General features: G+C 63.2%; 49 protein-coding genes, 1 tRNA gene and 1 riboswitch (1 of these 51 cut by a window edge). Of the genes, 31 read left to right on the top strand and 19 right to left on the bottom strand.

Translation table 11 applies throughout. From position 1 onward, the window contains the following. From hisS to QQL24_RS00690, 7 genes are all read left to right on the top strand, one after another. A protein-coding gene (gene hisS / locus QQL24_RS00720) for a histidine--tRNA ligase (RefSeq protein ID WP_284309959.1) crosses the window boundary here: on the top strand, positions 1-1,175 show its 3' portion. 301 nt of this gene lie to the left of the window's left edge; only the last 1,175 of its 1,476 coding nucleotides appear in the window; its start codon lies off the left edge, out of view; it ends in the stop codon at positions 1,173-1,175. A gap of 363 nt (positions 1,176-1,538) precedes the next feature. Continuing rightward, positions 1,539-2,654, top strand: coding sequence for an ATP phosphoribosyltransferase regulatory subunit (locus QQL24_RS00715; protein ID WP_284309958.1), 1,116 nt, complete (start codon positions 1,539-1,541; stop codon positions 2,652-2,654). After that, positions 2,654-3,649, top strand: a complete 996-nt coding sequence (gene hisG, locus QQL24_RS00710; protein WP_284309957.1) for an ATP phosphoribosyltransferase — start codon at positions 2,654-2,656, stop codon at positions 3,647-3,649. Before QQL24_RS00715 ends, hisG begins: the two co-directional genes overlap by 1 nt. A gap of 155 nt (positions 3,650-3,804) precedes the next feature. Then, entirely contained in the window at positions 3,805-4,650 is an 846-nt protein-coding gene (locus QQL24_RS00705) for an oxidoreductase (RefSeq protein WP_284309956.1), read from the top strand. A gap of 268 nt (positions 4,651-4,918) precedes the next feature. After that, on the top strand, positions 4,919-5,542 hold the full coding sequence (locus QQL24_RS00700) for a Maf family nucleotide pyrophosphatase (protein ID WP_284309955.1): 624 nt from the start codon (positions 4,919-4,921) through the stop codon (positions 5,540-5,542). Next, positions 5,539-5,754, top strand: coding sequence for a DNA gyrase inhibitor YacG (yacG, locus tag QQL24_RS00695; protein ID WP_284309954.1), 216 nt, complete (start codon positions 5,539-5,541; stop codon positions 5,752-5,754). The genes QQL24_RS00700 and yacG overlap by 4 nt, the downstream gene beginning before the upstream one ends. Continuing rightward, positions 5,751-6,821 carry an Ldh family oxidoreductase gene (locus QQL24_RS00690; protein ID WP_284309953.1) on the top strand — a complete coding sequence of 357 codons (1,071 nt, stop codon included), beginning with the start codon at positions 5,751-5,753 and terminating at the stop codon, positions 6,819-6,821. Before yacG ends, QQL24_RS00690 begins: the two co-directional genes overlap by 4 nt. A gap of 49 nt (positions 6,822-6,870) precedes the next feature. Here the strand turns inward: QQL24_RS00690 and QQL24_RS00685 are convergent, their stop codons facing one another. From QQL24_RS00685 to QQL24_RS00660, 6 genes are all read right to left on the bottom strand, one after another. Next, entirely contained in the window at positions 6,871-7,953 is a 1,083-nt protein-coding gene (locus QQL24_RS00685; RefSeq protein ID WP_284309952.1) for an ABC transporter ATP-binding protein, read from the bottom strand. A gap of 19 nt (positions 7,954-7,972) precedes the next feature. Next, complete coding sequence (locus tag QQL24_RS00680; RefSeq protein ID WP_284309951.1) at positions 7,973-10,213, bottom strand: glycoside hydrolase family 2 protein; 2,241 nt, start codon at positions 10,211-10,213, stop codon at positions 7,973-7,975. 8 nt (positions 10,214-10,221) lie between these two features. Further along, entirely contained in the window at positions 10,222-11,046 is an 825-nt protein-coding gene (locus tag QQL24_RS00675; protein ID WP_284309950.1) for a carbohydrate ABC transporter permease, read from the bottom strand. Next, positions 11,043-11,936: a carbohydrate ABC transporter permease gene (locus QQL24_RS00670; RefSeq protein ID WP_284309949.1), complete on the bottom strand. Its 894-nt coding sequence runs from the start codon at positions 11,934-11,936 to the stop codon at positions 11,043-11,045. Before QQL24_RS00670 ends, QQL24_RS00675 begins: the two co-directional genes overlap by 4 nt. A 77-nt stretch (positions 11,937-12,013) precedes the next feature. Next, on the bottom strand, positions 12,014-13,288 hold the full coding sequence (locus tag QQL24_RS00665) for an ABC transporter substrate-binding protein (RefSeq protein ID WP_284309948.1): 1,275 nt from the start codon (positions 13,286-13,288) through the stop codon (positions 12,014-12,016). Positions 13,289-13,425: 137 nt separating this feature from the next. Further along, positions 13,426-14,460 carry a LacI family DNA-binding transcriptional regulator gene (locus QQL24_RS00660; protein WP_284309947.1) on the bottom strand — a complete coding sequence of 345 codons (1,035 nt, stop codon included), beginning with the start codon at positions 14,458-14,460 and terminating at the stop codon, positions 13,426-13,428. A 301-nt stretch (positions 14,461-14,761) separates the two neighbouring features. On the opposite strand from QQL24_RS00660, the gene QQL24_RS00655 reads away from it, so the two are divergent. From QQL24_RS00655 to QQL24_RS00640, 4 genes are all read left to right on the top strand, one after another. Then, the gene (locus QQL24_RS00655; protein ID WP_284309946.1) at positions 14,762-15,235 is read left to right on the top strand and encodes a nuclear transport factor 2 family protein; all 474 of its coding nucleotides are present in this window, start codon (positions 14,762-14,764) and stop codon (positions 15,233-15,235) included. 107 nt (positions 15,236-15,342) lie between these two features. Continuing rightward, positions 15,343-15,891, top strand: a complete 549-nt coding sequence (locus QQL24_RS00650) for a TetR/AcrR family transcriptional regulator (protein ID WP_284309945.1) — start codon at positions 15,343-15,345, stop codon at positions 15,889-15,891. Positions 15,892-16,171: 280 nt separating this feature from the next. Next, on the top strand, positions 16,172-17,521 hold the full coding sequence (locus QQL24_RS00645; protein ID WP_284309944.1) for an HD domain-containing protein: 1,350 nt from the start codon (positions 16,172-16,174) through the stop codon (positions 17,519-17,521). Positions 17,522-17,532: 11 nt separating this feature from the next. Then, on the top strand, positions 17,533-18,051 hold the full coding sequence (locus tag QQL24_RS00640; RefSeq protein WP_284309943.1) for a hypothetical protein: 519 nt from the start codon (positions 17,533-17,535) through the stop codon (positions 18,049-18,051). Between the two features lie 91 nt (positions 18,052-18,142). On the opposite strand, the gene QQL24_RS00635 is transcribed toward QQL24_RS00640, so the two are convergent. Both QQL24_RS00635 and QQL24_RS00630 read right to left on the bottom strand, forming a co-directional pair. Then, positions 18,143-19,432, bottom strand: coding sequence for an NAD(P)/FAD-dependent oxidoreductase (locus tag QQL24_RS00635; protein ID WP_284309942.1), 1,290 nt, complete (start codon positions 19,430-19,432; stop codon positions 18,143-18,145). Positions 19,433-19,575: 143 nt separating this feature from the next. Then, positions 19,576-21,009 carry a glutamine synthetase family protein gene (locus tag QQL24_RS00630; RefSeq protein WP_284309941.1) on the bottom strand — a complete coding sequence of 478 codons (1,434 nt, stop codon included), beginning with the start codon at positions 21,007-21,009 and terminating at the stop codon, positions 19,576-19,578. A gap of 356 nt (positions 21,010-21,365) precedes the next feature. On the opposite strand from QQL24_RS00630, the gene QQL24_RS00625 reads away from it, so the two are divergent. Genes QQL24_RS00625 through QQL24_RS00615 form a run of 3 tightly spaced genes read left to right on the top strand, consistent with a single transcriptional unit; the run spans position 21,366 to position 24,377 of the window. Next, a complete protein-coding gene (locus tag QQL24_RS00625) occupies positions 21,366-22,553 on the top strand; it encodes an ABC transporter ATP-binding protein (protein ID WP_284309940.1) in 1,188 nt (395 codons plus the stop codon). Positions 22,554-22,563: 10 nt separating this feature from the next. Then, complete coding sequence (locus QQL24_RS00620) at positions 22,564-23,562, top strand: ABC transporter permease subunit (protein WP_284309939.1); 999 nt, start codon at positions 22,564-22,566, stop codon at positions 23,560-23,562. Then, positions 23,559-24,377 (top strand): ABC transporter permease, encoded by an 819-nt coding sequence (locus tag QQL24_RS00615; protein ID WP_284309938.1) that lies wholly within the window; start codon positions 23,559-23,561, stop codon positions 24,375-24,377. Before QQL24_RS00620 ends, QQL24_RS00615 begins: the two co-directional genes overlap by 4 nt. A gap of 67 nt (positions 24,378-24,444) precedes the next feature. Here the strand turns inward: QQL24_RS00615 and QQL24_RS00610 are convergent, their stop codons facing one another. After that, positions 24,445-26,313 carry an AsmA family protein gene (locus QQL24_RS00610; RefSeq protein ID WP_284309937.1) on the bottom strand — a complete coding sequence of 623 codons (1,869 nt, stop codon included), beginning with the start codon at positions 26,311-26,313 and terminating at the stop codon, positions 24,445-24,447. 254 nt (positions 26,314-26,567) lie between these two features. On the opposite strand from QQL24_RS00610, the gene QQL24_RS00605 reads away from it, so the two are divergent. The 7 genes from QQL24_RS00605 to glcF all read left to right on the top strand — a co-directional run bounded on the left by QQL24_RS00605 (position 26,568) and on the right by glcF (position 35,476). Beyond that, positions 26,568-27,590 carry a proline racemase family protein gene (locus tag QQL24_RS00605; protein WP_284309936.1) on the top strand — a complete coding sequence of 341 codons (1,023 nt, stop codon included), beginning with the start codon at positions 26,568-26,570 and terminating at the stop codon, positions 27,588-27,590. 131 nt (positions 27,591-27,721) lie between these two features. Beyond that, positions 27,722-29,677 carry an acetoacetate--CoA ligase gene (locus QQL24_RS00600; protein WP_284309935.1) on the top strand — a complete coding sequence of 652 codons (1,956 nt, stop codon included), beginning with the start codon at positions 27,722-27,724 and terminating at the stop codon, positions 29,675-29,677. Positions 29,678-29,683: 6 nt separating this feature from the next. After that, positions 29,684-30,400 (top strand): type 1 glutamine amidotransferase, encoded by a 717-nt coding sequence (locus tag QQL24_RS00595; RefSeq protein WP_284309934.1) that lies wholly within the window; start codon positions 29,684-29,686, stop codon positions 30,398-30,400. A gap of 103 nt (positions 30,401-30,503) precedes the next feature. Continuing rightward, positions 30,504-31,220 carry a type 1 glutamine amidotransferase gene (locus QQL24_RS00590; RefSeq protein ID WP_284309933.1) on the top strand — a complete coding sequence of 239 codons (717 nt, stop codon included), beginning with the start codon at positions 30,504-30,506 and terminating at the stop codon, positions 31,218-31,220. Between the two features lie 80 nt (positions 31,221-31,300). Further along, entirely contained in the window at positions 31,301-32,767 is a 1,467-nt protein-coding gene (locus tag QQL24_RS00585) for an FAD-linked oxidase C-terminal domain-containing protein (protein WP_284309932.1), read from the top strand. A gap of 232 nt (positions 32,768-32,999) precedes the next feature. Beyond that, entirely contained in the window at positions 33,000-34,178 is a 1,179-nt protein-coding gene (gene glcE / locus QQL24_RS00580; RefSeq protein ID WP_284309931.1) for a glycolate oxidase subunit GlcE, read from the top strand. A 2-nt stretch (positions 34,179-34,180) separates the two neighbouring features. Next, the gene (glcF, locus tag QQL24_RS00575; RefSeq protein ID WP_284309930.1) at positions 34,181-35,476 is read left to right on the top strand and encodes a glycolate oxidase subunit GlcF; all 1,296 of its coding nucleotides are present in this window, start codon (positions 34,181-34,183) and stop codon (positions 35,474-35,476) included. Positions 35,477-35,563: 87 nt separating this feature from the next. Here glcF and QQL24_RS00570 read toward each other — a convergent pair whose 3' ends face one another. Continuing rightward, positions 35,564-36,217: a tetratricopeptide repeat protein gene (locus QQL24_RS00570; protein WP_284309929.1), complete on the bottom strand. Its 654-nt coding sequence runs from the start codon at positions 36,215-36,217 to the stop codon at positions 35,564-35,566. A 377-nt stretch (positions 36,218-36,594) separates the two neighbouring features. On the opposite strand from QQL24_RS00570, the gene aceB reads away from it, so the two are divergent. Both aceB and QQL24_RS00560 read left to right on the top strand, forming a co-directional pair. Next, on the top strand, positions 36,595-38,190 hold the full coding sequence (aceB, locus tag QQL24_RS00565; protein ID WP_284309928.1) for a malate synthase A: 1,596 nt from the start codon (positions 36,595-36,597) through the stop codon (positions 38,188-38,190). Positions 38,191-38,629: 439 nt separating this feature from the next. Next, the gene (locus QQL24_RS00560) at positions 38,630-39,490 is read left to right on the top strand and encodes a hypothetical protein (protein WP_284309927.1); all 861 of its coding nucleotides are present in this window, start codon (positions 38,630-38,632) and stop codon (positions 39,488-39,490) included. A gap of 5 nt (positions 39,491-39,495) precedes the next feature. Here QQL24_RS00560 and QQL24_RS00555 read toward each other — a convergent pair whose 3' ends face one another. The 3 genes from QQL24_RS00555 to QQL24_RS00545 all read right to left on the bottom strand — a co-directional run bounded on the left by QQL24_RS00555 (position 39,496) and on the right by QQL24_RS00545 (position 44,356). Beyond that, complete coding sequence (locus QQL24_RS00555; protein ID WP_284309926.1) at positions 39,496-40,119, bottom strand: TerB family tellurite resistance protein; 624 nt, start codon at positions 40,117-40,119, stop codon at positions 39,496-39,498. A 37-nt stretch (positions 40,120-40,156) separates the two neighbouring features. After that, entirely contained in the window at positions 40,157-40,906 is a 750-nt protein-coding gene (gene bluB, locus QQL24_RS00550; RefSeq protein ID WP_284309925.1) for a 5,6-dimethylbenzimidazole synthase, read from the bottom strand. A 43-nt stretch (positions 40,907-40,949) separates the two neighbouring features. Continuing rightward, positions 40,950-41,127, bottom strand: a riboswitch (cobalamin riboswitch). A 175-nt stretch (positions 41,128-41,302) separates the two neighbouring features. Then, on the bottom strand, positions 41,303-44,356 hold the full coding sequence (locus QQL24_RS00545) for a PAS domain-containing sensor histidine kinase (protein WP_284309924.1): 3,054 nt from the start codon (positions 44,354-44,356) through the stop codon (positions 41,303-41,305). A 168-nt stretch (positions 44,357-44,524) separates the two neighbouring features. On the opposite strand from QQL24_RS00545, the gene QQL24_RS00540 reads away from it, so the two are divergent. The 3 genes from QQL24_RS00540 to QQL24_RS00530 all read left to right on the top strand — a co-directional run bounded on the left by QQL24_RS00540 (position 44,525) and on the right by QQL24_RS00530 (position 46,037). Next, positions 44,525-44,905: a phasin gene (locus tag QQL24_RS00540; protein ID WP_284309923.1), complete on the top strand. Its 381-nt coding sequence runs from the start codon at positions 44,525-44,527 to the stop codon at positions 44,903-44,905. Between the two features lie 440 nt (positions 44,906-45,345). Next, entirely contained in the window at positions 45,346-45,795 is a 450-nt protein-coding gene (locus tag QQL24_RS00535) for a phasin (protein ID WP_284309922.1), read from the top strand. Between the two features lie 165 nt (positions 45,796-45,960). After that, positions 45,961-46,037: transfer RNA gene (locus QQL24_RS00530), tRNA-His, on the top strand. Positions 46,038-46,180: 143 nt separating this feature from the next. Here QQL24_RS00530 and QQL24_RS00525 read toward each other — a convergent pair. Further along, the gene (locus QQL24_RS00525; RefSeq protein WP_284309921.1) at positions 46,181-46,627 is read right to left on the bottom strand and encodes a MarR family winged helix-turn-helix transcriptional regulator; all 447 of its coding nucleotides are present in this window, start codon (positions 46,625-46,627) and stop codon (positions 46,181-46,183) included. Between the two features lie 130 nt (positions 46,628-46,757). Between QQL24_RS00525 and QQL24_RS00520 the strand changes: the two genes are divergently transcribed. Beyond that, positions 46,758-47,531 carry an alpha/beta hydrolase gene (locus QQL24_RS00520; protein WP_284309920.1) on the top strand — a complete coding sequence of 258 codons (774 nt, stop codon included), beginning with the start codon at positions 46,758-46,760 and terminating at the stop codon, positions 47,529-47,531. 1,970 nt (positions 47,532-49,501) lie between these two features. Here QQL24_RS00520 and QQL24_RS00515 read toward each other — a convergent pair. The 5 genes from QQL24_RS00515 to QQL24_RS00495 form a co-directional block, all read right to left on the bottom strand. Further along, positions 49,502-49,672 (bottom strand): hypothetical protein, encoded by a 171-nt coding sequence (locus tag QQL24_RS00515; RefSeq protein ID WP_284309919.1) that lies wholly within the window; start codon positions 49,670-49,672, stop codon positions 49,502-49,504. Positions 49,673-49,712: 40 nt separating this feature from the next. After that, positions 49,713-49,949: a hypothetical protein gene (locus QQL24_RS00510; RefSeq protein WP_284309918.1), complete on the bottom strand. Its 237-nt coding sequence runs from the start codon at positions 49,947-49,949 to the stop codon at positions 49,713-49,715. A 126-nt stretch (positions 49,950-50,075) separates the two neighbouring features. Beyond that, positions 50,076-50,930, bottom strand: coding sequence for a TIM barrel protein (locus tag QQL24_RS00505; RefSeq protein WP_284309917.1), 855 nt, complete (start codon positions 50,928-50,930; stop codon positions 50,076-50,078). Positions 50,931-51,495: 565 nt separating this feature from the next. Next, positions 51,496-52,140 (bottom strand): NADPH-dependent F420 reductase, encoded by a 645-nt coding sequence (locus QQL24_RS00500; protein ID WP_284309916.1) that lies wholly within the window; start codon positions 52,138-52,140, stop codon positions 51,496-51,498. Positions 52,141-52,281: 141 nt separating this feature from the next. Beyond that, positions 52,282-52,740, bottom strand: coding sequence for an Rrf2 family transcriptional regulator (locus tag QQL24_RS00495; protein ID WP_284309915.1), 459 nt, complete (start codon positions 52,738-52,740; stop codon positions 52,282-52,284). A 314-nt stretch (positions 52,741-53,054) separates the two neighbouring features. On the opposite strand from QQL24_RS00495, the gene QQL24_RS00490 reads away from it, so the two are divergent. The 4 genes from QQL24_RS00490 (at position 53,055) to QQL24_RS00475 (ending at position 57,325) form a co-directional block, all read left to right on the top strand. Then, positions 53,055-53,990 (top strand): sugar-binding transcriptional regulator, encoded by a 936-nt coding sequence (locus QQL24_RS00490; RefSeq protein WP_284309914.1) that lies wholly within the window; start codon positions 53,055-53,057, stop codon positions 53,988-53,990. A gap of 155 nt (positions 53,991-54,145) precedes the next feature. Further along, positions 54,146-54,787, top strand: a complete 642-nt coding sequence (locus QQL24_RS00485; RefSeq protein ID WP_284309913.1) for an SIS domain-containing protein — start codon at positions 54,146-54,148, stop codon at positions 54,785-54,787. Positions 54,788-54,789: 2 nt separating this feature from the next. Continuing rightward, the gene (gene xylB, locus QQL24_RS00480; protein ID WP_284309912.1) at positions 54,790-56,244 is read left to right on the top strand and encodes a xylulokinase; all 1,455 of its coding nucleotides are present in this window, start codon (positions 54,790-54,792) and stop codon (positions 56,242-56,244) included. A 13-nt stretch (positions 56,245-56,257) separates the two neighbouring features. Then, a complete protein-coding gene (locus QQL24_RS00475; RefSeq protein ID WP_284309911.1) occupies positions 56,258-57,325 on the top strand; it encodes an ABC transporter permease in 1,068 nt (355 codons plus the stop codon). The last annotated feature ends 30 nt before the right edge of the window (positions 57,326-57,355 follow it).

Raw genomic sequence — 57,355 nt, 5'->3', positions numbered from 1 at the left:
TCGACGCCCTGCCCAAGCCCTATCGCAGCTATCGCTCCGGCTTCGTCTTTCGCAACGAAAAGCCGGGCCCGGGGCGCTTCCGCCAGTTCATGCAGTTCGATGCCGACACGGTGGGCAGCCCCTCCGTCGCCGCCGACGCCGAGATCTGCATGATGGCGGCCGACACCATGGAGAAGCTCGGCATCGCGCGCGGCTCCTATCTGGTGCGCATCAACAACCGCAAGGTGCTCGATGGCATCATGGAGGCGATCGGCCTCAGTGGTGACGAGAACGCCGGCCGCCGCCTCACCGTGCTGCGCGCCATCGACAAGTTCGACCGCTTGGGCGCCGAGGGTGTGCGCGACCTGCTCAGTGGCGGGCGCAAGGACGAGTCGGGCGACTTCACCAAGGGCGCCGGCCTCGAGCCGGCCCAGGCCCAGACCATACTCGATTATGTCACCGGCCAGCGCGGCAGCAATGCCGAGACGCTGGAGCGCATCCGCCCCCTGGTGGCCAGTTCCGTCACGGGCAGCGCGGGGGTCGAGGAGCTGGCTCGCATCGCGGACCTCGTCGGCAAGTCGGGCTACGGCCCTGATCGCATCGTCATCGACACCTCGATCGTGCGCGGCCTCGAATATTATACGGGGCCGGTCTACGAGGTCGAACTCACCTTCGAGGTCAAGGACGAGCAGGGCCGCCCGGTCCGCTTCGGCTCGGTGGCCGGCGGCGGTCGCTATGACGGCCTCGTGGCGCGCTTCCGCGGCGAGCCCGTGCCGGCGGCAGGCTTTTCCATCGGCGTCTCGCGCTTGCTCGCCGCCCTCACCGCGCTTGGCCGTGTCGACAGCGCCGGCGAGAAGGGCCCTGTCGTCGTCTGCGTCATGGACCAGGCCCGCCTTGCCGACTACCAGGCCATGGCCAGCGAATTGCGCCAGGCTGGCATCCGGGCCGAGGTCTATCTCGGCGGCTCGGGCATGAAAGCGCAGCTCAAATATGCCGACCGCCGCAAGTCTCCGGTCGCCGTGATCCAGGGCTCGGACGAAGCGGAGAAGGGCGAGGTGCAGCTCAAGGACCTGGCGCTCGGCGCCGAGATGGCCAAGGCCATCGCCGACAACGCCGAATGGCGCGAGGCCCGCGTGGCACAGCGCGTCGTGCCGAGGAGCGAACTGGTGAAGACGGTGAAGGAGATGCTGGGGTAGGCGCGAAAAGTCTCCGCGCAGCGGCCCTGTCCGGAAAGGCGTGGGAAGCCTCCCCCACGAAGCTGGGGGAGGTGGCCGAACGAAGTGAGGTCGGAGGGGGTGTGGTCAGGATATAATGTCGGAACCGTGACCTAGCGACACTTCGTTTCCGGCGCCTTGTCCTGACCACACCCCCTCCGTCATTGCTTCGCAATTCCACCTCCCCCAGCTCCGTGGGGGAGGCTTCCCACACCCTACTTCCCCCCGGACAGCGTGTCGTGGAGAAGGCTCTCGGGTCTCGCATAAACCTCGTTTTGGCTTTCCAGTCGCGCAAGCCCCCTTGCCCTGCTAGAAGACCCCCGATTTCGATGATGGACCGCGCATATGCCCCACCCAGCCTATGAAGCCTTCGATGCGCTTGCCCAGCGCTCGGGCTATGCGCTGATCGATCCGCCCGTGCTGCAGCCGGCCGGGCTGTTCCTCGACCTGCTCGGCGAGGACATGCGCCGGCGCGCCTTCCTCACCACCGATGCCGAGGGCCGAGAATTCTGCCTGCGGCCGGATTTCACTATTCCCGTCTCGCTGCATTATCTCAAGGAAACCAAGCCCGGCAGCATCGGCGCCTATGCCTATCGCGGGCCGGTGTTCCGCTTCCGCGCCGATGGCCCGAGCGAGTTCCTGCAGGCCGGTTTCGAGAATTATGGCCGCACCGACAAGCCGGCGGCCGATGCCGAAATGATGGCCATCGCCATCGAGGCGGCCGCCGGGCTCGGCCTCGTCAAGCCCGATATCCGCATGGGCGACGCCGGCATCGTCACCGCCATGCTCGACGCGCTCGACCTGCCGCCGGTCTGGCGCCGACGCCTGGTGAGCGACCTGCGCCGCTCCAAGAACCTCGACGAGGACCTCGCGCGCCTCGGCAGCACCGCGCCCAAGAACGGCGCGGCCGCCTATGCCGGCTTCCTCGCCGCGCTGGAAGGCTCCGACCCCGGCTCGGCCCGCGCCGCCGTGGCCGACCTCCTCTCCATCGCCGGCATACAGCCGGTCGGCGGGCGCAGCGTCGACGAGATCGCCGACCGCTTCCTCGAACAAGCGGCGCTCTCTTCCGGTCTTGGCGTCGATGCCGACAAGGTGGCGATCACCCGCAAGATCTTCGCCGTGGCCGGCGATCCCGACACCGCCTCGGCCGAATTGCGCAGCATCGCCGGCGACGCCAGGCTCGATCTCAACGCCGCGCTCGATGCCTTCGACGAACGCACCGGCTTCTTCGCCGCGCGCGGCATCGATGTCGGCGCCATCAAGTTCGCCACCGGCTTCGGCCGGCGCCTCGACTACTACACCGGCTTCGTGTTCGAGCTGCGCGATCCTGGCCAGCCCGACGCCCAGGCGCGCGTCGGCGGCGGGCGCTACGACCAGCTGATGAGCCAGCTCGGCTCGATTGAAGCCGTCCCCGCGGTCGGCTGCTCGATTTGGCTCGACCGGTTCGGCGGAGACGCATGATGAACGCTCCCTCTTCGCCCCTCCAATCTCCGTTGCTTCTGGGCATTCCCTCCAAGGGCCGCCTGCAGGAAAACTGCACTGCCTTCTTCGAGCGCGCTGGCATCCGCTTCGTGCAGGAACGCGGCGCGCGCGACTATCGCGGCGCCGTGCCTGGTATGGACGATGTCGAGGTGCTCTTCCTCTCGGCCTCCGAGATCGCCGGCCAGCTTGCGTCCGGCGCCATCCATTTCGGCGTCACCGGCGAGGACCTGGTGCGCGAGAGCATCCCGCGTGCCGATGAGCGCGTCAGCCTGATCCAGCCGCTCGGCTTCGGCCAGGCCAATGTGGTGGTTGCTGTGCCGCAGGCCTGGATCGATGTGCGCACCATGGCCGACATCGAGGATGTCGCCGCCGGCTTTCGCCAGCGCCACGGCCGCCGCCTCAAGGTCGCGACCAAATATATCAACCTGACGCGGGCCTTCTTCTCGGCGCATGGCGTGGCCGATTATCTCATCGTCGAAAGCCTCGGCGCCACCGAGGGTGCGCCCGCCTCGGGCGCGGCCGATCTCATCGTCGACATCACCACCACGGGCGGCACGCTGACGGCCAATGCCCTGAAGGTGGTGGATGACGGGGTGATGCTGCGCAGCCAGGCCAATCTGGTCGCCTCGCTCGGCGCCGACTGGAACCCGCGCGCCCGCGTCGGCGCCGCCGCCATCCTCGGGCGTCTCGCCGCCAAGGCCAAGGGCAGCGCCCAGCGCGAGATCCGCTGCGTGCTGCGCGGCGCCAACCAGCAGCATCTGCAGGACGCCGCCCGCCAGTTCGGCGCCAGCGCCCCCTTCGGCCTGCCCGCTCCGGGCCAGCCCCTCACCTTCCACGTCCCCGCCGGCCAGGTTTTCGACTTCGCCGCCTGGCTGACCGAGCAGGGAGCGGCGGCGATCGCGGTGACCAATCTCGACTTCGTGTTCGAGCCGCAGAATGCACTGTACAGCGAGCTGGAGAAGAGGCTGGGATAGCGCCCTTGGGATCGCAAGCATCTCAGCCACAACCAAGAGAATGGTTGTGGCTGAGATGCTTGCGATCCCGGGCTGTCACGAGAATTATTCGGGTTATCACGCAAGACTCACGGCTCTATGGTAGCCGCCCCTCCCGTTTCATTTCAGAGATTGTCATGTCCGATAATGCAAAGCCCGTCTGGTTCATCACCGGCTGCTCGACCGGGTTCGGCCGCGAGCTCGCCCGTCATACGCTTTCGCTGGGCTATCCCACCGTGGTCACCGCCCGCAATCCGGCGCAGCTCGAAGAATTCACCATGGAGTATGGCGAGCTCGCCTTGGTGCTGAAGCTCGACGTCACCAGCCAGGACGACATCGACGCCGCGGTGAAGATCACGCTCGAGCGGCTCGGGCGCATCGACGTGCTCGTGAACAATGCCGGCATCGGCTATTTCGGCTCCTTCGAGGAAAGCGAGCTCGCCGAAGTCCACAAGATGTTCGACATCAATCTGTGGGGCCTCACCCATATGACACGCGCTGTGCTGCCGACCCTGCGCAAGCAGCGATCGGGCAGCATCGTCAACATCTCCTCGATCGGCGGCCTGCGAGCCTTTCCGTCGGTGAGCTTCTACAACGCCACGAAGTTCGCCGTCGAAGCGCTCTCCGAAGCGCTCTCCCAGGAACTTGCCCCGATGGGCATCAAGGTCCTGCTGGTCGAGCCCGGTCCCTTCCGCACCGACTGGGCCGGCCGCTCCGCCAACGAGGCGCCGCAGACGATTGCCGACTATCACGAGACTGCCGGCGCCCGCCTGGCGCAGATCCGTGGCAACAGCGGCAAGCAGGTCGGCGACCCCGTGCGCGCGGCCGTGGCGATCGTGAAGGCGGTCGAGGCCGAGAAGCCGCCACTGCGCCTGCTGCTCGGCAAGGTCGCCCTCGCCGGCGCCCGCATCAAGCTCGAACAGCTCGCCGCCGATTTCGACGCCTGGGCCGAGGTGACCGAAGGCGCGGATTATCCAGAATAGGGCGCGGCACGAGCCTCCCCCACGAAGCTGGGGGAGGTGTCGCGACGAAGTCGTGACGGAGGGGGTGTGGTCAGGATAAAGCACCGAAAACACAACTCATGGCACGCTGCTTCCTGCGCCCTTTTCTGACCACACCCCCTCCGTCATTGCTTCGCAATGCCACCTCCCCCACCTTCGTGGGGGAGGCTTTCGCGGTGCGTTGTTTCCCGAGCATTGCAAACTACCCTCTGCTGGTCCACACAGGGGCGAATCCTGTTGCCGGCTTGTCATGACCGATCGCCCCAAACTCGTCCTCGCCTCCGCCAGCCCCCGCCGCCATGCCCTGCTCGAACAGGCCGGCTGCGCGCCCGATGCCCTGCTGCCGACCGATATCGACGAGACGCCCAGGCGCGGCGAGGCGGCGCGCACGCTGGTGCAGCGCCTGGCCAAGGAGAAGATCGAGGCCGCTCTCGTCACGCTGAAGAGCCGGTCCGACCTCGCCGGGGCCTATATCGTCTCGGCAGACACGGTGGTCGCCTGCACCGGCCGCGTGCTGCCCAAGGCAGAAACCTTGGCGGATGCCGAAGCCTGCCTGCGTCTGCTCTCGGGCCGCAGCCATACCGTGATGACCGGCGTCGCCGTGGCCAATCCGCAGGGCACCATCCGCACCCGCCTGGTGGAGACGCGCCTGCGCTTCAAGCATCTGTCGCTCGACGAGATCAATGCCTATCTTGACTCCGGCGAGTGGCGGGGCAAGGCCGGCGGCTATGCCATTCAGGGGCTCGCCGGCGTTTTCGCCCTGCGCCTCGTCGGCTCCTACACCAATGTCGTCGGTCTGCCGCTGTATGAAACCGTGAGCCTGCTCGAAGGCGCCGGCTTCCCCGTCCGCGGCACCTGGAGGGAAAATCTGTGAGCGAACCGGTTCCCACCCCCCTGCTCAAGCGCAAATGCCCGATCTGCAGCAAACCCAGCGTCGAGGCGGTGAAGCCGTTCTGCTCCAAGCGCTGTGCCGATATCGACCTGTCACGCTGGCTGAAGGGTGTCTACGCCATTCCCGGCACGGAGAATGACGAGGCCGATCCGACCGACCAGGACGATCCCTTCAATGCAGAGCGTGACTTATGACCGAACCGCAGCGTTATACCATCGCCGGCCTCGAGGCCTTCCTCGAATCCGCCCTTCTGGCCGGCGGAGCTGACGTTCCCTCCGCCAATGCCGCGATCCGGGCGATGATGCATGCCTCCATTATCGGCGTGGACAGCCATGGCGTGCGGCTGCTGCCCTATTATCTCGGCGTGCTGGCGAGCGGGGAAGTGAACGGCCATCCCCAGATCGAGGTCTCCCATGGCGCAGGCTCCACCGCCGTGCTCGATGCCGACGGCGCTATCGGCCACTATGCCTGCTACCGCGCCATGGAAGTCGCCGTCGACATCGCCAGGGGCCAAGGTGTCGGCGCGGTGACGATCAAGCACATGTCGCATATGGGCGCTGCCGGCGCTTATGCGAAATGGGCCGCCGAGCAGGGCTTCATCGGCATGCTCGTCGCCAATTCGGACGCGGCCGTGCGCCTGTTCGACGGGCGCGACGCCTTCCACGGCACCAGCCCGATCGCCATCGGCGCGCCGGTGCCCGGCCAGCGCCCCTGGCTGATGGACATGGCGACCAGCGCCATCCCGCAGAACCGCGTGCTGCTCTACCGCTCGCTCGGGCTGACGCTGCCCCAGAATGTCGCGGTGGACGAGAAGGGCCTCCATACCACCGATCCGCACGCCGCCCGCACGCTCTCGCCGGTCGGCGGCGAACAGGGCTACAAGGGCGCGGCGCTGGCCGGCCTCGTCGAGATCCTCTCCTCGCCCCTGACCGGCATGTCCCTCTCCACCGAGCTGGTGCCGATGTATGGCAAGCCCTCCACCGGCGCCCCGCGCGACATGGGCGGCTTTGCGCTCGCCATCAACCCCGCCGCCTTCATCGGCACGGAAGTCTACGGCGCCATCATCACGCGCTACCTCGCCAATATCCGTGCCGCCGTCCCGGCGGAGGGCGCGACCGGCCAGCCGATGGCGCCGGGCGATCGCGAATGGAAGGTCGAGGATGAGCGCAGGGTGAAGGGCGTGCCCGTGGATCCCGACAGCGAGAAGGCTTTTGCCGAGCTGGCGGAGAAATATGGGCTGACGCTACCGGCGAAAGCCTGACCCATCCTGGCGAGGTAAATGCGGGATTGCGGCCGCGTGCCGCCCCGGATCAGCGCATTCTTTGCCCGCTCTCCGCGAACACCAAGGCCCTGACGGGATCGAAGCGGGCGGTGATCGGCTCGCCGGATTTCAGGCCGCGGCCATTGCTGGTCTGGATTGTCACCAGATCGCCGGCACCATGCCGGGCGAAGATGAAGGTCTCGCCGCCCAATTGTTCGAGGAGGTCGATGGTCAGCTCCAGGGCGGCGCTGCCACTCGCTTCGAAATGTTCGGGGCGGATGCCGACAACCACCGTTGCCCCTTCCTTGGCGCTGCCATCCGCCAAGGCGAGCGGAATCGTGGCATTGCCGAAATCCGGCAAGCTCGCCGCCCAGCCGCCATCCCCTGCCCGCGCCAGCACAGCCTTGAAGAAGTTCATCTTCGGCGAACCGATGAAACCGGCAACGAAGAGGTTCGCCGGATCGTCATAGAGATCGAGTGGGGCACCGACCTGTTCGACGGCGCCGCCGCGCAGCACCACGATCTTGTCAGCAAGGGTCATCGCCTCGACCTGGTCATGGGTGACATAGATGATCGTGGTCGCCAGCTTCTTGTGCAGCCGCGCGATCTCGATGCGCATATGCACGCGCAGTTCGGCGTCGAGGTTCGAGAGCGGCTCGTCGAACAGGAAGACCTTGGGATGACGCACGATGGCGCGGCCGATGGCCACGCGCTGGCGCTGGCCGCCCGACAGTTGCTTCGGCTTGCGGTCGAGCAGCGGTTCCAGGCCGAGGATGCGCGCGGCCTCGCCAACCTGTCGTGCCACGTCGGCCTTGGGCATGCCGGCAAACCGCAGGGCAAAGCCCATATTCTCCCGCACCGTCATATGCGGATAGAGCGCGTAGGACTGAAACACCATGGCGATGCCGCGCCGGGACGGGTCGACATCGTTGACCACCGTATCGCCGATCTTCAGCGTGCCGCTGGTGATGTCTTCGAGCCCGGCGATCATGCGCAGCAAGGTGGACTTGCCGCAGCCCGAAGGACCGACGAAGACGACGAACTCGCCGGACTTCACCTCGAGGTCGACCCCCTTGATGATCTCGATATTGCCGAACGACTTGCGGACATTGCCCAGCGTGAGGTCACTCATCGGCTCCCTCTCCTTCCGCTCAAGCGACACTGAGCTGCAGCGTGTAGGTGGCAAAGCGCGGCGACGAGATCTCGATGCTGATCGCGCCCGGCTCCCCCGTGCTCTCCACCCAGAAGCCGGTGGTGCCTCCCTGAAACGGCGCGATGGCCGGGCCGATCAGGCTGGCCGGTCCGTCCAGGCGGATCGTGGCGGCATCGTTGAGGAAAGGCAGCTTCGAGCCCGCCTGATCGAGGGCCCGTACGATCACCCTGGTGCTGTCACGCTCGCCGGCCCGCAGGGTCTGGCTGTCGGTGACGACCTCGAGCCGTTTCGGAACGGGATCAGCGACCATGTGGAGTTCGGCGACGGGTCTGCCGGCGACGAAGCCGGTGAAATGCGCGTCCTCCCAGCGCATGCCCCAGACCCCAAGCTCGTCCTTGGTGAAGTGGCGGTGGTCGATGACGACGGGCGCGTGGGGCAGATGCGGGAAGGTCTCTCGATCGGGGCCGATGCGCTTGGTCAGCGTTCCATAGCGCAGTTCCACCTCATCGCAATTGGTGAGGATGATCAGCGGCAGCACCCCGCCGATATTGCGCTCGCCCCTCGCCCAGAAGGTGACGGGCTTCAGCACCACTTCTTCGGCCGGCTCGCACTGGCTGGCATAGACGAAGGCGGCGAATTTCGGCTCACGGAACATGTCGAGCACGCCGTGATAACAGATGCGATCCCCCGATCCGAAATCCTTGTGGGTGTTGTAATCGGCCATGCACCAGCCGATGCAGCCGGAGATACCGGCATCGCCATAGGAGGCATTGAGCACTTCCAGGTGCCGGCGCACATGTTCGGCCTGGCGCTGCTCCTGGTCGTAGCTCTTGGTCGGATACATGTGGCCGCCATACTCAGTGATGAGATAGGGCACCGCGCGATCCAGCCCCGTGCATTCCTGCTGCGGGCGCAAGGCCGTGCGCGGGCGGTTCGTCCCCGGCAGTTCCTCATTGCCGAGAACGAAATCGTTCATGGTGTAGACGTCCTCGAGGAATTCGCTCTCGGTGATGTAGCGCACGCCGCCGGTGGGACGGGTCGGGTCGAGTTCCCGCGCGAGGCGGTTGGTTTCGGCATAGAAATCATGGGAATCCTGGGACTCGTTGATGCGCACGCCCCAGATCACGATCGAGGGATGGTTCCAGTCACGCTGGATCATGCGTCGCACATTCTCGATGGCCTCCTTCTGCCAGGCCACGTCGCCGATATGCTGCCAGCCGGGAATCTCCTCGAAGACCAGCAGGCCGATGCGGTCGCAATGATCGAGGAAATATTTCGATTGTGGATAGTGCGAGGTGCGCACGAGATTGCATTTGAGCACCCGCTTCACGATTTCCGCGTCCCGCTCCTGGGCCGAGCGGCCCATCGCATAGCCGGCATAGGGATAGGCCTGGTGCCGGTTGAGGCCCCGGATCTTCAGCTTGCGGCCGTTGAGCAGGAACCCCTCGGTGGTGAAGGCGGCCGTGCGGAAGCCGAAGCTGGAGGAGAGGCTGTCCTTGCCTGCATCGGTGCGGAGCTCCACGTCCATGTCGTAGAGAACGGGATCGTCGATATCCCAGAGGGCCAATCCCTCAAGGGCCTCGAACGAAAGCAGCCCGCCCTCGGCGATGGCGGCGGTGCTGACCTCGGCGATCGCATGGCCTTCCACCGTGCGCAGGCGGGCCGTGAGGGTTCCCTCGATAGGCAGGCCCTGCGGATTGGCGAGATCGCAGCGCACCGTCACCGATTTGCGCTCGGCCAGTACATGGCCCGTTTCGATCTTGAGATTGGCGATCGAGACGGGGGCGGTCACCTTCAGCCAGACGTCCCGGTAGATGCCGGCATAGGTGAGGTAGTCGATCCGCCCGCCGAAAGGCGGTATCGCCGGGTTCTCGCGGCCGTCGATCTTCACGGTGATGAGATTGTCGCCTTGCCGCAGGCGCCCGGTCAGCCGAGCTTCGAAGGGCGTATAGCCGTCCTTGTGCGCGGCAATCTCCTCGCCATTGAGGAAGACCACCGCATCGGCCATGGCCGCGTCGAACACCAGCGATATCTCGCGGCCGGCGAAGTCGGAGCGCCAGGGCAGATGCTTCTGGTAGCTGAAGGCGCACTGATAGGCGGTCTCGTCGAAATAGTTGAACGGCAGCTGCACCGCGGTGTGGGGCAGCTCGACCGCAAGCCCGCCCGCGGCGAGCCGCTCCGGCGCGACGGCGCCCTCATGGAAATGCCAGCCTTGATTGAAATTTTCGACAATACGCATGTTCATTCCTATTTGACCGAACCCAGCATGCCCTGGACGAACTGGCGCTGCATGAGGAAGAAGACGATAAGCGTCGGCAGGGTGGCGAGCACCGCGCCGACCATCACCACGCCGAAATCGGGGTAGTAGGCCGAGGCCAGCGACGAGATCACCAGCGTGATCGTCTTGGTCTCGTTGGACTGCAGCACGATCAGCGGCCACAGATAGCTGTTCCAGGCCGCCATGAAGACGATGATGAAGGCAGCCGCATAGGTCGAGCGCATCACCGGCAAGAAGATGTAGAGAAAGATCTGCCATTCCTTCAGGCCATCGACCTTGGCGGCATCCCGTAGCTCGGAGGGGAAGGCCTTGGTGCTCTGGCGGAAATAGAAGATGATGAAGGCCGAGCCGATGGTCGGCAGCAGCACCGCAATATGGGTGTTGATCAGGCCGGCTCGGCCCATCATCACGAAGAGCGGGATCATCAGGGCCGCGAACGGCACCATCAGCGTCAGGAGAATGGCGCTGTAGATCCGCTCGCGCAGCCTGGAGCGGAACATCTCGAAGCCGTAGCCGGCCAGCGAGGAGACCGCCAGGGTGAACACGGTGCTGAGCAGCGCGATCTTGGCCGAGTTCCAGAAGATCAGCGGCGCATCGACCTGCGAGAAGAACTTCTGCACATTGTCGGCGAACGCTCCCCCGAACGACAGGCGGCCCTTGATGATGTCGCCGGACGTGTTGGTGGTACCGATCAGCATCCACAGGAAGGGGAAGATCGACAGGAAGGCCATGCCTCCCACGAAGCCATACATCAGCACCGGCCCAAGAATGGCCCTGAGACGATCGCCGCTCATTGCTCTCTCTCCCTTGCCGCGTAGAACTGCAGGAAGGCGAGCAGCGCCACGAGGATCACGATCACATAGGACACGGTGGCCGCGTAGCCGAGATTGGGGATGAACTTGAAGGTCAGGTTGTAGATGTAGAGCGAGAGGGTCAGCGTCGCGTCGGAGGGGCCGCCGAGCGTGATGTTCGCCACCTCGTCGAAGAGCTGCAGCGTGCCGATGGTGGAGATCACGGCGGTGAACAGAATCACCGGCTTCAGCATCGGAATGGTGATGCGAAAGAACTGCCCGCTGGCGCTGATGCCGTCTATGCGTGCCGCCTCGTAGATCGAGCGATCGATATTCTGCATGGCGGACAGGTAGAAGATCATGTTGTAGCCGGTCCACCGCCAGGTGATGGCGATGATGATCATGACCTTCGCCCAGAAGGGGTCGGTCATCCAGGGAACGGGCGACGCGATCAGGCCTATCCCTTGCAGCGTGGCGTTGACGATGCCGTCGCTTGCGAACATGCCCTTGAACAGGGCCGAATAGGTCACCAGCGACGACACGCAAGGCAGGAAGATGGCGATGCGGAAGAAATCGCGGCCGACCAACCGGGGACTGTTGAGGACGGCCGCCAGGATCAGCGCCAGCAGCAGCATGATCGGCACCTGCACCACGAAGAAGGTGATCGTCGTGGTCAGGGCCTTGAGAAAGACAGGATCGTTGAACAGGCGGACGATGTTGCCGAAGCCGACGAAGCGGATCATGGTCCCGCGGCCGGACTGGAAGGACATCCAGAGCGACCACAGGATTGGATAGACCATGAACAGGCCGATCAGCCCGAGTGCCGGCCCGATGAACAGCCAGCCATTGACATCATAATAGCGGCGCACACCGCCGGGACGCACAAGAGCCATCGGCATTTCCTGAAGCCTGACCGTCGCGGGCGGACGGCATGGTTGATGCCGCCCGACGCTTGAGGGCGTGTCCCCGCCTATTGGATCTGTGTCTTCAGCTGCGCTTCGATCGCCTTCAGGGCATCGTCGACCGAGCCGCCCTTGGCCAGGGATGGGATCTGAGCGATCACGGCCGCATCGGCTTCATTGGTATAAGTGCCGTAGCTGACGGGCGGAATCTTGGCGAGCCAATCGGCGAAGCTTTCCCAGACCTTTGCGCCGCCGAAGAAGGCATCGGCCTGGCCATAGGCCGGCCCTTGACGCGCCACCAGAAGCGAACCGACCGCACCGCGGTCCTGCAGGATCTTCTGGTAAAAGTCGACATCCTTGCCATAGGTCTCGTTCAGGAAATCGATCGCGTCATCCTTCTGCGGCGAGCTGGCCAGCACATACCAGCTCGAGCCGCCGAGATTGGACTGATGGGTGGCGCCATCGATGCTCAGGGCAGGGATGGGAGCAACCCCCCATTTGCCGGATTGATCGGCCTGCGCCTTTACGGTACCGGTGATCCAGACCCCGGTCACCACGGCGGCCACGTCGCCGGAGGTGAAAGTGCTCACCCAATTGGCCCAGCCGGCGGCAGGCTTGTAGATGCCGGCGTTCATCATCTTGCCGAGCGTTTCAAGCGAGGCCTTCAGCGCCGGATTGCCGGTGATGGTGGGATTGCCATCCTTGTCGAAATACCAGCCACCGGCCGATTGCATCATGATGCGCACGATACCGGCGTCATTGGGATCGATGCCGATCATCTTCTTGCTGGTCTTCGCTTCCACCTGCTTGCCGATCTCGATGAAGCGATCCCAGGTGATGTTCTGCATGTCCTCGGGCTTGAAGCCCGCCGCCTCGAGATAGTCCTTGCGGAAATACATGCCGGTGACGCCGGAATCGAAGGGCATGCCATAGACCTTGTCCCCGACGGTCATCACCTTGACCTTGTAGGGCGCGAAGCCGGAATAGTCGACCTTGCCGGACATCGGCGCGAAGGCGTCAGGGAAGGACTGCAGATATTTCTGGGCGCCGTAATCCTCGATCAGGACAATATCCGGCAGGCCGGCGCCGGTACCGGCGGAGAGGCCCGTCTGCAGCTTCTGCTCGACATCCGCCTTGGCGAAGTCGACCACATTGACATGCACGTCGGGATGGGCCTTGGCATAGCGCTCGCCCGCTTCCTTCATGATCGCGACGTTGAAATTGGGATCCCAGCACCAGACGGTGATGTCCTTCGCCTCGGCGGCGGCGACCGCCAGCAGGCTCGCGCCGGCCAGTGCCACGCCGGCGAGTTGGGGGCGCAGCGCACGCAGAAAATGCCTCATCGTTTCCTCCCGGAGGTCCGCTTGAGGAACGGGTTTCTCCCGTTTCCCGCGTTGAGTATTCCTCAGAACGCAAAAAGAGGCAAGATCTTTAGTAAATTTTTACCAGCCGATCTATCCATCTGGAAAGGAAGGCTTTTCTATCTCTCTGCGACGCTATCACGCCAGACGAGTTCCGTTGCCAGTGTGACCTTCTTGGCGGTCTCGCGCCCCGAGAATCGTTCGAGCAGGAGATCGACTGCGGTTTCGCCGATCAGCTCGGCGGGAATACGAACGGTCGACAGCGGTGGGTTGAGAAGCTCGGCCACCGGAATATCGTTGAAACCGGCAATCGCCACGTCCTTGGGTATGCGCAGGCCGAGATCCTTGATGGCCCGATAGGCGCCGATCGCCAGATTGTCGTTGCAGGTAATGATGATTTCGGGCGGCTGAGCGCCCTGCATCAGCCGACGCGCCAGGCTGTAGCCGGTCTCCGGTGTCAGCCTCTCTGTGAGGCAGATATCCGGATCGAACAGCCCCATCTCCTTCATCCAGGCGACATAGGCCCGGCAACGTGGCTCGTTGAAAACATCGGTATCCGCATAGAACGCCTCGATCCATCCGATGAGGCCTATGCGGCGGTAGCCACGGCCGTGCAGGGCGGAGAGCAGCTTGCGCGTGGCGAGCGCGAGATCGCTGGCCACGCTATCATCCAGGTCGAAAGGCGGAAAGAAATCGGCAAAAACCAGGTTTCGGCTGTGTTCGCGCAGCCATTCCACCTCTTCCGGCTTGTGGTAGCCGACAGCGATCACTCCCGAGGCGTCGCGCAACAGGCCGGCCTCTGGCGGAGCATCGGTGTGATAGAGCTTGGCGACCTCGATCTTCAGGGCCTGGCAGCGGTTCTCGATGCCGAGCCGAACGCCGATATAATAAGGATCGGTCAACTCCTGGGCAGGCCGCAGGAAATGCACCAGGGCGATGCGGCCAGCGCCGGGCACCAGGGTCTGCGCCGCCACCGCGGCACCCGCCGCGCGATGGCGATTGCGCGGCGTGGCATATTTGAGCGCCTCCGCCGCCTCGATCACCGCCTGGCGCTTCGCGGCCGAGATCGACAGGGTCGCGTCATAGTTGAGAACGCGCGAGACCGTCGCCGATGAAACGCCGACAGCCGCCGCGATTTCCTTGATCGTTGCCATTCCCTACCCCTGCCACGGTGGAGACCGCCACGGCCGAACCGATCCACGACAAGCCCTGGCCTGACCGTCGATCAATTCCGGGGAGTCCAAATCGATTAGTAAATTTTTACTCCTTAAATCAACGAATGCAAGCGTCGCCTGTGCGCCTTTTAAGGAGCGGGGAACCTGGGCAAGAATCGTCTGAAAGGCAACACCGGATCTTCGATCGTGCGCCAAAGGCATGTTGTGCTCAGGATCGTCAAGCTTGACATTTGTACCGATCAATACATATTGTACCAACCGGTACAAACGAGGCACTCCCATGTCCGAACAACGTCCCCCCCTCCCGCCCTTCACCTACGAGACCGCTATCCAAAAGGTCCGCGCCGCCGAGGATGGCTGGAACAGCTGCAATCCCGAGCGCGTCTCGCTAGCCTATACGCTCGACAGCCGCTGGCGAAACCGTTCCGAATTCCCGTGCGGACGGGCGGAGATCGTCCAGTTCCTTACCCGCAAATGGCAGAAGGAGCTCGACTATCGCCTGATCAAGGAGCTCTGGGCTTTTGGCGGGAACCGCATCGGCGTGCGCTTTGCCTATGAGTGGCACAATGACAAGGGCGAGTGGTTCCGCTCCTACGGCAATGAGAACTGGGAGTTCGACGAAAACGGCCTGATGGCAGTGCGCCACGCCAGCATCAACGACTTGCCGATCCTGGAGAGCGAGCGCAAGTTCCATTGGGACCGCTCCAAGCCCCGGCCATCGGACCATCCGGGCCTGTCCGATCTCGGGCTGTGAGGCCCAGAGTAAAATGCAATCCGGTTGAAACGGCATTCGAGTTTAATCGACTGAAAACATCAGATTTTTTAGATTCCAGACCAATCGATCCGGAGGTAACCCGCCGCATGAGGCTCATCCGCGAGCGCGCCGACGTCCTGCCTGTCCTGACCGAGGTGTTTCGCACCCATGGCTATGAGGGCGCGAGCCTCGCCCTCATCAGCCAGCATACGGGCCTGGGCAAGGGCAGCCTCTACAATTTCTTCCCGGGCGGGAAGGAGGAGATGGCGGCGGCTGTGCTCGAGGGTATCGATGGCTGGTTCCATGCCCATGTCTTCGATCCCCTGCGCAGCCATGAGGATCCGCGCCGGGGGATCGAGGCGATGTTCGAAGCCACCGACCGCTATTTCCATTCGGGTGAGCGGGTCTGCATCGTCGGCGTCTTCGCGCTGAGCGACGTGCGCGACCGCTTCGCCGCCCGTATCAACGCGTATTTTACGGCTTGGCGGGATGCGCTGGCCGATGCATTGCGGCGATCCGGGCGCGATGAAGCTTCGGCCGCGAACCTCGCGGAAGAAGTGGTCGCCGGCATCCAGGGGGCGCTGGTGGCGGCACGAGCGCTCGATGATCCCGGCGTGTTCCGACGCCGGATAGAGTGGATGCAGGCGCTCATCTAGCGGTACTTATGAACGCAGTTTAGGCATTCGTCGTCCAAGCAAATAGGGGCTCGACGCGATGGAGACGGCTCTCCGGTACGCCTTCGCCGATAACGCCCACGATCACTTCCTTAAACTCGATAGGTGGCTGGCCTGGTCCATGCCGAAGGCCTGACGTTGACGCCCATTTCCACTGTACACGAATCATTCATCTAACTGCAGTTTCCCCAAGGGCTCGCAATCATCCACTTTCAATTCTTTGGCCGATTTACGTATCTTGGCTCCAGGCGAGGATGATTCGATGGGTAAGCGGCTGAGAGATCCGGTTCACGGGCTCATAATATTTGATGAAAATCAAGCCATCGACATGCTCGCATGGAAATTGGTTGATACGCTAGAATTTCAACGTTTGCGTCGCATCCGGCAACTTGGCGTGTCAGAATTTACCTTTCCCAGCGCCGTTCACACACGCTTCGCTCATTCGATCGGAGTCTTCCACACAGCCCGCACGCTTGTTGAAGTCTTGAAACGGGAAATGAGGCGCAATGAACAAACCTTCGACGAAGAAGTTGCCGAAGTCGCTCTTGCCGCTGCCTTGCTCCATGATCTTGGTCATGGGCCGTTCAGCCATACCTTCGAAGGCGTTCAAGAGTCGCGCGGGGTGAAGAAGCGCCACGAAAAGTGGACTGCAGGCATTATTCGGAATCCAAGGGGACAGGTTCAGCCTCTACTCGACGCTCATCGGGAGGGCTTCACCGAGGCAGTCGCAAGCTTGGTCGAGAAGGAAGACCCTGAGCATATCTACCATGCAATCGTCTCAAGTTCCTTCGACGCTGATAGACTCGACTATCTCCGCCGGGACAAATTGATGACGGGAACCGGAGCCGGTGGCATCGATTTCGATTGGCTGATCGAAAATATTCGCGTTGCGGATATTGAAATCGACGCCCCAGACGAAGATGGCCACGAACCGCGGCGGGTTCCCACCTTCTGCCTTACCGCAAAGGCGCTTCCCGCTGCCGAGCAGTTCCTGCTTGCGCGCTATACGCTGCACCAGCAGGTCTACTTTCACAAGGCAACCCGCTGTGTGGAGCACATGATCGGCAAGCTGTTCCGCGCACTTGCGCGATTGGCAGCCGGCAAGAAAAACGACATAAGAAGAAGTGGATTGTCGGAGGAACACCCGCTCCTTCGATTCTTCTCGAAAGGCGGCGAAACCGTCGAAAACTACCTTGCCTTGGATGATACCCTTGTCTTTGGTTCAATCGATGCCATGTCGAGGGCGGAAGACCCCGACGTTGCCGAGGTTGCAACACGGCTACGCCAGCGAAAGCTTTACAAGACTCTCGATATCGCAGAATTCGGAGAGGATCCGGGGACACAGCGTAGTCGATTGCGGCGAATCAGGGAAAAATTGGCCAGTCAGATCGATCGTGAGACCGTGATGATCGATGACAAGGCCGCAATCGGTATCTACGCTGAAATTGGTGGCGATGAGGAACACATGCACAAGAAACTGCATATCCTCGACGGCAACAAGCCGGTTGAAATCAGTAAACTTTCTCCTTTGATCCGAGCGTTAGAGCAAAAGAAGCAATTCACTAGGCTATATTTCGCAGATGCCTTTGAACGGGACGCTGCACGCAAATGAAGGAACCCGCCATGAAGCATGAGCCCGAACACTATGTAGCCGACATCCTTAGTGCGGCGGGGGGGCGCCTGGTCAGTCGCATCCGTCTGCAGAAAATCGCCTATCTCCTGGACCAGCTTGGAGCGAAAAGCGGTTTCGATTATTCATATCACCACTATGGCCCCTATTCCCGCGATCTCGACAGTGCGATCCTTGATGCGGAGGCCTTCGGCCTGGTGAGAGAGGAATACGGTTACAGGAAGACCGACGGCGCGCGCTACAGTGTGTTTGTCCGCAATGCAGACGACAAGCAATTTTCATGTCTGAAAGACAGCCATCTGCGGGATATTACGAAACAGCTGGCCTCGCAAAATGTAACGGTGCTTGAACTTGCGGCCACGGCTCATTGGTTGGTGAAATTCGAGAAAGTCGATGACTGGCAAGCTGAGATACATCGTCGCAAGGGCACGAAGACCGACAACGGGCGATTGGAAGAAGCAACGAAGCTTCTGGCTGAAGTTGGGCTACCCCCCACCGTGGCTGCCGTATAGGATCGGCAATCTCATTTTCGGCCAAGAGTGCTAAGAAGACTTTCGCTGAGAGATGGCTTTCTTTTCCAGCCACGGTGCACTTTTTGCACCCTCATAGCCTGTCCCGCAGCGCAAAGTAGCTCATCCCAGCCACCAGCGTCGGCCAGCGCAGCAGCCTCCCACCCGGGAAAGGCGGCGTCGGTAAAACGGCGAGTCGGTCGAACTCGCCGAGGGTGGCAGCCGTCACGTCGGCGAGGATCTTGCCGAAATAGGGCGCCAGCATCACCCCCTGCCCGGAATAACCCGAGGCGGTGAGGACGTTGGGCGCCAGGCGCCGCACGAAGGGCAGGCGCGTGGTGGTGATGCCGAGCGTGCCGCCCCAGGCATAGTCGATGGGCTTGTCGGCAAGCTGCGGGAACACTTTGAGCATGCGCTTGCGCACGAAGGCCTTCATGTCGGCCGGGAAGCCCCGGCCGTAATTCTCGCCGCCACCGAAGATCAGACGCCGGTCGGCCGAAAGGCGGTAATAGTTCACGACGAAGCGGCTGTCGGCCACCGCATAGTCATTGGCGATCAGCGCTCGCGCCTCATTGTCCGAAAAGGGTTGCGTCGCCAGGAGAAAATTGTTGATCGGCATGACCCGCGCCTCGGTATAGGCGTCGAGGCCGGAAAGATAGCCGTCGCCGGCCAGGATCAGCCAGTCCGCCGAGACGCTGCCCTTGTCGGTGCGGACGAGCGCCTTGCCGCCCTTCGACTCATAGCCCACGGCGCGGGATCGCTCGTAGATCCGCACGCCGACATCGAGCGCCGCGCGGGCAAGACCGAGGGCGAGGTTGAGCGGATGAAGATGTCCGCCATCATGGTCGATGAAGCCGCCATGATAGCCGCTCGCGCCGAGCAGGGCATCGAGCTGCTGTTTGTCGACGGCCTCCACCTTGTCGTAGCCATAGACCGTGCGCAGCTTCTCGGCATAGGCCTGCGACATCGCTACATAGTGGGGCTTGTGGTCGGCGACCAGAATGCCGTTCTTGTAGTCGCACTCGATCCGATATCTGGCGATCAGGCCCTTGAGGTGGGCCTTGGCCTCCTCCGCCATCGCCCATAATGCCTTGGCGCCATCGAGGCCGACGAGATTTTCGAGATAGTCCTGGTCGCGCCGCTGGCCGGAATGCACCTGCCCGCCATTGCGGCCGGAGGCGCCCGAGCCGATCTCCGCGGCCTCGAGGATGATCACCGACAGGCCGCGCTCGGCGAAGGCCAGCGCCGCGCCAAGGCCGGTATAGCCCGCGCCGACGATGCAGATATCCGCCCGCTGGTCGCCGGCCAGCACCGGCTGCGGCGCGAGCTTGTGGGCGGTGGCGGTGTAATAGGAATTGGCCGGATGGCCGGTGTTCTCGGTCATGATGGTACTGGATTGGAGTGTCGATCACCGATCGACAATCTTGGAAACGATGCATCTGCCGGTGAGGAAGATGGCGGTCGGTGACCGCCACTCCGTGTCTGGCGCGCGCCCTAATGTTGGCGCCTGCGATCCCAGCAACTCGATCACACGTTCAGCAACAGGTGCTCGCGCTCCCAGGGGCTGATCACTTTCATGAAGGTCTCGTATTCCTGCTTCTTGATCGCCGCATAGGCGGAGACGAAGGAGGAGCCCATGACCTGCTTGATCGGTTCGCATTCCTCCATCTCGGCCACGGCTTCGAGCAGGCCGCGCGGCAGTTCGAAATCACGGTTCTTGGCGTCGGATTCGATCGGCGCGGTGGCCTCCAGTTCCTCGGTCATGCCGAGATAACCGGCGGCCAGCACCGCCGCGGTGGCGAGATAGGGGTTGGCGTCGGAGGACGGCACCCGGTTCTCGACCCGCCGCGCGGCCGGGCCGGAGGGCGGCACGCGCAGGCCGGCCGTGCGGTTGTCATAGCCCCATTGCACATTGATCGGCGCCATGGAATCCCGCGTCAGGCGGCGATAGGAGTTCACATAGGGCGCCAGCATGCACATGATAGCCGGCAAATATTTCTGCTGGCCGGCCAGGAACGAGAAGAACAGCGACGTCGGGCCGCCGGTCTCCGGATCGGAGAAGATATTCTCTCCGTTGTCGGCATCGACGATGGACTGATGGATATGCAGTGCCGATCCGGGCTCGCCGGTCATCGGCTTGGCCATGAAGGTGGCGTAGATCTTGTGCTGCAGCGAAGCCTCGCGGATGGTGCGCTTAAACAGGAAGACCTGGTCGGCCAGTTCCAGGGGGTCGCCATGGCGCAGGTTGATTTCCATCTGCGCCGCGCCGTCTTCATGGATCAGCGTGTCGATCTCGAGGCCCTGCTGCTCGGAATATTTGTAGATATCCTCGAACAGGGCATCGAATTCGTTCACCGCCGAGATCGAATAGCCCTGGCGCCCGATTTCGGGACGACCGGAGCGCCCGATCGGAGGCTTGAGCGGGTAATCGGCGTCGGTGTTGGGCTCGACCAGATAGAATTCGATCTCCGGCGCCACCACCGGCTGCCAGCCCTTCTTGCGATAGAGTTCGCGGATGCGGCGCAGCACCTGGCGCGGCGCCTGCTCGACCGGTCGTCCGTCGCGCGTCACGGCGTCGTGGATGACCTGCGCGGTCGGATCCATCGCCCAGGGCACCGAGGTCAGTGTCGACCAGTCCGGCTGCATGAACATGTCGGTATCGGCTTCCACCGCATCGACCAGCCCGTCATAGGCGGGATATTCGCCCGTGATGCACTGGTAGAAGATCGACAGCGGCAGGTTCATCACTGGGGCGTTGAGAAATTTCGACACCGGCATGATCTTGCCGCGGGCAACCCCGCCCTGGTCGGGCACCAGGCATTCGATTTCCTCGATATTGCGGGCGCGGAACCAGTCCCTCGCGCTCTCCACGCCGGAGATGCCGCGCGCGGAGTCGATATCCGCCACGCCGGAAACTTCCAGCTTTTCTGATTTTTTCTTTTTGCTCATCGTCGCACACATGCGGCATCCACCCCGCGAAATGCGGAGCGGCGACCCGAAACAAGCGCCGGCGACCTGTTTGACGATCCCTGGAGGGCAGACTGAGGAGCCTGCCCGGGATCATCACGCGACTGACCTCCGGTTCGGGCCCTTGGTTTAGGAGGGCGGAGGCGCACGCGCCGCGCATCGAGGAAGACGCGCAAAAGAGGCATCGGTAGACCGACGCTGGGGACACACTGCCTTCAGCGGACGGTAAAAGTCAATTCGGCGCCGCAAAAATGTGATCACAAAATAGACGGAAAGCCTATTTCTCCAGTGGACCGCAGTCGACTTCCCGGTTTAGGCTGTACGTAACGATAACAGCCAGACGGGATATCATGAGTGTCACAGACGGGGGTGGCGTCGCGGCGCCGGTAAAATCGCAGACGGCGATCGGGGGCGTTCGCCGAAAATTCCAGCCCTGGAACGACCCGTCCGCTGTCCCACTCATACGCTTCGAGAATGTCACCAAGCGCTTCGGCGATTTCGTCGCCGTCAACAACGTCTCGATCGATATCCACCAGCGCGAATTCTTTTCCCTTCTCGGCCCCTCCGGCTGCGGCAAGACCACGCTGATGCGCATGCTGGCCGGCTTCGAGGAACCGACCTCCGGGCGCATCACCCTGGCGGGCAAGGATCTTGCCGGCGTGCCGCCCTATGAGCGGCCGGCCAACATGATGTTCCAGTCCTATGCGCTGTTCCCGCATATGTCGGTCTCCGACAACATCGCCTTCGGCCTCAAGATGGACAAGATGCCGAAGGCGCAGATCCAGGAACGCGTCAACCAGATGCTCAAACTGGTCAAGCTGGAGAAATTCGCCACGCGCAAGCCGCACCAGCTGTCCGGCGGCCAGCGCCAGCGCGTCGCCCTTGCGAGGGCCGTCGCCAGGCAGCCCAAGGTGCTGCTGCTCGACGAGCCGCTCGGCGCCCTCGACAAGAAACTGCGCGAGGAAACCCAGTTCGAGTTGATGGATATCCAGGTCGAGCTCGGCATCACCTTCATCATCGTCACGCACGATCAGGAAGAGGCGATGACGATGTCCGACCGCATCGCCGTCATGGATCATGGCAAGCTGGTGCAGGTGGCCCCGCCGGGCGTGATCTACGAGCAGCCCAATTCGAAATACGTCGCCGACTTCATCGGCAACATCAACATCTTCGAGGGCAAGGTCGGCAGCGTGAACGGCAACGCCGTCTCGGTGCAGTCCGCCGGCAACCCGCCCTTCCGGGTCGAGAGCGCCGAGCCCGTGAGCACGGGCCAGACCGTGTTCCTCGCCATCCGCCCGGAGAAGATGCGCATATCGCTCGATCCGCCAGCCGACACCAGCAATTGCCTCGTCGGCGAGGTCTTCGACATCGGTTATCTCGGCGATTGGACCAATTATGTCGTCGAGATTGCCAGCCTCGGCCAGCGCATCCGGGTGAGTTCGGCCAATATGAGCCGCTTCGTCGAACGGCCTCTCACCTGGGAAGACAAGGTTTATGTCACCTTCGCGCCGGATGCCGGCGTGCTCCTGACCAAGTAAGGGGGCTGATATGGCCGATGCCACCCCTCTTGCCGGACCGGCGGACAGCGCGGTCGTCGTGGCCAAGGACAACGGGCCGCGCCAGCGTTTCTTCTCCGGGCGCACGCTCGTCATCGCGATCCCCTATCTGTGGTCGCTCGTCTTCTTCGCCATCCCCTTCTTCATCGTCTTCAAGCTCTCGGTCAGCCAGGTCGCCGACGGCAACCCGCCCTATACGCCGGTGTTCAGCTTCGACGGCACCTGGCAAAGCCTGACGGACTATTTCTCCCAGCTCAACTTCGACAATTACTACTCGATCTTCAACATCTGGGGCGAAGACGGCGACTCGCTCTACATCAAGTCCTACTTCTCCTCCGTCACGATTGCCGCGATCTCGACGTTTTTCCTGCTGCTGATCGGTTATCCCATCGCCTATGGCATGGCCCGCGCCTCGAAAACGCTGCGGCCGACGCTGCTGATGCTGGTGATCCTGCCCTTCTGGACCTCCTTCCTCATCCGCGTCTATGCCTGGACCGGCATTCTCAAGGGTCAGGGTCTTCTCAACCTCGCCCTCTCGCAGGTCGGCCTGGTCGACATGGCCAACCCGCCGGAGTTGCTCGGCACCAACTGGGCCGTCTATATCGGCATGGTCTATTCCTACCTGCCCTTCATGGTGCTGCCGCTCTATTCGACGCTGGAGAAGATGGACCACACCCTCTTGGAGGCCGCCGCGGATCTCGGCTGCAAGCCGATCAAGGCGTTCTGGCTGGTCACCTTCCCGCTGTCGCTGCCTGGCGTGATCGCCGGCTGCATGCTGTGCTTCATCCCGGCGGTGGGTGAGTTCGTCATCCCCGACCTGCTCGGTGGCTCGCAGACCCTAATGATCGGCAAGTCGCTGTTCGACCTCTTCCTCCTGAACCGCGACTGGCCCACCGCTTCGGCGCTGGCGATCATCCTGCTCGTGGTGCTGGTCGGGCCGATCACCTATTACCAGCATATTCAGGCCAAGGCTCTGGAGGCCAATCGATGAAAAGCGGCGCCTCCTTGTTCAATGCCACCTCGGTCGCCCTCGGCCTTGCCTTCCTCTATCTGCCGATCCTCATCCTGGTGATCTATTCCTTCAATGATTCCAGGCTGGTGACGGTGTGGGGCGGCTGGTCCGCCCGCTGGTATGGCGTGCTGTTCCACGACGACGCCTTCCTGGCCGCCGCCTGGGTCACGCTGCGCATCGGAGCCCTCTCGGCGACGCTGGCCACCATCCTCGGCACCCTGGCCGCCATCGTGCTGGTGCGGCTCGGGCGCTTTCCCTCTCGCATGACCTTCTCGGCCATGGTCTATGCGCCGCTGGTCATGCCGGAGATCATCATCGGCGTGTCGCTGATGCTGTTCTTCGTGGCGACGAACGTCCAGATGGGCTTCTGGACGGTGACCTTTGCCCACACCACGCTCACCATGTGCTTCGTCACGGTGGTGGTGCAATCGCGCCTCCTCTCCTTCGACCGCTCCATCGAGGAAGCCGCGCTGGATCTGGGCTGCCGGCCTTTCAAGTCCTTCTTCCTGATCACGCTGCCGATCATCGCGCCGGCGGTGATTTCGGGCTGGATGCTGGCCTTCACGCTCTCGCTCGATGACCTCGTGATCGCCCGCTTCACCTCCTCGGCCGGCATCAACACCCTGCCGATGATCATCTATTCGCAGGTCAAGCTTGGCGTGAAGCCGGAGATGAACGCCGCCTGTACCCTGATGCTGGCGGTGGTCGCCCTCGGCGTTGTTGCCGCCGCGATCTATACGAGGCGTGCAGAGGCAGAGCGCGAGCGGGCGGAAAGGCTGGCGGCGGCGGGGTAAAAGCTGGGAGCACGGACGTCCCTCTACGACACTGAAGTGAGTGTCGTAGGGACGTCCGTGCTCCCAGTTACTGCGCCTGCGCCGACGATGCCGGCACGCTCGTCACCGAGTCCTGCGTCACGTCCTGGCCGGGCTTGGCGAAGCTGCGCAGCAGCGGGGCGGCGGCGCCGGAGCGGCGGATGAGGGCTTCCGTGTCGGGCTCGACCACCGGCACGTCCCAGCCACCAGAGACACGGAACGGCAGGCGGAAGGGGCTGGCCCCGTCGCCGTCGCTCCAATTGGCCATGCCTGCCATGTCGAGGCTTCGAAGGGCGATGTTGCTCTGGCCGGCCAGGGTCACCGAAAGCGAGCCGTTGTCCAGGCGGCAATCCGTGGTCTTGGCCAGGCCTCCAGTGATCTTGAAGCTCGCCTGCGCGGTGTCGAAGGTGGTGCGGCCGCCATAGCCGGACTCGAACCGCGCCGAGAGCGGGCGTTTTTCGATCTTCTGCATGAGATCGGCGAGATCGATGCCGACCAGGGCGCCATTGCCGACCTTGATGTCGGCGCGGCCTTCCAGGGAGCGCGACAGCTCGGCCACGGAAGCGCCGGTACCATTGATTTCGATGGTGCCCTCTCCCGTGCCCTCGAGATGATGGAAGCCGAAGAAATCGGGGAGCGACTTGCCCATCTCGACCGAATCGAAATTGCCGGTAGCGGTAAACTCGACCGCATTGCCGGTGCTCTTCAGCGTGACATTGCCCTTGAGGGTGCCGCCATAGGCCGCCGCCTCGCCGAGCGCGAATTCGAACACGCCATCATGGCTGGAAATGGTTGCCGCGGTGCGGCCGAGTTTGATCTTGTCGATCACCGTCTCACCGGCCGAGATGCGCACATCGAGATCGCTGACCATCAGGCTCTTGATATTGATGCGGTCGTCGCGCCACTGCCTCGGCATGCCGCGGGAGAGCTGCACCTCGCTCGAATAGGCAGAGAGGTCGATGGTGTCGGCCGCCAAGGTGCCGCTGACCTTGGGCCGTTCGCCTGCAAGCTGGATGAGGAGCGAGCCCTCGGCCTCATTGCCGTCGAGCGTAAGCTGGACATCGTCCAGCGAAATGCCGGTGGGATCGACGGTGACCGGCGACTGCACCTCAAAGGCGGCAAGGCTGTGCCCGTCCGGCAGGGGCAGACCGAGCCAGCGCAGGGTCTCGCGCAGCGAAGCGCCGTTGGCGGTGACCTGCCCCTGCAGCCTGCCGTCGCCGTCCACGGTGCCGCTGGTGGTGAGGTTGAGCATCTCGCCCTTGATGCGCGCGCGCATGTCCGACTTGCCGCCGGAAATCAGGCTGGCAGGTTCGGCTATCGCCACCGAGACCTCGGCATTGCGGTCACGCCAATTGATGATGCCGGAAGCGGACATCGCGTCCGTGAGGCCCGACCAGGCCAGGGTCGCGTCCTCGATCGACACCGTCGTCGATTGCCCGCCGGCATCGGCATATTGGATGGTGCTGTCGACCAGGCGAAGTGCGGAAATCGGCATCGCCTTCTCGAAATGGCCATTGGCGGCATCGGCCAGCACGCCGGTCTTGAAATCCCAGGAATGATCGTGGGTCTTGGTCGTCGTCAACCCGATGCGCGCCCGCTTCAGCATCAGGCTGGACACCTCGAGGCGGCCGATCAGGAGCGGCGTCAGGTTCAGTTCGCCCTGGAGCTTGTCGCTGACGAGCAGCGGCGGCATGCCATCGGGGCCGGGAATGGTCACTTTCTCCACCAGCAGCGTGGGGAGCGGTGCCCAGGACAGACGCACCGGGCCGTCGATTCGCACCGGGCGTCCGGTGAGCGCCACAAGCTGGCGCGTCAGCGCCTCCCGCAGCGCGCTCTCAGGTGCCAGCGAGGGGACGATGAGAACCAGGGCGACGAGCGCGGCAGCGATGGCGGCTAATGATAGCCCAATACGCTTCATGCGGGATCCGCGCCTCACTCGATAAAAAGATGTTTGATTATCAATCGCGCACGCCGGTTGGGCGGGGCTGACTCACAAACGACGTTCACTATAGATGGCAGGCCATCGTGGTAAAAGCGAGGCCGGGTTGTGATAGCCCGTCCATGCCGGGCGGCGTGGCCGAACCGACGTAATATGTGACCGTCCCAGGGTATTGCTAGTCTGTGCACGTCTATAGCATGGCAGATGCATGGTTAACAAAGCTGGAAATTATAATGGGAAAGCCGCCAATCCGCACGCTGAGCATTGTGGATATGCACACAGCCGGGGAGCCGGTGCGCATCGTCACAGGCGGATATCCCGAGCTGACCGGCACCACCATCCTCGACAAAAGGCGCGAGGCGCTGGCCAAGCATGATGATTTGCGACGGGCGATGATGCTGGAGCCGCGCGGCCATTCCGGCATGTACGGCGTCATTCCGGTCAGGCCGCATGCGCGAGAAGCGGCCTTTGCCGCTCTGTTCACCCATAATGAGGGCTACAGCACCATGTGCGGCCATGCCACCATCGCCATCGGCAAATGGCTGGTGGAAAGCGGCCAGATCGCTGCCACGGCGCCGGAAACCCGGTTTGGTCTCGAACTGCCCTGCGGTGTCGTCGATGTCGCCTGCCGGGTCGAAGCGGGGCGCGTGGTGGAGACCGCTTTTGAGAGCGTGCCGGCCTTCCTGAGCCAGAAGGACGCCGAGCTCGACGTGCCCGGCTTTGGCCGCGTTGCCTGCGACGTCAGCTTCGGCGGCGCCTTCTACGCGATCCTGCCAGCCTCGCGCCTTGGCCTGGACTTCTTCTCGACGCCGCTGGAGCGATTGGTCGCAGCCGGCACCGCCATCACCGCCGCCGGACGGCAGCAGCTGAGCGTCCTGCATCCTGAGGAAGCGGATCTGGGCTTTCTCTATGGCACGATCCTGACCGATGATGCCGTGGCGGCCGAGCCGACCTACAACCTTTGCATCTTCGCCGAGGGGCAGATCGATCGCAGCCCCACGGGCAGCGGCGTCACCGCCCGCATGGCGCGCGACCATGGCCGCGGCCTGATCGGCAGGGATATCGAGCGACGCTTCATGGGCCCGACGGGCCTGCCCTTCCAGGCCCGCATCACGCAGGTGAAGGACGATACCGTGCGGGTTCGTGTCGCCGGCCAATCGGCCTTCAGCGGCACCGCCATCTTCGAGATCGATCCCGACGATCCGCTTGGTCATGGCTTCGTGCTGCCGCCGAATTATGGTGCGCTACGTGGATGATTGGAGTGGCGGTCTCTGACCGCCACTCCAATCATCCACGGAACTCTTGCCCACTTTCGAAAACATCGCGCTTGCAGCATAGGAGGAGGCGGACAAGATGTCCGCGCTCCCAGCTTCGCCAGGATCTCTTCATGACGACTGCCGATAAACCACTCTGGACCCCTTCGCCCGAACGCCTTGCCGGGACGCAAGTGATGGCCCTGATCGCCGCAGCCAATGCCCGGCACGGCTTGGCGCTCAAGACCTATGCCGACCTGCACCGCTGGTCCATCGAGAGCCAGGGCGATTTCTGGAGCCTCGTCTGGGACGACAGCGGCATCAAGGGCGAGAAGGGCGAACGCCTCGCCATCGACCTCGATCGCATCCAGAAGGCACGCTTCTTCCCCGATGCCAGGCTGAACTTCGCCGAGAACCTCTTGGCACGCGACGATGACACGCCGGCGCTGATCTTCCAGGGCGAGGACAAGGCCAGCCTCACCATGAGCTGGCGCGAACTCAACGCCCTCGTCTCCCGCCTGCAGCAGGCCATGCGGGCCGAGGGCGTCGAGCGAGGCGATCGCGTGGCGGCCATGATGCCGAATCGGCCCGAGACCATCGCCATCATGCTGGCGGCCGCCTCCATGGGCGCGATCTTCTCCTCCTGCTCGCCCGATTTCGGCGAGCGCGGCGTGCTCGACCGCTTCGGCCAGATCGAGCCCAAGCTGTTCTTCGCCATCGACGGCTATTGGTATGCCGGCAAGCGCATCGACAATGCCGCCAAGGTGGTGGCGATCGCGGCGCAGCTCGGCGGCAGATGCGTGATCGTGCCCTATCTCGGCGAAGCCGAGGCCCTTGCCGGCCAGATCCGCGGCGCCCGCACGCTCGAGGCCTTCATCGCGCCCTATGCGGCCAGGCAGGTCGAATTCGCACGGCTGCCCTTCAACCAGCCGCTGTTCATCCTGTATTCCTCCGGCACCACGGGCGTGCCGAAATGCATCGTGCATGGCGCCGGCGGTACGCTGCTGCAGCTCGTCAAGGAGCACCGCTACCAGTGCGACCTCAAGCCCGGCGACCGCAGCTTCTACTTCACCACCTGCGGCTGGATGATGTGGAACTGGCTGGTCGCGGGCCTCGCCAATGGCGAGACGCTTCTTCTCTTCGACGGTTCGCCGTTCCATCCGGTGCCGGGCGTGCTGTTCGACTTCGTCACGCGGGAAAAGGGCGTGCTGTTCGGCACCTCGGCCAAATATATCGACGCCGCCCACAAGGCCGGCCTGACACCGCGCACCACGCATGATCTCTCCGCTTTGCGCCTGATGACCTCGACCGGCTCCCCTCTCTCTCCGGAGGGCTTTCGCTGGGTCTATGAGGAGGTGAAGGGCGATCTCCATCTCGCCTCGATCTCCGGCGGCACCGACATCGTCTCCTGCTTCGTACTGGGCGATCCCACCGCCCCTGTGTGGTCCGGCGAGATCCAGGCGGCCGGCCTCGGCATGGCCGTGGATGTCTGGAACGACGACGGCAAACCGGTGCGCGAGGAAAAGGGCGAGCTCGTCTGCGTGAAGCCTTTCCCGTCGATGCCGGTGATGTTCTGGAACGATGCGGACGGCAAGAAATACACCGCCGCCTATTTCGAGCGCTTCGACAATGTCTGGCACCATGGCGACTTCGCCGAATGGACCCGCCATGGCGGCCTGATCATCCATGGCCGCTCGGACGCCACCCTCAATCCAGGCGGTGTGCGCATCGGCACCGCCGAGCTCTACGCCCAGGTCGAGAAGATCCCGGAGGTGCTGGAATCCATCGCCATCGGCCAGGATTGGGAGGGTGACGTGCGCATCGTGCTCTTCGTGCGCCTGCGCGACGGCGTGATGCTCGACGACGCCCTGGTCGATCGCATCAAGCGCCAGATCCGCAGCGGCGCCTCCCCGCGCCATGTGCCGGCCAGGATCCTGCAAGTGGCGGATATCCCGCGCACCAAATCCGGCAAGATCACCGAGCTCGCCGTGCGCGACATCGTGGCCGGACGCGGCGTGAAGAACCAGGAGGCGCTGGCCAATCCGGAAGCACTGGCGCTGTACAAGGATCTGCCGGAACTGAAAGTCTGAACATTCATGCGCCTCCTCGTCTTCCAGCACCTGACCGCCGGCCATCCCGGCATCTTCCGTTCGTTCTTCGCTCGCGACGGCGTCATTTGGGACGCGATCCGTCTCGATCGCGGCGAGGCGATCCCCTCGCTCGATGCCTATGACGCGCTCTGGGTGATGGGCGGAGAGATGAATGTCTGGGACGTTGACGAGCATTCCTGGCTCGTCGAGGAGAAACAGACCATCCGCCGCTGGGTGCGGGAGTTGCAGCGTCCTTTCCTCGGTTTCTGCCTCGGTCACCAGTTGCTGACGGATGCGCTCGGCGGCACCTGCGGGCCGATGCGCCAGTCCGATGTCGGCCTGCGCGACATGGAGGCTACGCCGGCCGGGCGCGAGGATCCGCTGTTCTCGGGCCTTTCGCCATGCTTCAAGGCCCTGGAATGGCATGCGGTGCGCGTTGCCCAGCCGCCCGAGGGCGCACAGGTGCTGGCAAGCAGCGCCGGCTGCAGCGTCGAGGCCATACAGGCTGCGCCGCGCGCCTGGGGCCTGCAATTCCACGCCGAGGCGGATGACCAGTCCGTGCGCGACTGGAGCACCCATGGCGACTACCAGGCCTCCTTCGAGCGGCGTCATGGCGAGGGCGCCATGGCGCGCCTGGAGACGGAGATGGTAAGCCGCGCCGGCGAGCTGGAAGGCAATGCCGTCCTGCTCTACCGCAACTTCATGCGGGCCGTGCAGGGTTGAGAGCAAGGCGCCGAATTCTTCACGGTCGGGTAACGCCCAACCTCTTGATCAAAGACGCCTTATCCTGTCCGATAAGCCGGATTAACAATCCAGCCGAGTCCCCATGCGCATCCTCGTCCTGCAGCACCTTGCCTCCGAGCATCCCGGCATCTTCCGTTCCCATTTCGCCCGGGATGGCGTCGAATGGGATGCGGTGGAGCTCGACGACGGCGGCGTCATCCCGGCTCTGGAGCCCTATGACGCGCTCTGGGTGATGGGCGGGGCGATGGATGTCTGGGATGTCGAGGAGTTTCCCTGGCTGATCGAGGAGAAGCGCGTCATCCGGCGCTGGGTGCGCGAGCTGCAGAGGCCGTTTCTCGGCATCTGCCTCGGCCATCAATTGCTGGCGGATGCGCTCGGCGGAACCTGCGGGCCGCAGAAGCCGCCGGAGGTCGGCGTCTTCGACGTCGATCTCACGGCGTCGGGCAAGGTCGATCCGCTCTTCGAGGGCCTCGCTTCAAGCTTTCCGGCGCTGCAATGGCATTCCGTGCGCGTGGCGCAGCCGCCGGAGGGCGCCGAGGTGCTGTCCTCCTCCCCGCTCTGCGCCGTCCAGGCCATGCGGGCGGCGCCGCGCACCTGGGGCATGCAGTACCATGTCGAGGCCGAGCTCGAAGCCGTGCGGGAATGGGCCTGCGTCCCCGACTACCGGGCAGCGCTCGAAAAGACCAATGGCGAGGGCGCCATGGAAAGGCTGCAGGCGGAGATCGCAGCGCATGCTGCGGCATTTGAGGCCAATGCCTCCATTCTCTATCGCAATTTCATGCGGCTCGCGCGAGAATAGCGCTTGGGACCGCCGGCTTTCCAGCCGGCCCAAGGTTTCACGCCGACTGGAAAGCCGGCGGTCCCAGGAGGAACCAGACCATGCCCGAAGGAACGCCGCAAAGTACCACCGGCATTCCCATGCCCTCGCCCGATCCGGCGATCCTGGCCCGCCGCCAGGCGATCGTCGACGGATTGGCAAAGCTCGTTCCGGCCGAGAACCTGATCAGCAGCGAGGACGAGCGCCGCGCCTATGAGACGGATGCCTTCACCGCCTATCGCACGATACCGCTCGTGGTGGTGCTGCCGGAGACGACGGAACAGGTCGCGGCAATCCTGAAATTCCTCAACCAGGAGGGGGTGCCCGTGATCCCGCGCGGGGCCGGTACCTCGCTCGCCGGGGGCGCCCTGCCCCAGGCCGATGCCGTGGTGGTCGGCCTGTCCAAGATGAACCGCGTGCTGGAGCTGCGCTTCGAGGACCGTCTGGCCCGCGTGCAGGCCGGCATCACCAATCTCGGCATCTCCGGCGCCGTCGCCCATGAGGCTTTCTTCTACGCGCCCGACCCTTCCAGCCAGCTCGCCTGCACCATCGCCGGCAATATCGCCATGAATTCGGGCGGGGCGCACTGCCTCAAATATGGCGTCACCACCAACAACATCCTCGGCGTGCGCCTGGTGACGATGGCGGGCGAGATCCTCGACATCGGCGGGGATGCCATGGATGCCGACGGCTATGATCTGCTCGGCATCGTCATCGGCTCGGAGGGCCAGTTCGGCATCGTGACGGAGGCGGTGGTGCGCATCCTGCCGATGGCCGAGGGCGCGCGCCCGATGCTGGTGGGCTTTGCCGCGCCCGAGGATGCCGGGCGCTGCGTCGCCGCCATCATCGCCTCCGGCATCATCCCGGTGGCGATCGAATATATGGACAAGCTCGCCATCGAGATCACCGAGGGCTTCGCCCATGCCGGCTATCCGCTCGACGCCGCCGCCATGCTGATCATCGAGGTGGAGGGCTCCAACGCCGAGATCGACCGCCTGCTCGGCCTGATCTCCGACATGGCGCGCGAGCATGGCGCCACCACCATCAAGATCTCGAAATCGGAAGCCGAGAGCGCGGCGATCTGGAAGGGCCGCAAATCCGCTTTCGGCGCCACCGGCCGCATCGCCGACTATATCTGCATGGACGGCACCATTCCGACGGGCCAACTGCCGATGGTGCTGCAGCGCATCGACGAGATCACGCAGGGCTATGGCCTGCGCGTCGCCAATGTCTTCCATGCCGGCGACGGCAACCTGCATCCCCTCGTGCTCTACAATGTCAACGACGCCAACCAGCGCGAAAAGGCCGAGGCCTGCGGCTTCGACATCCTGCGCCTGTGTGTCGAGGCCGGCGGCTGCCTCACCGGCGAGCACGGCGTCGGCATCGAGAAGCGTGACCTGATGCGCGAACAGTTCAACCAGACCGATCTCGACCAGCAGCGGGACTTGAAGCTGGCCTTCGATCCCCACTGGCTGCTGAACCCGGCCAAGGTCTTCCCGCTGGATATGCGGCCGGGAGGGTGGAAGTGAGTTTTGAATGCCAAGAGGCGCCGCGCAAAGCCTCCCCCACGAAGCTGGGGGAGGTGGCACGACGAAGTCGTGACGGAGGGGGTGAGGTCAGGACAAAGCACGAGGAACACAGTTACGGATTGGCGGTTCGCGCGCCACACTCGGCCCACACCCCCTCCGACCTCACTTCGTTCGGCCACCTCCCCCAGCTTCGTTGGGGAGGCTTTGCGTGGCGCCTTTCACGAATTGCCGTATGACCATGACCCACGCCCCCACCACAGAGGCCGCACTCGCGGACATCGTCACCGAGTCCTTCCGTACCAAGACCCCTCTCGTCATCGTTGGCGGCGGGTCGAAGGATGGCATCGGCCGCCCGATCAACGCTGCCCCGCTCAGCACGAAATCCCTCACCGGCATCACGCTCTACGAGCCCGCCGAGATGGTGATCTCGGCGCTTTCCGGGACGCCGCTCGCCGAACTCACCGGCGCGCTCGACGAGAGAGGCCAGATGCTGCCCTTCGAACCGGCGGACTGGCGCGGGCTGCTCGGCAGCGGACCGAGCGAGCCGACGGTTGGTGGCCTGGTCGCCGCCAATCTCTCTGGGCCGCGCCGCATCACGGCCGGGGCCTGCCGCGACAGCCTGATGGGCGTGCGTTTCGTCAACGGCAAGGGCGAGGCCATCAAGAGTGGCGGGCGGGTGATGAAGAACGTCACCGGCTATGACCTCACCAAGCTGATGGCGGGCTCCTGGGGCACGCTCGGCATCCTCACCGAAGTCACCTTCAAGGTGCTGCCCAAGCCCGAGGCCAGCGCCGGCCTGGTCTGGCAGGGGCTCGACGACGCAAAGGCGGTCGAGCTGATGTCGGCCGGCCTCGGCAGTCCCTTCGAGGTCTCCGCGGCCGCCCATATCCCCGCCGATCTCGCCTCCGGCACGGCGCAGACCGTGCTGCGGCTTGAGAATTTCGAGAGCTCGATCGCCTATCGGCGCGAGAAGCTCGCCACCCTGCTCAAGCGCTTCGGCAGCCCCGACCATCTCGACAGCCGGGCTTGCCAGGGCTTCTGGTGGCAGATCGCCGATGTCGCGCCCTTCGCGCAGATGGACGGCGCCGTCTGGCGCCTCTCGGTCGCGCCCTCCAAGGCCGTGGCGCTGGTGCGGGCCCTGCGCCGGAACGGCGAGGCCAAGCTGTTCTACGACTGGGGCGGCGGCCTGATCTGGCTGCTCGCTCCCGAGACGGTGGAGATGGCCAAGGCAATCGCGGCGGCTGCGAAAGCCCAGGGCGGCCATGCCATGCTGATCCGCGCCAGCGCCGATTACCGGGCGGAGAGCTTTGCCTTCGGCCAGCAGGATGGCCCGATTGCGGCGCTGAGTGCTCGCGTGAAGCAGGCTTTCGATCCCGCCAATATCCTCAATACCGGCCGCCTGGGAGGCTGACCTTGCAGACGAATTTCTCCCTGGCGCAACTCGCCGATCCGCATATGAAGGAATCGGAGCAGATCCTGCGCACCTGCGTGCATTGCGGCTTTTGCACGGCGACCTGCCCAACCTATGTGCTGCTCGGCGACGAGCTCGATTCCCCGCGCGGGCGCATCTACCTGATCAAGGACATGCTGGAAGGCGGCAAGCCGGCCACGGCGGAAGTGGTCAAGCATGTCGACCGCTGCCTCTCCTGCCTCTCTTGCATGACGACCTGCCCCTCGGGCGTGCACTACATGCATCTGGTCGACCATGCGCGCGCCCATATCGAAAAGACCTATGAGCGTCCGGCCAGCGAGAAGCTCCTGCGCAACACGCTCGCCAAGATCCTGCCGAACCGCAAGGCCTTTCGCTGGGCCACGACGCTGGCCCGCCTCGGCCGGCCCTTTGCCGGCATCGCGGCGAAGCTCCCGGAAGGTGGCAGGCTCGCCGCCATGCTGGCCCTCGCGCCCTCCGCCCTGCCCGCCCCCTCCTCCGCGACGCAGCCCGGCAGCTTTGCCCCCAAGGGCGAGCGCAAGGGCCGGGTGGCGCTCCTGACGGGCTGCGCCCAGGCCGAACTCGCGCCTGGCATCAATGAGGCGGCCATCCGCCTGCTCAACCGCCATGGCGTCGAAGTGGTACTGCCGAAGGGCGAAGGCTGTTGCGGCGCGCTGGTGCATCACATGGGCCAGGAAGCCTCGGCCCTCGCCTACGCCAAAGCCAATATCGACGCCTGGACGGCGGAGATGGCCAACGGCCTCGACGCCATCCTGATCACCACCTCGGGCTGCGGCACCACCATCAAGGATTACGGCTTCATGCTGCGGGACGATCCCGCTTATGCCAGGAAGGCTGCCACCATCTCCGCCATCGCCAAGGATATCAGCGAATATCTCGAAACCCTGCCGCCGCTGCCGGTGACGCGAGAGACCGGGCAGAGCGTCACCTATCACGCCGCCTGCTCGCTGCAGCATGGCCAGCAGATCAAGACCGCTCCCAAGAACCTGCTGAAGCAGGCCGGCTTCGTGGTGAAGGAAGCCGCCGAGGCGCATCTGTGCTGCGGCTCGGCAGGCACCTACAACATGCTGCAGCCCGAGATTTCGGCGCGCCTGCGCGAACGCAAGCTCGGCAATATCGCCGCGACGAAGCCGGAAATCATCGCCGCCGGCAATATCGGCTGCATGACGCAATTGGCGCAGGGGACCGCGACGCCCATCGTGCATACGGTGGAGTTGCTGGACTGGGCGACGGGCGGGCCGAGGCCGAAGGGGCTGTAACCTGGGAGCGCGGACGTCCTCGTCCGCTCTTGGAAACGGTAGTTCTACGACAGAGGAAGAGCGGACGAGGAGGTCCGCGCTCCCAGGCTACGACGCCAGCTCCGCCAAATTCTTCTTCGCCACCTCGTTCGCCGGGTTGAGCTCCAGCGCCTTGGCGAAGATCTGCCTTGCCTCATCCAGCTGGCCGCCGCCCTTGGCCGCATGGCCCAGGCCCATCAGCGCCGGTTCCGAGGGGCGGAGCTGGAGCGCCTGCTGGAAATGGGCCGCCGCCGGCTCGAAGCGCTCATTCTCCAAGAGGAGATAGCCGAGATTGAGATGGGCCTCGGCATGCCGGGGATCCGCCTCGATACAGGCCAGATAGCCCCGCAGCGCTTCGTCGCCGCGTCCGAGCGAGGCGAGCAGGCCGGCATAGTTGAAATGCGCATCGGCCAGTTTGGGATCGATATCCAGCGCGGAGCGGAAGCAATATTCGGCCCGCCGCGTATCGCCCAGCCCGCGATTGGCGAGCCCGAGCCGCATCTGGGCGTCCGCGCTCCTCGGATTGATCTCCAGGGCGCGCAGCAGCAGCTTTTCCGCCTCGGCATAGGATTCGCGCTGGAGCAGCAGGGTGCCGAGCAGGTTCAGGGCGTTGAAATCATGCTTGTCCCTGGCCAGCACTTTTCGATAGCCGGCCTCCGCTTCGTCGAGACGGCCCTCGCGATGATGGTCGATGGCTGTTTTCAGTTTCGCTTCGGCGGCCATGGCTTTGCATCCGTACGGGGCGGGAGGGAGTGTCGGCCCTTGTGACGGATGGCGGTTCAAAGGTCAATTCGTGCGGGTGCTGTTATAGCCGGTGCGGCGTCATTCCGGCTGAAGCGTATCCTCACAAGCTCTGCTTGTGAGTGGTAACGCCGGAATCCATGAACACAGCCCTCACAGGACAGTGTTCATGGATTCCGGGTCTCCCTACGGTCATCCAACCAAAACCGGAGGTTTTGGTTGTGGGAATGACGACACCCGCCGCCCAGGCTTGCCTCCCCGCTGGGAAGTTTTCCTCGAAAAATCGCATATTGGGTTTCAAGGGGGCTGCCTATTGGTCTATCCATTTCCGCGACGATTTCAGTCCTACGGAGCCCTTCATGCCTGACATAAGTCCAACCGGCCTCGCGATCACGGGCGCGATGGGTCCGCGCTACGATGAAATCCTGACGTCGGAGGCTCTCGAATTCGTCGCCACCCTGCAGCGCCGCTTCAACGGCCGCCGCAAGGAGCTGCTGGCGAGGCGCGCCGAGCGGCAGAAGCGCTTCGATGCCGGCGAGACGCCGGACTTCCTGCCCGAGACGGCCAATATCCGCGAGAGCGACTGGCAGGTGGCTCCGCTGCCCGCCGATCTGCTCGACCGCCGCGTCGAGATCACCGGGCCGGTCGACCGTAAGATGATCATCAACGCGCTCAATTCCGGCGCCAAGGTCTTCATGGCCGATTTCGAGGACGCCAACTCGCCCACCTGGTCGAACTGCCTCGACGGCCAGATCAATCTTCGGGATCGCTGGGCCGGGAAGATCGACTTCACTGACACCACCACCGGCAAGGCCTATGCGCTGAAATCCGATCCGGCGGTGCTGATCGTGCGTCCGCGCGGCTGGCATCTAGACGAGGCCCATGTCACGCTGGACGGCGAGCCGCTATCGGGCTCGCTCTTCGATTTCGGCCTTTATTTCTTCCACAATGCCAAGGCGCAGATTGCGCAAGGGTCAGGCCCCTATTTCTATATTCCCAAGCTCGAGAGCCATCTCGAAGCCCGGCTGTGGAACGAGGTCTTCCTGCTGGCGCAAGAGAGCCTCGGCATCCCCAAGGGCACGATCAAGGCCACCATCCTGATCGAGACGCTGCCCGCCGCCTTCGAGATGGACGAGATCCTCTACGAATTGCGCGACCACATGGCCGGCCTCAATTGCGGGCGGTGGGACTACATCTTCTCCTTCATCAAGAAGCTCGCCAAGAACCAGGCCTATGTCCTGCCCGACCGTTCTCAGGTGGTGATGGGCAAGGCGTTCCTGCGTGCCTACTCCCTGTTGCTGATCAAGACCTGCCACCGCCGCGGCGCCTTCGCCATGGGCGGCATGGCGGCGCAGATCCCGATCAAGAACAATCCGGCCGCCAACGAGGCCGCTTTCGCCAAGGTTAGGGACGACAAGGAGCGCGAGGCCGGCGACGGCCATGACGGTACCTGGGTCGCTCATCCCGATCTCGTGCCGGTGGCGATGGAGGTGTTCAACCGCCTGATGCCCGAGGCCAACCAGCTCGGCAAGAAGCGCGAGGACGTCTCCATCGGCAAGACGGAGCTCCTGCAGGTGCATGAGGGCACCCGCACGGCCGAGGGCCTGCGCGACAATGTCCGCGTCGGCGTGCAATATATGGAAGCCTGGCTGCGCGGCCGCGGCGCCGTGCCGATCTACAATTTGATGGAAGACGCGGCCACCGCCGAGATCTCCCGAGCCCAGATCTGGCAGTTCGTCAAATATGGCGTGACGCTGGAGGGCGGCATCATGGTGACGCCGGCCTGGTTCGACGGCGTGTTCGAGGAGGAGATGCAGCGCGTGCGCGGCGAAGTGGGCGATGCTGCCTTCTCGGGCGGGCGCTTCCCGGAGGCGGTGAAGCTGTTCAAGCAGCTTTCGCTGGCGCCGGATTTCGCCGACTTCCTCACCCTGCCCGCCTATCAGATGATCGTATAGAAGGCGGTGCGTTTGAGGGAAGGTGCGGTTGGGGGGCGGGTCTTCAGAGCCTGCCTCAAAAGTCGTGTAGAAGCGGAGAGAGACGCAGATTTTGTCATACCCGGGCTTGCCCCGGGTATCCAGACACCACTTCTCCAGCGTTTGGGCATCCCTAGATTGCCGGGACAAGCCCGGCAATGACAAAAAGTTGGGGTTCCACCGACTTTTCGGTCAGGCTCCGAAGACCCGGCTCTTCACTCGACGCATATGCAGGTTCAGGCGGGTCTGAAGACCCGCCCCCCATGCGGCCTGCTTCCGTCACGGGCCGACGAGGGTCCCACCCGTCGGCTTCCCGACGGGTGGTGTACGACATTTCACTTGCGCGTCTCGATACTGCCGCCACACTCGCGGCAAAAGGTCTGGAATCAGCCGGGCCTCTTTTCAATCCAGCGGAGCGCCCATGTCGATGCCTCAGCCCAATCCCGGCTATCGCGGCGATTCCTCGCTTGGTGTGGGACAGATCGTCAACGATGCCTGGAATACCAGTATCAAGAGCTATCTGGGGCTTTTCTTCCTCAATCTGCCGATCCTCATCGCCGCCGTAGCGTCCTTCGGGGCCGATTCCCAATCGATGTTTTCGGCCGACGGCAGTGCCATGGAACAGATGGTCCGGGACAATATGGGGCGCTTCATCACACTCGAAGTGCTGATCTTCATCGTCTCGATCGTCTGCTCCTGTGCGATGACGCGCATCCTCTATGATCGCTATGTCGGCGCACCCGTCTCCGACCGAGAGGCGGCCGTGACGGGGGCGAAGAGATCGCTGCCGGCTATCGGGCTGCTGCTCATTTTCATAGCGGCTTATGTCGTGTTCGCCTTCGTCGTGGCGCTGATCCTCGCGTTGCTCCAAGGCGTTCTCGGCTTTCTCGCGCTGATCCTGGCGATCGGGCTGGCGATCCTCTTCCTTTACCTCGTCTTTCCCTATGTCCTGTCGGGCATCGTCTGCATCAACGAGGAACTCGGCCCGATCGCCTCGCTCAGGCGCAGCAAATATCTCACCAGCGATTATCGCTGGCCGCTGCTGGCCGTCAGTCTCGTGGCAGTTGTCGTGATGGCCGTCTATCAGGGCATCATTCTTGGCCTCGATTATCTCATGGCGCCCGCCGCCTTCGGGCACACCATTCTGCTGGTCTTCGTCGCTCTGATCTATCCGCTGCTGGGCGGCTGGGTAATAGGCCTGTTCGTGATCGCCGCTCATCGCCTGCGCGCCTTAAAGGACGGCGTGATCTCGGGCCGCAACCTGTCGAACGTCTTCGAATAAAGACACTATCGCTGCAGGTTGGCCGCCCGCGCCGTGGTGAGCCGGCGCTTCAGGCGTACGATGGCCTCCTGCTGCAGGTCGCTCGCCTCGCCATAGGCATTGGCGACCCGGGTCAGCATGTCGATGAACTGCAGCCTCTCGTCCATGGTCAGGCGGCTGACGAGCAGCGGCGTGAGGTCATCGGCCACCGGCGAGAACACCCGGCCGCGATCGGTCAACTGCCAGGCTGCTTCGAATAGGGCCTGACGGTCCTCGATTTTCAGCGGATCGGCCATCAGGTCATAGATGACGTTCCTCTCCGCCGCCGTCAGCGGCGCGCCGGTACGCACCAGCTGGATCATCAGGACCACCGCGGCAAGGCGCACATCCTGGAGCTGGTGCAGCGGGCGGCGCGTCAGGGCGGCCGGATCGGGACCGTCGACGCCCTTGTTGAGTGGCCGAAGGCCGTAAGGCTGCGAGCTTGGGGAATTCCGCGCCGATCCCTTCGTCTTTGGCCTCGTCAGCCAATAGAGACCGCCGGCTCCTGCCGCTATGGCGAGAAGGAAGATACCTCGCGGCACCTGCAGCAGCAGGAGGCTCACCAGCACGAGAGCGGCAATCCAGCCGGCCCATTTACGTATGGCATCCATGATTTCGACTTCAGCCCCAACTTGACAGCCGAAGATGTTACGAAGGGGAAGGCCGCGCAAGTCCGCCTTCCATGCCTTGTTGCATCAAAGTGAGCAAGGGCTCATCGGCAGTCGTCTGCCCCCAGCCTTCGAAATTCAGCACCTCCTCGGCCGGCAGACGCTTGCGCCAGCCCTTCACTTCGAGCTCGGGGCGGACATAGGCCTCGTGCACATAGCCGAGGCAGAGATAGGCCACGGGAATCACCCGTTCGGGAATGCCAAGAAGCGCGCGCAGCTCGAGGGGATCGATGATGCTGACCCAGCCGACCCCCACGCCTTCGGCCCGCGCCGCCAGCCAGATGTTCTGCACGGCGCAGACGGTGGAATAGCTGTCCATCGCCTTGTCATGCGTGCGCCCCAGCACCACCGGCCCGGCGCGATCGGGATCGCAGGTGATGCACAGATTGACCGGCGCCTCGACAATGCCCTCGAGCTTCAGGGCTCGATAGGCGCCTTGCCTGTCCGCCGGAAACAGGGCTGCGGCTTCCTCATTCGCCTCGCGGAACAGCGCCTGCACCTTGCGCCGGGTCTCCTGGCTGCGCAGCACGAGGAAGTTCCAGGGCTGCATGAAGCCGACCGACGGTGCGTGATGGCCGGCGAGCAGGATACGCGCCAACACTTCGTCCGGCACCGGCTCCGGGCTGAACTGGCTGCGCACGTCGCGCCTTGTATAGATCGCGCGGTAGACGGCGTCCCGCTCAGCCGAAGAGAATGGGCCGCAAGCCGAAAGAGCTTCGCTGTTGTCCATCGATTGTCCCCTCACGATGGCAATCCCCGCGCCGTCCGCGCGCGGGAACCTATCGCCTTCGGCCGGTCTTCTGACTCGGGATCATCCCACCCGGGCGCCTTCCCCGCGATCGCGAGTGGCATCGGCCCGAACAGTCCCCCTTACAGCGTTGGGCACGTCGCGGCTTTGAACCGCATTCCCGATTCTCCCGCCAGGCGGGCACCGAAGGTGGTGGGGATGTAGCATGGCAAGAAGGGCGCGGGAAGCGCTATGGCTGGGAGCGTGGACGTCCTCGTCCGCCCTTGAACCACAGGCGTCCAAAGGATAGACGGGCCGCCCGCATCAGGCGACCTACCTTTTCCTCTTGCCGAACCGTTTCAAGAGCGGACGAGGACGTCCACGCTCCCAGCCATAGCGTCACTCCGCCAGCACCCTTGTCGAGGGAAAGATCACCTCCACCAGCGTTCCCGCATTCTTGGTCGACTGGATGGCGAAGGTGGCGCGGTTGGCTTCCACCAGCGCCTTGGTCAGCGGCAGGCCGAGGCCGGTGCCGCCGAGCGTGGTGGAGGCAACCTGGCGGAAGGGCTCCATGGCGATGGCAAGCTCGCGCTCGGTCATGCCGACACCGGTGTCGCGCACGCGCAGTACCGCCTCACCCCGCTCGGAGAGCGTGGTGGAGATGATGGCCTGGCCGCCAGCCTGGGTGAACTTGATCGAGTTCGAGAGCAGGTTCAGCACGATCTGGCGCATGGAGCGGTTGTCGGCCACCACATTGGGCAGGCCGTTGGCGAGCGCCATGCGGATGATGATGCGGTCGCGGCTCGCCTGCGGCTGCATCAGGCTCACCGATTGCTGCACGACCTCGTTGAGACTGACGCTCGCAAAGGTGAGGTCGAGCTTGCCGGCCTCGATCTTCGAAAGGTCGAGGAGGTCGTTGACCAGGCTGATGACGTGCTCGCCGGAGGTGTGGATGTCGCGCGCATAGGAGCGGTAGCGCTCATTGCCCATCGGGCCGAAGCGCTCCTCCATCATCACCTCGGCAAAGCCGATGATGGCGTTGAGGGGCGTGCGCACCTCATGCGAGATCTTGGCGAGGAAATCGGACTTCTGCGAGGAAGCCTCCTCCGCCTGGCGCTTGGCTGCCGTCAGCTCGCCTTCCGCCTTCTTGAAGGACGTGACGTCGCGCAGCACGGCGCAGAGGCGCTTGCCGTCGTCGCCGAGGCGCCCGATGGTCATGAACAGCGGCACCGAGCCGCCCTGGCGCACCCGTCCCACCACCTCGCGCCCGTCATTGAGCAGGCTGGCCACGCCGTTGGAGCGCAGGCTGTCGAGATAGTCATAGGCGGCGCGGTGGCTCTCGGGCGCGAACAGCAGCAGGAGATCCTTGCCAACGATCTCGCGCTGCTCATAGCCGAATAGGGCCTCGGCACTGCGGTTGATGCTGACGATGCGTCCTTCGCGGTCGAGGATGACGACGCCGTCCGTGGCGGTGTCGAGCACCGCCTGCAACTCATCCGCGCGGCGCTCGGCAAAGCGCAGTTTTTCGGCGCTGACCTCGCCGAGCGGGCGTCGCACCGAGATCAGCAACGCGCTCTCGCCCTCCCAATGCGTGGTTTGCACTTTTCCATCGACCGTGATGGTCTCGCCCGAGGCCGTCTTCAGGAGCACGCCGGAACTGGCCCCCTCGCCGTCGGCGGTGGGTGCGGCGCCGGCGAAGACCTCATCGAGGCCGCCGTCGCGGCGGATCGCCTCGACATCGGGATAACCGAGCAGTTCGAGCATGGTGCGGTTGGCGAATTGCAGATCCTCGCCGCGCGCGATGATGATGCCGATCGGCAGGCGGTCGATCAGGGCCACCGGCACCATGTCGAGACGGCCGAACCGGATCGGGCGGGTGGGCTCCGTCTCGCCGGGGGCAAGCTCGAAGGCAGGCGGCTCGGAGCTCTCCTCCTCCTGCCAGCGCTCCTCGTCGGTCCCCCACGGCAGCAAGGGCTCTTCATCCAGCATCTCGGGTTCCGGCCCGGCCGGCTGGGGCCGGGGCGCCTCCGGCTCTGGTTCGAGCCTGATTACCACGGGTTTGGCGAGCTCGGGCTTGGCAGGCTCGGGCTTGGCAGGCTCGGCTCTGGCGACTTCCGGTTTCGGCGCGTTGGGCTTGGCGATATCGGATTTGGGCGTCTCGGGCCTGGCTACCGGCTTCGGCTCGCCTTCGATGCGCGCGCCGAGGGCCCTGGCGATCTCGTGGAAGGCGATGCGCTCGGTCGGCGTCAGGCTGTGGCGATCATGTCCCTGGCGGTCAAGCGCCTGCCGTTCTTGCACGATTCGCTCGGCCGCCGGCTTGCTCGGCAGGCGCACGACATTGCTTTCCGTCGACGGGCGGACAGGCCTTGCGGGCCCGGGCGGCGGCGCGGAAGGTGCCGGCTCGGCTGACTTGCCTGCAGCGTCCGATTCGTCCTCGTCAGTCGGATCGGCCTCCTGCCAGACGATGGAGGGCGAGGCTTGCGGCGCCGGCTCGGCGGGCGCCGACATCGGCCTGGGCAGACCGGCGACGCCGAAACCTCGGAAGCCCTGGAAGCGACCTTCGCTGCCCGTCGCCGGCGAGGCGCTCAGTGTGATCGGGATTTCCTGGCGGCCGGCCTTGTCGGGCCACACCAGGGAGAGACCCGTCCAAGTCCGGGTACCGGCCAGGGCGGTGGCGATGGCCGTGCTGTCCAGAAGGCCGGCAGCGGTGGCAACGTCCTCAAAGCGCCGACCGGTCCAGTCAGCCCCGGCGCGGCCAAGCACCTGGGCCAGCTCCGGCGAAACCATGACAAAACGTCCGCCGGCATCCGTCTGGAAGGTAAAGCGCACCGGCTTGGTGCGTTGGACGGGTGCCACGGCCACCACCGGCGGTGCCGGCGCCGCCTTGCTCGGTTCGGCTCTTGCAGGACTGGGGAATGCTTCTTCCACCGTCGGGGCAGGCTTATCTCCGTCGAGATCGACCCAGCTCCAGGCTCCGCTTTGCTCATAGGGCTTGGTGAGGCCGGCATCATCAGCCTGCGGCAAGGGTGGCAGCGTTTCGGGCACCGAGGGCGGCGCCCAGCCCTGCCGCCGACGGCCGCGGCGCGGCAGGTCGAGCGATTGCACGAGGAGGCCGAGGAAGCCTTCGGGTCCATCGAAGGAGCGGCAGGCGCAAGAGAGCGCGTCGAGCGCGCCCATGCCGGGCAGGCGCAGGCGCTCGAGCCGCATCGCACCCGGGCGCGGCAGCTTGCGGGCGATGGCGGCGATCTGGGGCGCAACGGAGACCAGCGCTGGATTGGACTGCTGGCGCGCGATGTCGGCGGGCGACAGGCCGAGGCTCTGCGCGCCGGAGCGATTCGCCCAGACCGGCGAGCGCCCGTCCAGCTGCCAGACGAAGGCCGGGCGCGGATCATCCATCAGCGCCTGCAGACGCTGATCGGCAAGCAGTGCTGTGCGCAACAGTGCCTCGATCATGCCGTTCCCTGAAACCTGCGAAAATGACTAACAAAGTATGAATACAGATGGAAAACAAAACGGTAAATCGCCAGCCCTCCATCATCCCCTGTTGATCTTGGGCATGGTTAAAACGGCGGGGCTGCGCTATCGTCGAATGGCCTTGGAAAGGCCACGGAGGATAGTGAGATGACAACCAAACCGCCCAATTTCGAGATTCCGCCCGAAATGCGCGAGGTGGCCGAAAAGAGCGTCGAGCAGGCCAGGAAGGCATTCGACGGCTTCATGGGCGCGGCCTATAAGGCAGCCGGCACGCTGGAAGGCACCACGGACACCATCCAGGCCGGCGGCAAGGATATCGGGCGCAAGGCGCTGACCTATGCCGAGCAGAATGTCGCGGCCGCGCTCGAATTCGCCTCCAGCCTGGTGAAGGCCCGGGATCCGCAGCAGGTGCTGCAGTTGCAGAGCGATTTCATCAAGAGCCAGCTCCAGGCCTTTGGAGAACAGGCCAAGGATATCGGTTCCACGGCCGGCAAGATCGCCTCCGACGTCGCCAAGCCTCAGAAGTAAAACCCCCGCAAAACTTGCAAGACATGGCGAAAACGCAGCCCTGTCTTGCAGGAGCGACATGTCTGCCTGCAATGGTGAGGCTGTTTACTTTCCCTATCGGAAATAGCCGGGAACGAAATGGACCGAACAGTCCCTATCTGCGGGAAGACTGTTACCTTCATACCTATTGCGGCGCAATATCCTGTCGGATTGCCACCAAAACGCAATAGTTCAGCGCGGGCTTAGTGACCGCTTACTGTCCCGTTTCGGCACCAAAACCCCCAAAAACGACGAATCATCTGATGATTGTGCAGTGCAACAAAGATGTTGCATTGCACAAGTGCATTTGCTATAAAACGAGGCAGATGAGGTTGCCTTTGTTGCAGCGCGTTGAGCCGCAGGCCCCTCCAGGTATCGCCAGGCCTTCCGGCCCATTTTCACGTTGTCTCAAGGAGCTTCCCATGGTTACCGCCAAGAACAAGTCCGAAACTGAACTCGCCTTCGAAAATCTGTCCAAGCTGGAAGTGCCCGCTTCCGTGCGTGACTTCGCCGAGAAGGGCGCTGCCCAGGCGAAGGAAACCTACACCAAGATCAAGGCTGCGACCGACGAAGCCTCCAACGCTTTCGAGACCACCTACTCGACCGCCACCAAGGGCGTTTCGACCCTCGGCCTCAAGGTGCTCGAGAATGCGCGCTCCAACACCAATGCCACCTTCGACCATGCCATCGCTCTGTTCGGCGTGAAGACCTTCTCCGACGCGATCGAGCTTCAGACCGCTTTCGTGCGCAAGCAGGCCGAGAGCTTCTCGGCTCAGGCCAAGGAATTCGGCGAACTCGCCCAGAAGGTCGCCAACGAGACGGCCGCTCCGGTCAAGGCCCAGGTCGAGAAGACCTTCAAGAGCGTAGCCTGAGTTTTCAGCACGTCTTGATATTTTGAGGAGGCCCGGGCTCGTCCCGGGCCTTTTTTATCTCGAGCATGGCGTCGGTCATAACGACATGCCCTGGGAGAGCGCGCAAATTTCCCGCATCTCCACACTTGAAATAGCGGATCGATCCCGCTAAACGCATGCCCAGATGCAGTTGTAGCTCAGTTGGTTAGAGCGTCGGATTGTGGCTCCGGAGGTCGGTGGTTCGAGACCACCCAACTGTACCACTCAAGTGATCGATATCCTTCACTTTGGTTAATCTCATTTTGTTCCAAATCGCCATGGTTCGACACTTTCCGCGGAAGGTCTCGAAATTCTTGCCGCGCGCCAAAGCACCCGGCATCCCGCAGGGCCTCCTCATCCTCGTGGCTTAAGGGGCGCGAAAAGCGTCTCGCAACGCCGTGACCCTGAGATTGAGGTCCGCGAGGACCTCGACTGTCATTCCTGCAGCTTCAGCCTTTTTATAGAGAGCTTCGGCGAGGGCTCTGGTTTCTGCGCGAATGGCGCCCCCCCTGGCGGTGAGCAAGACCCTCACCTGCCGCTCATCCTGGGGATTGCGGTTTCGACTGACGAGCCCAGCTTGTTCAAGACGCTTCACGAGCGGAGTGATCGTGCTGGACTCAAGATCAAGCCTCGTGGCGATGCCTGTGATGGTCTGATCGTCCTCTTCCCAGAGGACGTTGAGAACGAGATATTGCGGGTAGGTCAGGCCGATCTTGTCGAGCCACAGTTTGTATGTGCGGCCTACGGCAATGAACGCACCATAAAGCGAAAACCCCAGCTGCTCGTCCAACGGGAGGGGGAATTTGAATTTCATGTCGCGCTCCTAATCAGTGATTGCGATAATTAATATCGCAATAAGAAAATGCTGGACAGACAATATTTTTGCGCTAGGATTTTAGTTATCGCGATATGGATTATCGCAGCCAGCAATCAGGAGGGACATCATGAAAAACGCCAGCGCATTTCTCGCCTCTGCCGCCGTGATCGGAGTTCTTTGCGGAGTCGGGGCAGCTCACGCTGCAACGGCCGGCGCAATCAAGAATGTTGTTCTCGTCCATGGTGGCTTCGTGGACGGGTCGGGTTGGAAAGGCGTCTACGACATCCTCGAGAAAGATGGCTACAAGGTCACCATCGTGCAGAATCCGACGAGCTCGCTGGAAGACGACGTGGCTGTCACCCGTCGCACCCTCGCCGCGCAGGATGGCCCCACGATTCTCGTTGGCCACTCCTATGGCGGCGTGGTGATCACCGAATCCGGGAACGACCCCAAGGTTCGTGGCCTCGTCTACATCGCAGCCTTCGCGCCCGACACCGGGGAATCGGTTTCCTCGCTGATCGCCAACCCGCCGCCCGGCGCCGCGGTGCCGCCGATCCTGCCGCCGCAAGATGGATACTTGTTTCTGGATCGCTCAAAGTTCTCGGCTTCGTTCGCGGCTGACGTCAAGCCTGCTCAGGCGGACTTCATGGCGGCCTCTCAGGTCCCCTGGGGCTTGAACGCGCTGAACGGAAAGGTGACCGAGCCAGCGTGGAAGGGCAAGCCGAGCTGGTATCTGGTGACCGCTGACGATCGGATGATCCCCGCGCCGGCCCAGAGACAGATGGCGAACCGGGCAAAGGCGACAGTAGCCGAAACGGCTGGAAGCCATGCGATCTACGTGTCGAATCCGAAGGTCGTGGCTGACATTATCGAACAAGCGGCCAAGGGAGCCGCGAAGTAGCGGCGCACACAGCTGCCAATCGCGTCACTGCCAATTTTGTGGGCCTTGAAGCCGATCTTCGGGGCCCACTCTTATTGCCCGTTGATCAACAATGTTCGGCGTACCGCCGGAGCCTCCAGAGCGAGTGCGAATGAGGTAGACCCGATACATCCTATGAGTGCGGCCTTGGTAATCAACCCGACCTTGTAAGCTTTATTCCTTCGGCAGATCATTGTCTGGGGCTCGGCGGCTGTACGAAGACACGGGAGGAATAGCAATGCTCTCAAAATTCGTGTTCGCAGGGTCAGTTATCCTGGTCGGCCTTACCAGCAGTGCCCTTCCGGCCGTGGCCCATATGCAGTCGGGTATTCATGGATCAAATCCATGTTTCGGCGATGCTAAGCAATACTGTGGCGGAGTGGTTAATTCGAGCTCTGGAGTACCTGGTTGCCTGAAGTCTCACATGGCTCAGCTCTAGGCCTCTTGCAAAGCCCGGTTGCAGCGCACGATGAGTAAATAGACAACGGATTTCGCATGGCTCGGCCGCTTCGATAGATCGCGAGTATCGGAGCCCACTGGCGACGCTAGCGCTCTAGGACGGCTATATACTTATACGCGCGTCACTGCGCCGCTCATATCGCCAGTATCGAATGGGGGATTATTTAAGCTACCCCGAAGCCTTACTCCCCCCTGCGTAGAGGGGATGCCACGCAAACCTATGCGTTACGGACCCGGCTGAAATTCTCTGCTAGAACAATGAGGTGGGCATCAACCACACAGTATTAGTAACTGGCCCGGCTCAGGTCTCTGAGCCGGGCTTTTTATGTGCTGGTCTCGGGCAGCAGCGACACGCGAAGCTCTGGAGAATGCGAAGTGGCAGCCCGGGCGCGGAGAGTGAAGCCGACCAATCAGGAGATGATGTCAAAGCGCGCAGACGATCGTGATTTTGCGTCGGCTGGACGGCTTGCAAAGGGATTGTACTCGAAGATGCAGAGCCTCTGGGGCGAGCCCGATTGCAGACAAGCCGCGCACCGAGGCGGCGGCGACATCGCTTAATACCGGGCCGCCGAGTTCGTAAGATCCAAGAAACAGAAGTCGCGGCTCGGGAGTCTTCCAATCTCGCGAGACTATCTGCGACCACTCAAGGCGTCCCTTACTGCAGAAATCCTTGAGATAAGAATGTCGAGCTGGTCCGCGTCGAAGTCAATACTAGCTAGTGGCTTGTCTTGGCCAAAGATAGTTATCTTTGATAACTTTAGGTCCGGACTCGCCACCACTGAAATGTAATCTTTCGGTTGAACTGACAATTCCTCAAGTGATTTAGCTGCCTCGGTGATAATGGACCCGGCAAGCGACTCGTTTCGCCCAGAATTCATAGGATGATTCACAACTCATTAATGATTCACACAGAACGATATTCGATCCTATCCGAAAGCGGTATCAATGCACACCTACTTGGCCAAAATTATATTGGCGCGCATCGTCGCACCAACTTCGGTCAGAGGCCCGGCGCCACTACTCCTATGAGCTAAGCGGCGAACCAAAAACTCAAATGATATGGTGGCCCTGGCCGGCATGTCGCAACGCTACCCGGCTGGGACCGGCCAGGGTGTCTGCACCCAACCGCGGCGGCCTGGTCGGGACCCCGCTCATGCTGATATGAGCGGTGTCTGTTGTCCGGTTCCGCACAACCTTAGCCACGTTAAGACGCGTCAAGCGACGATTCCTGAAAGGATGAGGCGACCATGACCGAGCGAGAACGGCATCCGCAGGGGGAGTCTACGCGCTGGCTATTTTATCTGGCCGCCTGGGGCGTGAGCTCCGTCATGGCAGGCGTCCTTCTCGGGCGCTATTTGAAACAGGTGTCAGCCGATTATCCGCCAGCGGAGCCGAATGCTACGCCAGCCTCCAAAATCTCCGGGCCGCGCCGAGGCGCTTCGTGAGTAGGGTAACGGGATGGCCGAGAAGTTCCGACACCCCCTAGCGATGCCTTAAAACTCCCTCGGCGGAACCAGGAACGGCTCATCAAACCTCGGCACTTCCGAGGGGTAGGACTCCGGGTCCTCGGCCGGTTCTTCCGCAGGATCCTCTTGTGGCGTCTCGGGGTCGATCGGTTCGGGATCGGCGGGCAGCTTTGGCGGATCGTTGGGGTCTATTGTCATTATCGACTGCTCCTGGCTCGCGGATCATTTCACGACTCGATCATTCTTCGCTGGATTTCGCAGCCTTTTTCCGGCGTTCGATCACGGCTTCGACCTTCTCGAAATCCGACGGGGCCATCGACAGCCCTTCGATCTTGTCGGCGCCCAGCTGCTGGACAGTCGCCCGCAGATTTTCGGCGGGGACGACCTTGACATCGCCACCGTGAAGCATGATCGCGACGGTTCCAGGAGGCACCAGGTCGCTGGCGATGATCCCGAAGCCATCGAGAAGGATCACGTCCCTCTCCAAAGGCGCGTTTCCCCACCGAATATTCTTTCCTGATTATAGTCGATCCTACCGGGCCCAATAGTCAGGCATTTGGATAGTGCGAGATCGGCCACGACAGTCTGTAGGCGGAGGATTTTAGGGCGAGGCCGCTGTTACTGGGTTTCCGGCTCCCATATTCATCACCGCCGAGTTCAAATAGCGGATGCTCTCGGCCAGGGCCGGCCCGGGATCAGGATGGGCCTGCAAGACGGGATCGAAGGGCTCGAAGGAAATGAAGCCATCATAGCCAGCACCAAGGAACGCGATCACCTGCTCGACATTGCCTGCGATGTCATCGGGACCGACAAAGCCACGGTCCGGCTCTCGCAGCCTCTCGGGCGGAAGATCCCGGCGCGAGATGCCCGAGACGTGAACCAAGCGGGTATGTTGCGGGTATAACGCTTGATCACCGCAGCGAAAATGCTGGAAGGTATCGTGGCATAGGGCCAGTCGGCCAAGGCCATCGACGTCCTCGATAGCCGCAACGGCCGGACCTTTGAACTTCAGAGTGCTGGCCGGCATGCCGAGCGGCTCGACGAGGCCGATGACGCCATTGTCGGCAAGCACAGGCTTCAGGGCGAGGAGGGAACGGCGCAGATCGGCCTCCAACTGAAGAGGGCTCCGGCCGTCCCGTTCATCGACAACCGGGCAGAGAACGATCGCGGGCGCGCCGCACGTCGCCGCGTATTCGATCAGAAAACGCGCTTCCCGGGCGCGCTCGGCATTCCAGTCGTTGAAGCGCTGCAAGGCGTTGATCGAGGCGATCGTCAGTCTCGCCTCGGCCACCCGCGAGGCAAGTTCGCGGGGCGCCAGGCCGTTGGCGAACTCCTGCCCCTCCACATCGTTTCGGATCTCCACGCCCTGCACGCCGGCGCCGCGGGCGACTGCGAGGAAGGAGGTGAGGTCGCGGAAGGGCGAGACGGTGCGGTTGATCGCGAGCTTCGGTATCATTATTTCCTCTCCTCAAAGCCACTAGCCGGCAGTTCCGCCAAGCAATCGCTGAGGCATTTACGGGTCAGTTTTTTTGAACCATCCGTTGAGAGGACCACAGATCTCCAAGGTTCGCAATAAAAATTTCAATACTAATAAAATAGCAATTTTCATTGATGAACAGGCCGACTGGCCCCAGTTGCTCTGCGCTCGCCGGAAGACGACCCCTGTGCCGGGTCTGACGACCATGCTGACCGCCACATCGCGCCTCCCGCGCCCGCTTCCCGGATCGCGGCCCACCCGCCTTGATAACTGAGATTGGCACAAAGCGAACCCGCTGAGGCGCTTCGCGATCCGATGATTGAGTCGACAACGTCGCCTGATGCGGCCATAGCGTTTTGCGATTTGACGGAATCGGCAAGAATCGCAAAGACGCGTTAAAACAAGGAGTTAGAGCAATGGGCGTTTGCGTGTAAACGCGCTTTGTTCTAGGACCACAACGATGCGAATCTCGGGTTCCGAGAGGGCGGAATGGCGCGAAGACAATAGTGGCGATGCGCCCAACCTGGCGCGACACCGCTGACCGTCAGATCTTGATAAAACCAACGCCCGCGAGCGAACCAAACGGCAGCCCGGCCAGGGGTCCGCCTATATCGAGGCCGCCGAGGTCGACAGGAAAATGGCCGGTTCTTTCGATGATCTTGCGAACCTCAGCCTTGGCATCGACATCATCGCCCGAATAGAACAGGACACGCTGGCCACCCGAGACCGCCGGCTCCGGCAGGAGCCGAACGTCAAGATGGTTGAATGCCTTGACGACACGCGCGCCCGGAACGAATTCGCGGAACACCTCACTCGAATGCTTGCCACCGAGATCGATCGCCTTGATGCCATAGGCAGCGAGCGGATTGTTCGGATCCTTCGCGTCGGGCGAGTCCGGATCGAGGAACTCGACGGGGTTGGTGCCGTCGATCACGACACGGCCGTTCCAAGCAGGCAGACCGCCCAGCGCCTTTTCGAGGTCGACCCAGCGCACGGCCACAAGAACGATATCGGCGCTTGCGGCTTCGTTAACGGTGCCGGCTCTGATCGATGGGCCAAGCTCCCCAACGAGCGCCGCCAGCGTCCCGGGGCCGCGGCTGTTTGCGATCGTCGCCGAAACCCCGTTCCTCGCCAGCAGCCGGGCCACGTTGGACCCAAGGGCACCCGCTCCGATAATACCAATGCTCATTCGTTACTCCTGTTGATGATGTGGGGCTGAGTGGATCCCGTACGGCCGCGCCCCGTGCCGGCCGTCTGGTCACGATCGGCTTCAGAGCCGAACGAAATAAAAATGTGTCACCGACACGAATACATTTAAGGATAAAAAATTTCACCACTCCAGCGGTATGCTGAATTTGCCAAGGCGCGCGACCTCCGCGGCAATGTCGGCGATTGTGACCTTTGCAAGTTCGTCCTCGAGCGCCTTGCGCGCGCGCATCAATGTGGGTTGCATGGCTTCCAGGATATTGCCGCCAACCGCGCAATTCTCGCAGGGCGGTGTCCGGTGCAGCGAAAACAGTTCGGTATCCTCAACAGCCTCATAGACGTCCAGCAACCGAATCTTCTCCGAGGGCTTCGCCAAGAGCGCGCCCCCGCCCGCACCGAGCTGCGACCGGGTCAAGCCGGCGTCACTCAGGCGTGACAGCAGACCCCGGATCACGACCGGACTGGTATTGACCGAATAGGCGAGATCCTCGGAACGCAGCGGTGCGCCATCGCTCACCGCGAGTGCGGCAAGAGTGTGAACTGCGACGGCAAAGCGCGTACTCGTTGGCATGGCAAATTCCAATGGTGTGTCACTGCCATTATTACACACCATTACCACTGTCAATGGGCCTTTCGCCTGGAATCCTGTCCGGACAACGTCTCTGACCCTCGATCATCCACCGGCCTGTCGGCCGAGAGGCTCGGTCGAGCTCTTCCTGCCGCGGCTCGGTGCCCGGTGGGCCGCGCGAGAGCGGAAGGGGCCTGAGTGGCCACAAACGCTCCGCGGAGTTCCATCTTGCTCATGTGAGCGAACGATGAGTAAGTTGTGGCTTGCTTTGCAGGATCGCCAAAAGGCGTTACGCCAAGCGTCACCCCTTGCCAATTGCGAGCTCGCCCTTGCCCCGTCGTCCCCTGCAACGCGTTCAAGCCGCGCTCGCCGCCCGCCGCTATTTCCTCGGGCAACAGACAAAGTCGCAGATCGCCGATGAACTGGGCGTTTCGCGCTTCAAGGTGGCTCGCCTGATCGACGCGGCCATCGAACAGAAAATCGTGCAATTCATCATCACTGAGCCGGATGATCTCAATGCCGAGCTCGGCGAAGCCGTACGCAACAAATATGGACTTAGGGCTGTATTGGTTCTGGACGGTCCTGACATGTCGACGAGCGACCTTACGACGCCGCTTGGCAATCTCGCCGCGTCCTTGCTCGACGAGACATTGCAGGATGGCCAAACACTCGGCATCGCCTGGGGGCGGACGCTTGCGGCCATGGCCAAGGCACTGGTGCATCTACCCAAAGTCGATGTTGTCCAGGTGGCAGGCACGCCCGGAGGCCTTGAAATATCGCAAAATCCCGTTGAATTGGTTCGTCGCTTGACCAGCGTCGGCGGTGGAAGAGCCTATCCCATCTATGGTCCCATGTGGACCGAAGACCCGACATTGGCACAGCGCTTGCGACAGGAACCAGCCGTGGCGGCCGCAATGGAAAAATACGCCGACATTGACGTTCTTGCCGTCGGCATAGGGTCATGGGATCCTGCGGAATCATGCCTGTGTTCAGGCTTTCCCGCCGATTGGCGCCGAGAGGCCCTCGCCGCCGGCGTCGTAGCGGATGTCTGCGGATCGCTCATTGGTTCGGACGGCCAGGAAATTCCGAGCAGGCTCGACGAACAGGGACTCACGATCACAAGTGAACAGCTCGAACATATCCCCGAGATCATAGGCATAGGCGGAGGCTTGCAGAAGGCCGAGGCAATTGCGGCAGTCCTCCGCGGCAATTGGGTCGACGTCCTGGTGACTGACGCCGGGGTCGCGCGACGCCTCCTTATTTAAGCACCCCGCTGCATCGAGCATCCGAGCCGTCACGCGGCAAGCATTTTTGTGCCCAAATTTATTCGCTCATTTGAGCGTATATATGCTCTCTTGACAAAGATATGATCACGCTATTATGTTGCCAGCAACAACAAATCTATCGGGGAGGCAGCCGCGTGCCCGCGTTGAGCGATGACCGACTGGTGAAACTGGCGCGTATGGTGATCGAAGCCGAAGGGCGCGCCGTACATCGCGTGGCAAGCGCCATCGACGCGCGTTTCGTGCACGCCGCCCGCGCAATCGTTTCCGCATCCGGCAAGATATTGGTCACGGGAAGCGGCACTTCGGGAACGGTCGCCGCCCGCGCAGCCCATCTGATGTCAGTCTGCGGAACGCCGGCCTTCTATCTTTCGCCAACAGATGGCCTGCATGGCGGGCTTGGCGTGCTTCAGCCGCAGGATCTCGTAATCGCCCTTTCGAAGGGCGGCGGCTCCGGCGAGCTCAACGAGTTCTGCAGCAAGGCCAAGCCGCTATGCGCTGGCGTGATCGCCATCACCGCCACGCCGACCTCCGACCTGGCCGCCATGGCTGATCATGTCATCGCCTTCTCGCTCGACGATGATGCCGATCTCGGCTCCGTCGTGGCGACAGGGAGCTCCCTTGCAATCTCGGCGCTGCTGGACGCTCTCACCGAGATCGGCCGGGTAAGCCGTGACTATGACTGGCAGCGCCTGCTTTACACGCATCCTTCGGGCGCCGTCGGCCGCGATGCGGCAGCGAGCCTGCAGCGTCTGGCCGGTATTCAGACGAGGGGCTGACCATGGCAAGGGACCTCGTCGCAGGGATCGATTCCTCCACGCAGTCCTGCACGGTGCAACTTCGCCGGCTGGATGATGGCGTCGTCGTCGCCGAGGCAAGAGCACCACATCCACTCACCACGCCGCCGCTCAGCGAGCAGGCGCCGGAAGCCTGGTGGGGAGCTTTCAAGCTGTGCCTTGCAGAGCTTGAGAGCCACCTTCCGCGCATTGCAGCCATATCGGTCGGCGGGCAGGGCCATGGGCTCGTGCTGCTGGACGATACCGATCGCGCCCTCAGGCCCGCCAAGCTCTGGAATGATACGCAATCCGCACCGGATGCCGAGCGACTGCTGAAGGCGTTGCCGGCGTCGGAATGGGCCCGGCGCACGGGATCGGTGCCAGCGCCAGCCCTCACCATATCGAAGCTTGCCTGGACCGAGCGCAACTATCCCGGCCTGGTCGCCAAGGCGCGGCGCATCATGCTGCCCTTCGACTATGTCGTCTATCGCCTGGCACGACACGCTGTCACCGAACGAGGCGGCTCGTCGGGCACTGGCTACTTCAATCCTTTCCACAATAGCTGGGATTTTGAACTGGCCGATCTGGCCGTGCCCGGCATCGATTGGTCCACAAAGGTCCCCGACATCGTGGCCTCCAACGAGCGCGCCGGCGTTGTGAGCGATGCGGTCGGTGTTGGAGCCCTGGCAGGAGCAGTCGTTGGCGCCGGAACCGGCGATAACATGACCGCCGCGCTCGGCCTGAATGTGCTGGAGGGCGATACCGTCATCTCCCTCGGCACAAGCGGCACGATCTACGGCCGATCCCGCACGGGTGTGAAAGACGCCACGGGCTCGATCAACGGTTATGCCGATGCGGCCAATAGCTTCCTGCCCATGGTGACAACGCTCAATGCAGCGAAAGTCAACGACGCCATCCGGCGGCTGCTCGACCTGTCCTATGAGGATTTCGACCAGCTGGCGCTGACGGCTCCTCTCGGGGCCGAAGGTCTCGTTCTGGTCCCCTATTTCGATGGGGAGCGAACCCCAAACCTGCCCGGCGCCACCGGAACGCTCTTTGGCATGCGCTCGAACATCTCTCGCGCCTGCCTGGCCCGCGCCACCATCGAAGGGGTGCTGTGTGGCCTTCTGGAGGGCGGTGACCTGCTCGCGCATCACGGAGTGCCGCGAGACGGGCGCTTGATCCTGACTGGCGGTGCCGCACGTTCGAAGGCGTATCGACAGATCCTCGCGGACCTGACGGGCCGCCCCGTCTGGATTTGCTCTTTGGCCGAAACAGCGGCTGCCGGCGCAGCCGTGCAGGCCGCCGCTGCATTGACCACGACCGCGACCGACGAGATCGCAGCGGCCTGGGCCCCACGGCTTGAGATCTCCGCCGAACCGGCCGGCACGGATGCTGGCGCCGTCAGGCAAGCTTACCGGCAGGCCTCGGCCACCGCATTTGCAACCACAAGCTCCTAGGACTCGACGCCAAATGGCTTCCCCAACTCCCCAAGCAGCCTCTGCCGTTCCCGGGAAGCGCCGCTTTCCCGAAGAGATCGGCATTCTTCTGGTCCTGCTGGTCGTCATCCTGGTCTTGAGCTTGCTCTCACCGTCCTTCCGGACCGTGAGCAATGCGTTTGTGCTCCTGGTCAACGGCACAGTCATCGCCTTTCTCGCCCTCGGCCAGACCTTCGTGCTTCTTACCGGAGGGATCGACCTGTCCACCGGTGCGAATATCGGCATGACCGGCGTCCTCGCTGCCCTCCTGATGCAACTCGGGGTGCCTTGGCCGATTGCCGTATTGCTGGCCCTTGCGGTTGCGACGTCGCTTGGACTGATCAACGGCGCACTCATTCACTTTCTGCGCATCCCCGCATTCATCGCGACATTTTCGACGCAGGGCGTTGCGCTCGCCATCCCGCTGATCATCACCGGCGCGCAATCCATCTCTGTCCGTCAGATCGGCTTCTCGCTCATCGGCCAGGCAAGGGTCTTTGGCGTGCCGATGCCGGTGTTGCTCATCACCGTCGCAGCCGTCATCGCGGGAATATTCCTCAATATGACGCGCCGCGGCGTGCACATTTATGCGCTCGGGGGAAACCGCGCGGCGGCTCGCCTCTCCGGCGTCAACACCGCCCGCACCACGCTTTGTGTCTATGGCGTGAGTGGTTTCTGCGCCGGCATGGGTGGCCTCATTGCCACGTCTCGCCTGATGGTGGGCTTTCCGGCAACCGGAACCGGCAACGAACTCTTTTATTCCATTGCAGCGGCTGTCGTCGGCGGCGTCTCGCTGTTCGGCGGCATGGGCACGGTGCTGGGCGCCATGATTGGCGCGGTGCTCATCGCCGTCGTCAGCAACGGCATGAACGTCATCAATGTCCAGAGCTACTGGCAGTCCCTTGTCATCGGCGTGATCATCCTGCTCGGCGTCACCTTTGATACCTACCGGCGCGCCAACAGCGCCAAGCTGTCATTCCGCAAAGCTCCCGAAAATCGCGCGGCTTCACAGGCTGCGGCACCCGTTCCCTCCGGCACGACAAAACCCGGGGGGCCGGCCTAGCTCGTGGGCCCAGACATTTTGCATGAGCGT

This window comes from Labrys miyagiensis (genome assembly GCF_030160835.1).
Taxonomy (GTDB): Bacteria; Pseudomonadota; Alphaproteobacteria; order Rhizobiales; family Labraceae; genus Labrys; species Labrys miyagiensis.
Note: the sequence above shows the minus strand (reverse complement) of the source record. Positions and strands in the feature narration are given on the sequence as shown.

What these genes read in the sequence shown, in the direction of transcription:
- QQL24_RS00545 (WP_284309924.1), bottom strand. Translation starts at nt 44,356, where the DNA reads ATGATCGAGGCACTGTTGCGCACAGCACTGCTTGCCGATCAGCGTCTG.
- QQL24_RS00615 (WP_284309938.1), top strand. Translation starts at nt 23,559, where the DNA reads ATGAAAAGCGGCGCCTCCTTGTTCAATGCCACCTCGGTCGCCCTCGGC.
- QQL24_RS00715 (WP_284309958.1), top strand. Translation starts at nt 1,539, where the DNA reads ATGCCCCACCCAGCCTATGAAGCCTTCGATGCGCTTGCCCAGCGCTCG.
- QQL24_RS00520 (WP_284309920.1), top strand. Translation starts at nt 46,758, where the DNA reads ATGAAAAACGCCAGCGCATTTCTCGCCTCTGCCGCCGTGATCGGAGTT.
- xylB (WP_284309912.1), top strand. Translation starts at nt 54,790, where the DNA reads ATGGCAAGGGACCTCGTCGCAGGGATCGATTCCTCCACGCAGTCCTGC.
- QQL24_RS00625 (WP_284309940.1), top strand. Translation starts at nt 21,366, where the DNA reads ATGAGTGTCACAGACGGGGGTGGCGTCGCGGCGCCGGTAAAATCGCAG.
- QQL24_RS00600 (WP_284309935.1), top strand. Translation starts at nt 27,722, where the DNA reads ATGACGACTGCCGATAAACCACTCTGGACCCCTTCGCCCGAACGCCTT.
- QQL24_RS00610 (WP_284309937.1), bottom strand. Translation starts at nt 26,313, where the DNA reads ATGAAGCGTATTGGGCTATCATTAGCCGCCATCGCTGCCGCGCTCGTC.
- QQL24_RS00650 (WP_284309945.1), top strand. Translation starts at nt 15,343, where the DNA reads ATGAGGCTCATCCGCGAGCGCGCCGACGTCCTGCCTGTCCTGACCGAG.
- QQL24_RS00690 (WP_284309953.1), top strand. Translation starts at nt 5,751, where the DNA reads ATGACCGAACCGCAGCGTTATACCATCGCCGGCCTCGAGGCCTTCCTC.
- QQL24_RS00620 (WP_284309939.1), top strand. Translation starts at nt 22,564, where the DNA reads ATGGCCGATGCCACCCCTCTTGCCGGACCGGCGGACAGCGCGGTCGTC.
- QQL24_RS00645 (WP_284309944.1), top strand. Translation starts at nt 16,172, where the DNA reads ATGGGTAAGCGGCTGAGAGATCCGGTTCACGGGCTCATAATATTTGAT.
- QQL24_RS00535 (WP_284309922.1), top strand. Translation starts at nt 45,346, where the DNA reads ATGGTTACCGCCAAGAACAAGTCCGAAACTGAACTCGCCTTCGAAAAT.
- QQL24_RS00555 (WP_284309926.1), bottom strand. Translation starts at nt 40,119, where the DNA reads ATGGATGCCATACGTAAATGGGCCGGCTGGATTGCCGCTCTCGTGCTG.
- hisG (WP_284309957.1), top strand. Translation starts at nt 2,654, where the DNA reads ATGAACGCTCCCTCTTCGCCCCTCCAATCTCCGTTGCTTCTGGGCATT.
- QQL24_RS00515 (WP_284309919.1), bottom strand. Translation starts at nt 49,672, where the DNA reads ATGACAATAGACCCCAACGATCCGCCAAAGCTGCCCGCCGATCCCGAA.
- QQL24_RS00585 (WP_284309932.1), top strand. Translation starts at nt 31,301, where the DNA reads ATGCCCGAAGGAACGCCGCAAAGTACCACCGGCATTCCCATGCCCTCG.
- QQL24_RS00540 (WP_284309923.1), top strand. Translation starts at nt 44,525, where the DNA reads ATGACAACCAAACCGCCCAATTTCGAGATTCCGCCCGAAATGCGCGAG.
- QQL24_RS00670 (WP_284309949.1), bottom strand. Translation starts at nt 11,936, where the DNA reads ATGGCTCTTGTGCGTCCCGGCGGTGTGCGCCGCTATTATGATGTCAAT.
- QQL24_RS00475 (WP_284309911.1), top strand. Translation starts at nt 56,258, where the DNA reads ATGGCTTCCCCAACTCCCCAAGCAGCCTCTGCCGTTCCCGGGAAGCGC.
- QQL24_RS00505 (WP_284309917.1), bottom strand. Translation starts at nt 50,930, where the DNA reads ATGATACCGAAGCTCGCGATCAACCGCACCGTCTCGCCCTTCCGCGAC.
- QQL24_RS00700 (WP_284309955.1), top strand. Translation starts at nt 4,919, where the DNA reads ATGACCGATCGCCCCAAACTCGTCCTCGCCTCCGCCAGCCCCCGCCGC.
- QQL24_RS00525 (WP_284309921.1), bottom strand. Translation starts at nt 46,627, where the DNA reads ATGAAATTCAAATTCCCCCTCCCGTTGGACGAGCAGCTGGGGTTTTCG.
- QQL24_RS00685 (WP_284309952.1), bottom strand. Translation starts at nt 7,953, where the DNA reads ATGAGTGACCTCACGCTGGGCAATGTCCGCAAGTCGTTCGGCAATATC.
- QQL24_RS00705 (WP_284309956.1), top strand. Translation starts at nt 3,805, where the DNA reads ATGTCCGATAATGCAAAGCCCGTCTGGTTCATCACCGGCTGCTCGACC.
- QQL24_RS00500 (WP_284309916.1), bottom strand. Translation starts at nt 52,140, where the DNA reads ATGAGCATTGGTATTATCGGAGCGGGTGCCCTTGGGTCCAACGTGGCC.
- QQL24_RS00635 (WP_284309942.1), bottom strand. Translation starts at nt 19,432, where the DNA reads ATGACCGAGAACACCGGCCATCCGGCCAATTCCTATTACACCGCCACC.
- QQL24_RS00660 (WP_284309947.1), bottom strand. Translation starts at nt 14,460, where the DNA reads ATGGCAACGATCAAGGAAATCGCGGCGGCTGTCGGCGTTTCATCGGCG.
- QQL24_RS00675 (WP_284309950.1), bottom strand. Translation starts at nt 11,046, where the DNA reads ATGAGCGGCGATCGTCTCAGGGCCATTCTTGGGCCGGTGCTGATGTAT.
- glcE (WP_284309931.1), top strand. Translation starts at nt 33,000, where the DNA reads ATGACCATGACCCACGCCCCCACCACAGAGGCCGCACTCGCGGACATC.
- QQL24_RS00665 (WP_284309948.1), bottom strand. Translation starts at nt 13,288, where the DNA reads ATGAGGCATTTTCTGCGTGCGCTGCGCCCCCAACTCGCCGGCGTGGCA.
- QQL24_RS00655 (WP_284309946.1), top strand. Translation starts at nt 14,762, where the DNA reads ATGTCCGAACAACGTCCCCCCCTCCCGCCCTTCACCTACGAGACCGCT.
- QQL24_RS00595 (WP_284309934.1), top strand. Translation starts at nt 29,684, where the DNA reads ATGCGCCTCCTCGTCTTCCAGCACCTGACCGCCGGCCATCCCGGCATC.
- QQL24_RS00680 (WP_284309951.1), bottom strand. Translation starts at nt 10,213, where the DNA reads ATGCGTATTGTCGAAAATTTCAATCAAGGCTGGCATTTCCATGAGGGC.
- QQL24_RS00590 (WP_284309933.1), top strand. Translation starts at nt 30,504, where the DNA reads ATGCGCATCCTCGTCCTGCAGCACCTTGCCTCCGAGCATCCCGGCATC.
- QQL24_RS00560 (WP_284309927.1), top strand. Translation starts at nt 38,630, where the DNA reads ATGTCGATGCCTCAGCCCAATCCCGGCTATCGCGGCGATTCCTCGCTT.
- QQL24_RS00605 (WP_284309936.1), top strand. Translation starts at nt 26,568, where the DNA reads ATGGGAAAGCCGCCAATCCGCACGCTGAGCATTGTGGATATGCACACA.
- QQL24_RS00630 (WP_284309941.1), bottom strand. Translation starts at nt 21,009, where the DNA reads ATGTGTGCGACGATGAGCAAAAAGAAAAAATCAGAAAAGCTGGAAGTT.
- aceB (WP_284309928.1), top strand. Translation starts at nt 36,595, where the DNA reads ATGCCTGACATAAGTCCAACCGGCCTCGCGATCACGGGCGCGATGGGT.
- bluB (WP_284309925.1), bottom strand. Translation starts at nt 40,906, where the DNA reads ATGGACAACAGCGAAGCTCTTTCGGCTTGCGGCCCATTCTCTTCGGCT.
- QQL24_RS00640 (WP_284309943.1), top strand. Translation starts at nt 17,533, where the DNA reads ATGAAGCATGAGCCCGAACACTATGTAGCCGACATCCTTAGTGCGGCG.
- QQL24_RS00570 (WP_284309929.1), bottom strand. Translation starts at nt 36,217, where the DNA reads ATGGCCGCCGAAGCGAAACTGAAAACAGCCATCGACCATCATCGCGAG.